The organism is Pseudomonas sp. MPC6 (assembly GCF_006094435.1).
Lineage (GTDB): Bacteria > Pseudomonadota > Gammaproteobacteria > Pseudomonadales > Pseudomonadaceae > Aquipseudomonas.
Window position 1 is genome coordinate 114,294 of the sequence record NZ_CP034783.1, and the last position, 57,671, is coordinate 171,964.

Consider the following 57,671-nt stretch of genomic DNA (forward strand, 5'->3'; position numbering starts at 1 on the left):
TTTGGCTTGCTGGGCTTGCTCAAGGGACTCGCTACCGGTTTCGAAATAGGCGCAGGAATACGCCATGTCGCTGTCGAGCCATAGCTGGTAAAAGGCATTGGAAAGGTCGTAGTGATAGGAAATCGCTTTAGCGTCGGTTTCCTTGTCGTGAACGGTGCGAACCGGCTGGCTGCTGTCGTCCTCGTCCAATAACGCCTGACTCCATTCATCGCAGACGCGGATCACGTCGCTGATGGAACCTTCGAGCTCCAGTTTGCCTTCGACAAACGCCGCTCCGAGCGCGTCGAGACTGGGGTGGGTGAACTGGGTAACCATTTGTGGGTCCTTGACCACAATAGTGACGCTGGGCGTCGGTCCCAGGTTGAACTCATGGCCGTCCCAGAGTCGCAAGCGTAAGGGAAGTTGCAGATTCTGTAAGGCCGGCGGAAGTTGCGCGAGCATGGAGAGCCCCCCTTGTTTCAGACGTCTGATGAGAGGGTAGACCATCCTGGAAAAATAGCTGGCTATCGAATTAATAGCGATTGTCTATAACCCACGGAGCTACAACTAGCCGCCGAGCGTTCATACAGTGCTATGCCCTCAACCTAGATGACTACGAATCGGACACACAGTTCTAAAAAGTTTCTATTAACGTCAGCTCCCGGTTTAGAGCCCTGTATCGCGGCAAACTTAACTGTCGTCTTTCAGCTTGAGCAAGGGCTCTTGAAATCGCAGCAACCGACCGGCATTGCCCAGCACCAGCAAGGTACTGAAGTTGTGCAACAACGCGGCAATCATCGCCCCCGCCGCGCCAAGCCAGCCGAATGCAGCGAATACGACGATCGCGAGTGTCCAGCCCAGACCGATGATCACATTGACCTGCAAGGTCTGCCGGCATTGACGGCTCAAGCGCACGCAAGTGCCAAGCCGACGCAAGTCGCTGCCGATCAGCACGATGTCGGCCGAGGCCAGCGCGATGTCCGCTCCGCCCGCGCCCATGGCGACACCAACGACACCCGCCTTGAGCGCCAGCGAATCATTGATTCCGTCGCCCACCACCATTGGCCGAAAACCGTTACCGATTTCTTTCAACACGCGATTGAGTTTGTCCTCGGGCAAGGCCTGCGCTTCGACATTACTGATGCCAACATCACGAGCCAGCGTGTGTGCGACGCTCTGCCGATCACCGGTGAGCAATAACTGGCGTCCCAGTCCGAGCTCACGCAATTCACTCAAGGCAAAACGCGCTTCGGGTTTGACGCTGTCAGCCAGCAACAGCCAGGCAAGGAATTCGCCGTCGAGTGCCAGACCGGCGATCGGACCATCGTGGTCGGGAACCGTTGACGTGGGGATGCCCAATTGTGCAAACAATTCCGGACGACCCAGTGCCGCCTCGCCTTGTCCAGTCATTGCCACGACACCCAAGCCCTGCCGTTCGCGAATGTCCGAGAGCAAAAGAAAATGCTCCTGCGTGACCAACCCGGCGAGCGCCCGGCTGACCGGATGACTGCTGGCGGACCCAAGACTGGCGGCAAGTTTCAGAACGTGGCTGCGATCCTCGAGCGGGCTGTCGATGGATTGCAAACGCAAAGTACCAAACGTCAGGGTTCCGGTCTTGTCGACCACCAGCGAAGTCAGGTCAGCCAACTCTTCAAGAAACGCCGAGCTGCGGATCAGAATCCCGTGACGAGCCGCTACCGCCACCCCGGCAATGGCCGTGGCTGGCGCTGATAGCACCAGCGCACAAGGACAGGCCGCCACCAACACCGCGAGCATCGCCTGAGCATCGTTAGTGACGAACCATGTCACTGCGGCCAGCAGCAACACCAGTACCATGTAGCTCCCGGCATAGCGCTCCAGCAAACGGGTGATTGGCGGCTTGGATCGCTCGGCGCTTTGCATCAGCGCGATGACTTTGCCAAGGGTCGATTCGGTGCCGGTGCGGGTCACTTCGATGCGCAACAAACCATCGAGATTGATTGCACCACCGAACACCAGCATGCCGACCGCCGCTTCCATTGGCACCGACTCACCGGTGATGGACGCCGTATCGAGACTTGCCTGACCGGATAAAACCCGACCGTCCGCCGGCACCCTGTCACCGGCACGTACCTCGACGATATCAGCGCTCTTGAGCGTTGCGTTGTCGACTTCGACGATAGAACCATCAGCCTGAACCTTGCGCGCATGGCTGCGAGTCAGTTTGCCGAGCGCATGAATCGCCTCCTGTGAACCGATTACGCTGCGCTCTTCCAGGACATGGCCAAAGATCATGATGATCGGCAGCAATGCGGCAGTGAGCAGATCGCCGGTGGCCCAGGCACCGAGCATGGCCAAGGCGATCAGCTGATCGGTGATCCCGTGCAGACTGGGGTAACGCAAGCTGTACCACGCCGAGCGCATCACCGGCACGGCGACCAGTAGCGAAGCAAAACCCAACAGCAATTGACTGACGCCAGTCTGCTCCGGCATTAACCAGCGCCAGATCAGTCCGAGTGCCAGCAAGCCAAGAGCAAGCATCGCCAGGGTCAATTGGCGGGCGGCGCTGCGTTGTTCATCCGAGGACAACAGGCTCGGAGCTGCGGCTGTAGTAGTCATTGTGCGGCTCCCTGAATGATCAGGTGTGAATCGTCTTTTGGATTGACCGTGGTCACCGAGCCGGCCTGCTCAAGAATTGTCGGCATCCGCTCGCGGTAGATGCGCAGCAGCATTTGTGGGTCGCTGCCCCGCTGTTGTGCCGAGGCCAGACTCAAGACAGTCGCCGTGTCGGCGGAGGCTTTTGCCAACCGCTCGCGGGCCTGAGCGTGGGCGACCTGAAGCGTGCGATCGGCTTGTTGGTTGGCAGTCTGGGTCAATTTCTCGGCCTCCGTGCGCGCATTCGCCACCGCTTTGTCGGCTTGCTGGCTGGCCGTCAGCACTGCGTTGAAAGCATTGACCGCCGGCCCTGGCAGACTGGATTGCACGTCGACGCGCGTCACTTCGATCCCAAGCCCCTGCCCTGTCGCGGTCAATTGCGCCAAGCGCTGATTGATGCCTTGTACCAGATCGCCACGCAGCCGCTCGCGTCTTTCGGCTGCTTTGTTGTCGGCACCGATCAGCTCCGGTCTCGCGACCAGAATGGTGTCCAGGTCTCGGGCGGCAGTGAGTGCCACGGCGCTGCGAGTGACCAGTCGGTCCAATGCCGGTATCACATGTTCGCCCTGAAGGACGAAGCCATAAGGTTCGGTGACCTTATAGAACACCCGCACATCCAGTTGCACCACGCCTGCGTCACCGGTCAAAAGATAACCAGAGCCGGCCAGCGCATCACTGAGCGGTGTGGCGAACGTGGCGACTCGATCGGCCTGCATGGCGACATCACTGCGCAATAGGTTTTCAACTCGACGTTCGATCACTCGATCCGCAGCCGGCAACAAAATCACCTGCTCGAACGGCCGCGGCCAGGCCAACAACAAACCGCCGTTCTGGATGCGATCCAGCGCTCCAAAGTGCACTACCACTGCCCTATCTTGCGGATCGATCTGGCGCACGTTGGAAAACGCCCAAGCCAGGGCGGCGAGTATCGTTACCGCATATAGCGCAAGAAAGGCCAATCGCCCAGCTTGAATCCAGGGGCTGTTAAGCTCATTTGTTCCACGTGGAACCAAACTCATGGCTGCGACCCGGTCTTGTTATCAAGAGTCGGCGGACCATCAACCAGCACCCGAAATGGCGCGGCGTCGGTGCGCAAGATCATTTTGGTATTGGGAGTGACGATAGTGCCCAAGGTATCCAGGGAGCGCAGCAAGTTATAGAGCTGCGGCGATCCAGCGTAGGCACGGCCGTAAATCTGCGCAGCTTCGACCCGGGATTGCGCTTCGATCTCGGCCGCCTTGACTGTGGCATCGGCCTGGACGATTCGCGCATCACGTTCGGCAGCGGAACGGATTTGCGCCGCTTCGCGTTTACCGATGGCTGTGCGTTCGGTGGCAATTGTTTCACGCTCGGCGCGCATCCGATCGACCGTGGCAGTGAGGGTTACCGACGGTAAAGTCAGACGTTCAATGCCGACTTGCACCACCCGCACGCCATACGTCGTCAACAATTGTTGATCGATTTGCTGACGCAGCTGAGTTTCAAAGTCAGCAATGCGCACTTGATTCGCATCGGTGTTCACCAGGTTGGCCAGATCATAACTGCTGGCCGTGGTCTCCAGCGCCGAGCCGACAAAGGTACGAATCTGCCGCGCCGCCTCGTCCGGCTGATTCTGCACGGCGCGCATGAAGCGCTGAACATTGTCCGGATCGCCTTGCACCTGCCACGCCACATAAGCCTGAACGATAATGCGCAAACCATCGCGCGTGCCCACATCCTGCAAACCGCTGGAGGTCGTACGTAACCGCAGGTCGACCGGGATTGCCGCTTCGAAGGGCGCCGGCCAACGCCAACCCAGACCCGGATCCAGCAACACGCGCGACGGATTGCCAAAACGCGTGATCACCGTTGCCTCGCCCGATCGCACTTGCACCAGGCTCGCGGCGGCGATGGCGAACGCCACCAGCAGCGCGGCCCAACCCATGCGACGCCACGGAAACGGGCCAGCTTCCCGCGGGTCACCATGGTGGTGATGGTGATGCCCGTGGTGATGCCCGCCATGGCTGTGATCGTGACCATGGCCGCTATGGTCATCGTGAGAGTGGGACTGGCTCAATTGGCAACTCCTGGTTGAGCGGATTTACTCGGCGGCGCAGGGTCAGCCGGCAGGGTGAAAGTACGCAGGTCGATGGTCGGCGCATTGCTGCTGCCGCCCAGGCGATGATCGAGCACCAGCAGTCTGGCGTGGGCCAAGCCCTGGGACAGCTGGCTCAAGTACTGTTCCAGCACAAAGGCCTGGCCGGCGCTGGCATAAGCCTTTTGTTCGGCGCCGAATTTCAAATCTGCCGCTTGCGCGGCGGCGTAGATTTCACGTGCGCTGGCCATCGCCTGGTCGCGAGCAATGCTGGCCTGCGACTGCGCCTGCTGGGTAGCCTGGGCTGCTGCACCGCGTTCACGGGAGATCAATGCTTGAGCAGCAATCTGCGCCGCTTGCACCCCGTGATAGGCATTCGCTGCCCCCGCCGGCGGATGAATCGCTTCGACCACGGTGGCGAGGATTTCCACGCCACTGTCGAGTTTCTGCAGATCCGCCTGCACCGCCCGGCCAATGTCTTCGGCGAGCCCTACTCGGTCCTCGCCGAGCAAACCGTCGAGGGTGCGTGACGCGAAGTCGTGAACCAGAATCCGGCTGGCGGTGCTGCGGATCAGAGTGGGTACATCGGCATTGTTGTAGGTCGCCGCCAACGCCGCCTGATCGCTCAGGCCGATGCGGTAGACGAAACGCACGTCCATGTTGACGATCTGGAAGCTCTGTTTGTCGGCTCGGCTGCTGGCGATGACCTGGGATTTGTCATTCACGTGGCTCGCATCCCACAAGCGATTGGCAATCGCCGGCGCCTGACCTTCGGCGGGTTCGGCGCTAATGGCTGGTGCTGCTTCGCCAACACTGGTCGCCAACTCGTGGACCACGCCGTTTTCAACGTTCAGCACTCGCCCCAACGGCCAAGGTAAACCCGCGTGCAAACCAGGACCGAATACCTCCACAGGTTTGCCGAAGCGCTCGTAGATGCCTCGCCCTTGCAGGGGAATTTCGTGAACACCGGTGAGCGACCACCCGACAATCGAGACCACTGCCACCACTGGCAAAAATGCCCGGCGCATATAGGTGAGAGCCCAGATCTGCCGCAGGTCTATTCCAAAGCGGTTGTGCAGTTCGTGTTGTAACGCCAGCAACGGCTGTGGTGGCCAGCGCAGCATGTCGGCAATGAAGCTTCGCGCCAGCATCGCCGGTTCGAGTCGGTGACGCCGGGGGCTGAATAACGACAATGCGGCGCGTAACAGCAGTTCCAGCGCGACCAGCCCCGGTAACAGGCCGATCAGGACGGCCAGCCGCACCGGCCAGACCGAAGTCCCGCTGGTGAACAACAGGCACAAGGCGCTCAGCACCAGACAGATAATTGCTACACGCGTCAGCTGCGCCAATGACCCTGCTTCGGGCCACTGGGCCAGGTTTTCCTGGGCCAGTTGACGCTCCAGCACCAGCAAACCAAAGGCCAGCACTAATGACAGTACAGCACCGACACTGGCCGAGAGGCCGAACGCGGCAGACGGCAGTGTAAGGTTCCACGCCTGTTCAACGCTCAAAAGCGTCAACAGCGCCCACCCGCCAAGCCACAATGTCGGCGCGCCAATCTGCAACAGCATCCTGCGCCATTGCTGACTGATTCGATCCAGCAACCGGTCGTACCAACCCTCCGGGGTAGCCACTTCGTCAGTCACGCCCGCCGGCACGGATGGATTTATCGCTTGGGCGCGCCACTGCGTCACCCACCAGGCCGACTGCAGTCCGGCAAGCAGCACCAACAAACCGGCGCTTTGATTGGTCAGCACTGGCACCCAAAGAGACTCCGGCGCAAATAGTCCGACAAAAAATGCCAGTACCAGACCTGTCGCCGCCAGCACTCCCAAGCCGATTGCGAATTGGCGCAATCGACGTCCTTGAAAGACTGCCTGCTGGAAGCGTGGCAGCCCGGTTACTTCAGCTCCATCACCCTCTAGATCGATTTGCATACCACCCCAGTGTTCAGCTCTGCTTACGTCGGTTCGTTACGGTATAACGAAACGGGTGAATTTTTCGTATTGTTTCGACATATGGCGTAACGCTGAGCTGCGGCAGGGTGGCAATCTATAACAATCAGTCCGGCAAATGCCCCAACGGCAACGCTCCCGGGGTCTTCACCGTGTGAATCGCAAAGTTACTGCGGATGTCACTCACACCTGGCAACTTCAATAAACGCCCGGTGAGAAACCGGTCATAGGCACGCAGATCCGGCACCACCACTTGCAGCAAAAAATCTGATTCACCAGATACCAGAAAAGCGGAAATCACCTCGGGCAATGCCGTCACCGCCAGGCGAAAAGACTCCGCCTGTTCATCGTTGTGGCGTTCGACCTTGACCCCGACAAACACCGTCAGCCCCAACCCGACTTCATCGCGATCAAGATTGGCCTGGTAGCCGCGAATCACCCCGGCTTCTTCGAGCATTCGCACCCGGCGCAAACAGGGCGATGCGGACAGCCCGATCTCGTCGGCGAGTTGTACATTGCTCAGGCGACCGTCCCGTTGCAGTGCTGCGAGAATCTTGCGGTCGTAGGCATCAAGTTTCATGTTTGGCAGATCCTGAGGGTGTGCGTGTTATTCCGTGGCAGGTTATGCCAACTCAAGATGATTTAGAAGCAAACTACGCAACCACCTGCCCTGCCCTTCCGCCCTAGACTGAGCGTACCGAATCGACAACCAATGGGTGCACAGTGGCAGGACTCTGGCTGTTTTTCATGGCGCTGGCGGTGGTTTACCTGTTGCCGGGCCCGGACATGATTCTGCTTTTGCAGACCGGTGCACGTCAGGGCAAAGGTGCCGCACTGGCAACTGCGGTGGGCCTGGGCGTTGCCCGGGGGTGCCATGTGGCGTTGGCGGCGCTCGGGCTGGCGACGCTGTTCAAAGTTGCGCCCTGGACCTTCGACGTCGTCCGTCTGGTCGGGGCTGCCTATTTACTGTGGATCGGCATTCAGTGCCTGCGAACGACACTGCTGCCGAATCTGAATGGTGAACAAGCCGCCTCCGGGAAGTCTCATTGGCGCGCAGCAATCCTGCGCGGTTTGCTCACCAATCTGCTTAACCCCAAGGCGCTGCTGTTTTGCTCGGTGCTGTTGCCGCAATTCATCAATCCTGATGCCGGCCCGGTACTCGCACAGTTTGCGACCTTGGGCATAGTACTGGTCAGCGTCGGCTTGTTGTTCGACAGCGCTTATGCGCTGACCGGCGCCGCGCTGGGTCGCTGGCTGCAACGCAGTCCATCGGCCCAGCGTTTACAGCAATGGCTGTTCGGTAGCCTGCTGATCGGATTCGCCGTGCGGTTGACGTTCGTGCAACAGGCCTGATCAGGTCAGCGCCTTGCGTTTGCGACGATTGATCAGTACCAGGGCGATCGCTGTAAAGATCACCACGCCGCCCACTTGCAGCCATTTTTTATAGGGCCGTAGCGCTGAACGGACGGGCGCCACAGCCTGGGTCACGTAGCGTTTGTCTGCATTCTGAAAATCCGGATAAGGGCAGCGCTCGCCAAAGAATATGGCCCAGGGGACATAGGGGCCTTCCTTGACGTAGCGTCGATAGAACGCAGATTTTTCTTCGACACCGGTATTCCAGCCCGCCGCCGCGCACAGTACCGCGGCAAATGCCTGGCTGGTATGGGGCAAGTTATCGGCGGCGCGACTGGCAAATTCATTGGCGACATAACGATAGTGATAACGCAGGTCGGGGCGGGCCGCGCTGGCCTGCTGGCGTCTGACTTCCTCTTCAGCCACTAACGGACCGACCTTGAGTTCGCTGCTTTGGAGACTGTAATTGCCATCGAAGGTCGCATAATCCGGAGACATCTCGTAGCCCAACAGCGCCATGCCATCGAAGCGGGCCAGTGTCGCGGCATGGAAGTACGCGAATGCCCGTTTGGTAGGCCACCATTTCGATTCGGCATCGTTGCGCAACGCTCCATACCACTTTGCCTTGGCCTGCAACTCGGTGTTGTCAAAGTACGCCGGAGCTTCGTCGTAGCGCTGCTCACGCAGCAACCGCCGCCCCAGCAAATTGCGCAATTTGGCCGCCACCGGCAACGGCACATAGTTATCGCGCTCCTGCCGGGTCAACGCGGGTGGCGCCGGCACTTGGGTGTCGACGTATTGCTTGAGCTCATCGAGGGTCAGCACCCGCTCGGCAACCGTTGCCGCGTCGAACCAATAAATGTCTTGGCTGCGATAGAGCTGATCGAACGCTTGCAGGTAATCCCCACGTTGCAGTGCCAGGATCGCGCTTTCACCCTCGACCCGGCATTTAGGCTGCAGGGTTTCGTAATCCCAATCCGGGGTGCGTCGTTCGCCCCAGGATTCATTCTGCGGGAAGGCTTGGGCAGCCTTGGCGTACGCCGCAGCGGCCGCAGTCTTGTCGCCATCGCGCATCGCCAGTTTCGCCCGTAGCCACCACGCCAGACCGCCATCGCCCGCGTGCTCAAGAAATGCCTTGGCACTGGTGTAGTCACCCTGCTGATAGTTGACTGCCGCCAGACGATCAGCATTGTCGAGGCTACCCCGAGTGCTGTTGTGCAACAGTTTGATCAGCTTCAATTCGTTCGGCGGCTGATCACCGAATGACCAGCCCATCCGGCTGATCAACGACGCCGTTACCAGTTGCTGCACCGGTTTGCCCCTGAGCAACGGAGCCAGCTGATCTTCAGGCATCGCCGCCAGATCGTTCATCAACAGTTTCAGCGAGGTGTAACCCACCGCCGAACCGTGGAGGTTTTGTGTGGCATAGAGTTCGATGGCGCGGTTCCAGTCACCCCCACTGCGCGCTACGCGGGCTTCTTCGCCGAGGCTGGCGACGCCCAGTTCCAGCGGGTCGCTGAAGCCATCAATGCTCAGCTGACGAGTGTGCTCGAATGCCTTGCGCGACTGATCCAGCAACCCGGGACCCGCGTCCGCTTCGGCGCTCATGGCAAACAATGCCCGACCTGATGAATAAGCAGCCCAGGTGCTACGCAACTTTCGCTGATCAACCGGTAATGCCAGGACCTTCTGGAAGTACTCGACCGCCAGCCCACGGTCGCCCGTATTGAACGCCACGGCACCTGCCAGATAGAGCTTGAGCTCGGCCGGCAAATCCGCGCCTTGAATCTCGACCTGACGGGCATCGGTCAGGCTGCGCAGCTGTTTCACCCGTGCTTGCTGCTCTGCCGTCAAACCGGCCCGCTCTGCGTTGTCCCGCTGCTCGGCAAGATCGGGCGCATCACCATAGCCAACATTCGGATTGTGGGTGGCGGCCGTGACGTTCTTGAGCCCGGCGAGCGCCTGCCCGAGGCGATTGATCTCGAAGTTGAAGTTACCTTCCGGCAGCTCCGCCAGCGATTGGCCACGGTTATCCAGCAGGCGCATCGGGAAGTCCGGCCCGCAGGCCAGCGCCGAACCCAGCGGCAGGCCGAGACTCAGGCACAGCAAGTGACGGGGCCAGTTACGGGTGAACATTTGAAGCTCCTTGATCAATGTTTGCGCAACGCGCCCAACCGATGGCGCGCTGTCCGCCGGCCGCTATTCGACCGTCACTCAGGCGCGTGAAGGTAAGCAGATCCGGGCTCTGTTGCAACGCATAGCCGGCGAGGGCATCGGCGCCGTCGCAACCCTGCACCGCCAGTGTCAGGCGTTCGGGCCAGGCGTTGTCGAGATTGCCCTGATTAACCAGGCTGATGTCATAAAGGCCTTCTTTCGCTGAAAGCTTCAGCGTCAGGCGACTGTCGAGCGCATCGCCGCGGGCCACGGCGCGCAAGGTGGTCAGGCTCCATGCCCTGCGGTCGTTGGCCAGCGGCAGACGAAACCAGATCAATCCGGCCAGATGAGCCGGAGGATCGTCGCGCAATTGCCTGCCGAGTTGGCTCAGTAGCTGCGGATCGGCCAACAGTTCCCGGCGCGTTCCGCCCCGCTCGAGGGGCACTTCGCTTTCCACGACCGGTGCGCCATTGTCCCCAGGCAACAACGCCACGCCATAGGCCGGCAGCGCCAGATAAAAAGGTTTCGAAGTGATGCGGCTCCAGGTTACGGCCCACTTTTTGGCCTGATCCGGGTCAAACAAGCCACTGCGCGGATCACTGACCGCGTGCACCTGCAACACACTGCTATCGACTGTGGATAAGAGCGCCGGCAACTCAGGGCTGTCGAGCCAGGAGGGCAAGGCAGTGATGCTCAATGGCAGTGACGCTGGCAGAACCGAGCGCAGATGCACAAGAAATTCCCGATAGGCCGGTAATCGAGCATTGCCTGCATCGTGGTCGATTTCCACGCCGGCGAGGTTCAGCCCTCTCCCTTGCCAGTCGCCTAGGACCTGCTGGATCTGCGCAGTGACCTGGTCCTGGTCCAGCGATGGGAGCTGGCCATCGAGACGAACCACCGCTATCAACGGCCTGCCGTCACCTTTGAGCAACGCCGGATCAATGCGCGCCCGACTCCAACCCGCCTGCGGGAACGCCTGCAAGGCCAACACCCGCAGGGTCGAGAAGTCAGCGCGGCTGTCCTTGATGGCGGTTTCATGGGCCGGGGTCCATTGTCGTTGCCAGACGTAGAGCTGCTGATCAAGTGGCAGTGCGTCCTGTCGTTCGCAACCGTTGAGCAATCCCATCGCTGCGAGCAACACGATCAATCGAGTCAAAAAAACCATTAACAGCCTTATCCCTGAAATGCGAAAAGGGCCGTTCATGGCCCCTTGTCGTTCTTGCCCCCTACCCTACTGAGGCCCCGGCTGATGGGCAATGCTCACTGACAGGGCTCATCAGATATCCAACACCAAAGGTTGCGAACCCTGGGCCGGAATTGCGCAACAAATCAGGACCTGACCTTCGCCCAGCACCTCTGCCGGCGGCTGTGGATAATGGACCTGGCCACTGATCAAGCGAGTCTTGCAGGTGCCGCAGGAACCGCCGCGACAGCTGAATTCCGGGCGCAGCCCACGGCTTTCCGCCAACTCCAGCAAACTGCCGCCGTTCGGGTGCCAGCGGGCCTCTTTGGCCGAGCGCTGGAACACCACGGGTACCGACGCAGTGGCCGCGGGCGGTTGATCGATGACCACCGCGTCAGGATCAGGCTTGCGACGCAAGGTCGAGGGGCCAAAGGTTTCGGCGTGAATCCTGGCATCACGGATGTCCAGATCCCGCAGGCTGTCGTATAGCCCCTGGGTAAAACTGCCTGGACCGCAGAGGACAAAATCCAGCTGATCGTAGTCCTCCACTTCGAGAACGGTCTTGAGCAACGCGGTGTCGATCCGTCCCACAAGGTCAAAATCCTCGCCCTCGTGAACCTCGGGTTCCGGCTGGCTAAGCAGGCGCAACACCCTCACTGCGTCACCTGCATCGTCGAGCAAGTGATCCAGCTCCGCCCGAAACGGTTGATCGGCCAAGGTTCGCGAACCCTGGAAAAACCAGGTCGGCCGAATGTGGCGAGTACGCAGGCCCTGGTAAACCACCTCGCGCAGCATCGACAGCAGCGGCGTGATACCGACCCCCGCCGCCAGCAACACCAGCGGCCGGCGTTCATGGGCTGCCACGGTGAAATGCCCTTGAGGCGCGCGGGCCTCAAGCAAATCACCCACACGAACCTGTTCATGCAAAAACGAAGAAACCAGACCTTCGCGCTTCACGCTGATGCGCAAAAAATCATCGGACGGCGCACTCGACAGGCTGTAGGTTCGGATATGCACCTCGCCAGCAATAGTGAATCGTAGCGGCAGATGTTGCCCGGCCTGAAACACCGGGAATCCGGCACCATCGGCGGGCTGCAGATAGATCGAGCGGATGGTGTGGCTTTCCGCTTCGATCCGCACCACCCGCAACGGCCGCCATTGATCGCCCAGGGCCTGGGCTTGCAGACGAGCCCGGGCCTGCTCCCAGGTACCGGTCAGCAAGCTGGTGGGGGAAACGCCATCGAAACGCCAGCGCAAAGCCAATGCTGCCGGGCGCCGTACCACGCTTTCCACGTCGAATGTCCAGAGGCGCTCCGCACCTTGAAAAGCTTCGACTTGCGGGCCTTCAAGGATGATTTCGGTGCGCCCGCTGAGCTGCAGCAGATCACCGGAGTTGAAATCGATAAACAGCAAACCGGCGCGAGGGTTGAGCAGCAGGTTGCCCAAGGTGTTGAAGAACAGATTGCCGGCGAAATCCGGAATGGTCAGGCGATTGCCTTCCACCTGGACGAACCCGGACTGACCGCCGCGGTGCGAAACGTCCACCGAGCGCTGACCATCGACGTCCACATAGCTGGCGACGAAAAAGGTATCGGCCCCCCCGATCATGGCTCGAGCTGCATCATCCAGCCCGTCGAGGTGCTGGGCGGTGCGAGTCGACGGGTCCGCCAGCGGCACCGAGCAAAACTGCCGCAATTGAATGTATTGCGGGCAATTGCCGAAGGACTGTTCCACGCTCACAGCGAAACTGCCGGCTGTCATTGAGTGAATGCGACCGTTGATGCGGTTGCGCCGTCGGGTGTGCAGCTCGATGCCCAGCAGGCCGATCGCCGCGCCATCGCTCAATTGCGCAGGATCATCGGCACCGGGCAGGCGGCGAAATTGCAGCACACCGGGCTCGGGCGAATAAGCGAAGCCCGGCTCGCCCTCGATAATGCTGGCCCAGGGTTTACCATCGGCATCCACCGCGCCGTACAACATGAACGGCAACTGCTGATAGAACGCACGGTGCTGGTCCGGCATCTCGGTGCGTATCACCCTGCGACCGAACGCGTCCATTCGCTCGGCAACCCCAACGTGAGCCTGCAACTGTTTCTCGCCAGCATGCCAAGGCGAACGGTCCATAACGGCTTCTCCCCTGCGCCATCGACGCAGCGTGAACGACCCTTGTATCGGGCCGCCAGCATCAGGCGGTTGTTTGCAGGCCGGCGACGGTACGCGGCATGCCGACAAAACCGGGCAAGGCTTCGATGCGCTTCAGCCAGGCGCGCACGTTGGCATAGTCTTCCAGGGAGACATTACCTTCGGGTGCATGGGCGATGTAGCTATAGGCCGCGACGTCGGCAATGGTCGGCTCGCTACCTGCCAGAAAAGTCGTATGAGCGAGTTCCTGATCGACCACTTTGAGCACGTCGTGGGAACGGGAAATCGCTTCTTCAGCGTTGTGGGGCGCGCCGAATACTGTGATCAACCTCGCCCTGGCAGGGCCAAATGCGATCGGCCCGGCGGCCACCGACAACCAGCGCTGCACCTTGGCGGCACCGACTGGGTCGACTGGCAGCCAGCGACCGTTGCCGTACTTTTGCGCCAGATAAACCAGAATCGCGTTGGAGTCCGCCAGTACCACGCCTTGATCATCAATAACCGGAACCTGACCGAAAGCATTGAGCGCCAGGAACTCCGGCTGCTTGTGTGCACCCTTGGCCAGATCGACAAAGATCAGCTCGGTCGGCAGTTGCAGCAGGGACAGCATCAACTCCACACGGTGAGCATGGCCGGAACGGGGGAAGTTGTAGAGTTTGATCGCGTGCATGGTCGACTCCGCAGGGTGGGTGGCGCTGTTCGGGAGAGATCAGCGCCGATGCCCGTTATCTTCCACCCGCAACCAAAACAATAGAATCACCAGCAAACGCAATCCATTATTTCAACCAGCGCAATAATTGCTTATCCCTGCAAGGCCGGGTGTTCGCGTAGCGCCTCCACGGCGAAATCGACGAAACTTCGAACTCGCGCGGGGGCGTTGCGCCCGCCCTGGTACACCACATGGATGGGTAATGGCGGCAATTCGAAGTCGGCCAACACGATTTCCAACTCACCGGCGGCGACTTTGTTTGCGACCTGATAAGACAGGACCCGGGTGAAACCCAGCCCCAGACACGCTGCAGTGATCGCCGCCTGATTCGCCGTCACCACCAATCGGGGCTCAGGACGAACACTGAGCGGTTCACCTGCGTCAAGAAACGGCCAGCTTCTCACCTGACCGATAGCAGACGTGGCAATCACCGGTGCCTGAGCCAGGTCGCGAGGATGTTGCGGTCGACCCTGGGCCATCAGAAACCCTGGCGATCCGCAAATCACCCGCCGCACTTCACCCACGCGAATCGCGTGCTGATGACTGTCGGGCAACTCACCGATGCGCACGGCGACATCAACGCCCTCCTCGACCATGCTCACCACCCGGTCGACCAGCAAGCCATTGATGCTGACTTCAGGGAACCGGGTCAGATACTCCACCATCACTGGCGTGACAAACAGCTCGCCAAACAACACCGGCGCGGTGATCGTCAATTGCCCACGGGGCTGGGCGTGGCTGCCTGCCGCCGAGTCCTCGGCTTCCTGCACCTCGGCGAGAATCCTGCGACAGTCTTCCAGATATCGCTGACCGGCCTCGCTCAAATGCACGCTACGCGTCGTGCGGGTGAGCAACAGCGTGCCGATGCGTTTTTCCAGCGCCGCCACCGCTCGGGTGACGCTGGCGGCCGACATGCCCAAACGCCGCGCCGCCGCCGAGAAGCCCTGATCCTGGGCGACGGCGGCGAAGACCTGCATTTCCTGGAACCGGTCCATAAGTGTATGTCCTTTCAAAATCAAAAAATCGCAGCCTTCGGCAGCGCCTACAGGTGTGTTTCCTGTGAGTGCTGCGAAGGGTGCGATCTTTTTGGCGCTAACGTGACCTGTGGATAACTTATTCCACCGTCACCGACTTCGCCAGGTTGCGCGGCTGGTCGACGTCAGTGCCTTTCAACACCGCCACGTAGTACGAGAGCAACTGCAGCGGAATGGTGTAGAGGATCGGCGACAGGATGTCGTGGATGTGCGGCATCTGCACGACGTGAGTGCCTTCGCCATTGGTCATGCCGGCCTGCTCGTCCGCGAAGACGATCAGCTCGCCGCCACGGGCGCGAACTTCCTGGAGGTTGGACTTCAGCTTCTCCAGCAGTTCGTTGTTTGGCGCCACCGTCACCACTGGCATGTCGTTATCCACCAGCGCCAACGGACCGTGTTTCAGCTCGCCAGCGGGATAGGCTTCGGCGTGGATGTAGGAGATTTCCTTGAGCTTGAGGGCACCCTCCATCGCGACCGGGAATTGCGCGCCACGACCGAGGAACAACGTGTGGTTCTTCTCGGCGAACAGTTCGGCGATTTTTTCCACTGTGCTGTCCATCGCCAGGGCTTCACCCAGGCGGCTCGGCAGGCGACGCAGTTCTTCGACCAGGGTGGCTTCAACACCGTCGGCCAGCGTGCCGCGGACCTGGCCCAGGGACAGGGTCAGCAACAGCAAGCCGACCAACTGAGTGGTGAAGGCTTTGGTCGAGGCCACGCCGATTTCGCGACCGGCCTGGGTCAACAGCGTCAGGTCCGATTCACGTACCAACGAGCTGATACCGACGTTGCAGATCGCCAGGCTCGCCAGGTAGCCCAGCTCTTTGGCGTTACGCAGGGCGGCCAGGGTGTCGGCGGTTTCACCGGACTGGGAAATGGTCACGAACAGGGTGTCGTCCTGCACGACGACCTTGCGATAGCGGAATTCGCTGGCGACTTCGACCTGGCAAGGAATACCCGCCAGCTCTTCGAGCCAGTAACGGGCAACCATGCCGGCGTGGTAGCTGGTGCCGCACGCGACGATCTGCACGTTGCGCACTTTGGCGAACAGTTCGGCAGCCTGTGGGCCAAACGCCTGGACCAACACCTGGTTCTGACTCAGGCGACCTTCCAGGGTGCGCTGTACCACGGCCGGTTGCTCATGGATTTCCTTGAGCATGTAATGGCGGAATTCGCCCTTGTCGGCGGCTTCCGCCCCGTCACGATATTGCACGGATTCACGCTCGACGACTTGGCCGTCAACGTCCCAGATCTGCACGCTTTCGCGGCGAATTTCCGCGATATCGCCTTCTTCAAGGTACATGAAACGATCAGTGACCTGGCGCAGCGCCAATTGGTCGGAGGCGAGGAAGTTTTCCCCCATGCCCAGGCCGATCACCAACGGGCTGCCGCTACGGGCTGCGACCAGACGGTCCGGTTGCTTTGCACTGATCACCGCCAGGCCATAAGCGCCATGCAGCTCTTTGACAGTCGCCTTGAGGGCCACGGTCAGATCGCCCAGATCCTTGAGCTTGTGCTCCAGCAGGTGAGCGATGACTTCGGTGTCGGTGTCCGAGGTAAAGACGTAACCCAAATCTTTGAGTTGTTCGCGCAGCGCTTCGTGGTTCTCGATGATGCCGTTGTGCACCACCGCCAGATCACCGGAGAAATGCGGGTGAGCGTTACGTTCGCAAGGCGCACCGTGAGTCGCCCAGCGAGTGTGGGCGATGCCCAGTCGACCGACCAGAGGTTCGCTTTCGAGGGCCTGTTCCAGCTCACTGACCTTACCCGGGCGACGCGTGCGCTCAAGCACTTCGTTGTTAGTGAAGACTGCTACACCCGCGCTGTCATAGCCGCGGTATTCCAGGCGTTTGAGGCCTTCGAGCAAAATGGCGGTAATGTTACGTTCTGCGACTGCACCAACAATTCCACACATGCTATTTCTCCTGACTGACAGCTGCGCAAATCAGCGCGATGCCGCGGGCCTGAATCTGATCCCGTGCCTCGAGCGGCAAGCGATCATCGGTAATTAGGGTATGGATGCTGCTCCATGGCAGCTCCAGGTTGGGAATCTTGCGGCCTATCTTGTCGGCTTCCACCATCACCACCACTTCACGGGCGACCTCGGCCATGACCCGGCTCAGTCCCAGCAGTTCGTTGAAGGTGGTGGTGCCGCGTACCAGGTCAATGCCATCGGCTCCGATGAACAACTGGTCGAAGTCGTAAGAGCGTAGTACCTGCTCGGCAACCTGCCCCTGAAAGGATTCGGAATGCGGGTCCCAGGTACCACCGGTCATCAACAGCACCGGCTCGTGTTCGAGTTCGCTCAAGGCATTGGCGACATGCAGCGAATTGGTCATCACCACCAGGCCCGGTTGTTGGCCGAGCTCCGGGATCATCGCCGCAGTCGTACTGCCACTGTCGATGATGATTCGCGCATGCTCACGAATCCGCATAACGGCTGCGCGAGCGATTGCCTGCTTGTATCTGGAAATCGGTTGACCGAGATCGGCCACCAGTTCCTGAGGCATGGTGACGGCGCCGCCGTAACGGCGTAGCAGCAACCCATTGCTTTCGAGCGCCGCCAGATCCTTGCGGATCGTAACTTCTGAGGTTTCGAAGCGTTTGGCCAGCTCATCCACACTGACTTCGCCCTGCTCATTAAGCAACGCGAGGATGTTGTGACGGCGTTGAGGAGTATTGCGCTTCGACATAAGTTTCGATTCGAAAGATAACGGAAGCAATCAAAACCTATTGTCGAAACTTCGTCAAGCGGGAAGTGATAAAAAGACCTGTGGATAACAGGCCTTGTGGATAAAATCACTGCGGGTAAGTCGGGTCGCCGTATCGCTCGAGCCTATCAAGTTCAAGTGTTCATACACGCTGTGGATAACCAGCGATGTGGATAACTCTAGGCGGCGGGAGCAAGCGGGCCGGTGGTCAGACTTGCCCGCGAGGACAATTTTATCCACTGTGGATAACTTAGCTCTTCTTCTTTTTCTCTGGCCGCTTCCAACCGTCGATGTTTTTCTGGCGCGCTCTACCCACAGCCAATTGTGAGTTATCCACATTCTGCGTAACGGTCGAACCGGCCGCCGTGGTTGCCCCGGATCCGATATCCACAGGCGCCACCAACGAGTTATTGGAACCGATGAACACATCTTCACCCAACACGGTCTTCCACTTATTGGCGCCGTCATAGTTGCAGGTAATGGTACCGGCGCCGATATTGGTGCGTGCACCGACCTCGGCATCGCCCAGGTAAGTCAAATGACCTGCCTTGGCGCCTTCACCCAGATGAGTATTTTTCAGCTCAACAAAGTTACCCACATGTGCCCGGGCCTCCAGTACCGTGCCTGGACGAATACGGGCGAACGGACCGGCATCGCTGCCTTCACCGAGCATAGCGCCTTCGATATGGCTGTTGGCCTTGATCACCACGCCTTTGCGCAGGGTACTGTCCTTGATCACGCAGTTCGGACCGATCACAACGTCGTCTTCAATGACGACCTTGCCTTCGAGAATCACGTTGATATCAATCAGCACATCACGACCCACGGTCACTTCACCGCGCACATCGAAACGTGCCGGGTCTCGCAACGTCACACCCTGAGCCATCAAGCGGCGACCCGCGCGCAATTGATAATGGCGCTCAAGCTCGGAGAGTTGCTTGCGATCGTTGGCGCCCTGCACTTCCATTGCATCGTGAGGCTGTTCGGTAGCCACCACTAGACCATCGCTGACCGCCATGGCGATCACGTCGGTGAGGTAGTACTCGCCCTGGGCATTGTTATTCGACAGACGGCTCATCCAGTCGCCCAGTTTTGCGAAAGGCAGGGCCAGGATGCCGGTGTTGCCTTCGGTGATCGCGCGCTCGGCTTCGTTGGCGTCTTTCTGCTCGACGATGGCCGTCACCTGCCCAGCGGTATCACGGACGATACGGCCGTAACCGGTAGGATCGTCCAGCTCGACAGTGAGCAAGCCCAGCTGTTGCGGCGCTACCTTGGTGAGCAGGCGCTGGAGGGTTTCGACCTCGATGAGCGGCACGTCACCGTAGAGAATCAGAACAGTGTCGGATTCGATGAACGGTACGGCCTGAGCCACCGCATGGCCGGTGCCGAGCTGTTTGTCCTGAAGGACAAAATTCAAATCATCGGCGGCCAGACGTTCACGCACCGCTTCAGCGCCATGGCCGATCACGACGTGGATACGCTGCGGATCAAGTTGCCGGGCGCTGTGGATAACATGGCCGAGCATCGAATTGCCTGCAATTGGATGCAGGACTTTTGGCAATGCCGAACGCATGCGCGTGCCTTGACCGGCAGCGAGGATAACGATTTCTAGGGACATGACTGGCTACCAATCCTGGGTGGTCAGCGGCTGCGACCAAGTTATGAATGTCGGAAAAGAAAAAAGGGTAGCCGAGGCTACCCTTTTTAATCAATCGCGCAACAAGCTATGGCCTTTTAGTGGCCGAACTTCTTGCGGATCTGCTGGACGGTGCGCAGCTGAGCTGCAGCCTCGGCCAGACGTGCGGCGGCAGAACCGTAATCGAATTCCGCGCCCCGCTCATGCAAGGCCTTCTCGGCAGCCTTTACGGCTTCCTGAGCGGAGGCTTCGTCCAGGTCGGCAGCACGTTGCACGGTGTCGGCAAGAACCTTGACCATGTTCGGCTGAACCTCGAGGAAACCGCCGGAGATGTAATACACCTCCTCTTCCCCGCCCTGCTTGATCAGGCGGATCGGGCCCGGCTTGAGATTAGTGATCAGCGGCGCGTGACCCAGGGCGATACCAAGATCACCCAGTGCACCGTGCGCAACCACCATCTCGACCAGGCCGGAGAAGATTTCCCCTTCCGCGCTGACGATATCGCAATGGACTGTCATAGCCATCTGATTGCCTCAACCTAAATTAGCGCCCGTTGCCGGGCGCCGGGATTACAGTTTCTTGGCTTTCTCGATCGCTTCTTCGATGCCGCCGACCATGTAGAACGCTTGTTCTGGCAGGTGGTCGTAGTCACCGTTGAGGATGCCTTTGAAGCCAGCAATGGTGTCTTTCAGGGAAACGTATTTACCCGAGGCACCGGTGAAGACTTCAGCCACGAAGAACGGCTGCGACAAGAAACGCTGGATCTTACGAGCACGGTTTACCAACTGCTTGTCGGCTTCCGACAGCTCGTCCATACCCAGGATCGCAATGATGTCCTTCAGTTCTTTGTAACGCTGCAGAACATACTGTACACCGCGAGCGGTGTCGTAGTGTTCCTGGCCGATCACGTTCGGGTCCAGCTGGCGCGAAGTCGAGTCGAGTGGATCGACCGCCGGGTAGATACCCAGGGAAGCGATGTCACGGGACAGAACGACGGTGGCGTCCAAGTGGGCGAAGGTGGTCGCTGGCGACGGGTCAGTCAAGTCATCCGCCGGTACGTATACCGCCTGGATCGAGGTGATCGAACCGTTTTTGGTCGAAGTGATACGCTCTTGCAGAGTACCCATCTCTTCGGCCAGGGTCGGCTGGTAACCTACTGCGGAAGGCATACGGCCCAGCAGTGCGGATACTTCAGTACCGGCCAGGGTGTAACGATAGATGTTGTCGACGAACAACAGAACGTCGTTACCTTCGTCACGGAACTTCTCGGCCATGGTCAGGCCGGTCAGTGCTACGCGCAGACGGTTACCCGGCGGCTCGTTCATCTGACCGTAAACCAGTGCCACTTTGTCCAGAACGTTGGAGTCCTTCATCTCGTGGTAGAAGTCGTTACCCTCACGAGTACGCTCACCCACACCGGCGAACACGGAATAACCGCTGTGCTCGATGGCGATGTTACGGATCAGTTCCATCATGTTTACGGTCTTGCCTACACCGGCACCACCGAACAGACCGACTTTACCACCCTTGGCGAACGGGCAAACCAGGTCGATAACCTTGATGCCGGTTTCCAGCAGGTCGTTGCCGCCCGCTTGTTCAGCGAAGGTTGGCGCAGGACGGTGAATGCCCCAGCGCTCTTCGGTGTCGATCGGGCCAGCTTCGTCGATCGGGTTACCGAGGACGTCCATGATCCGGCCCAGGGTCGCTTTACCGACCGGTACGGAGATGGCTGCGCCAGAGTCGGTGACTTCCAGACCGCGCTTCAAGCCTTCGGTGGAACCCATCGCAATGGTACGAACCACGCCGTCGCCCAGCTGCTGCTGAACTTCCAGGGTGGTTTCAGCCGCGCTTATAACTTTCAGCGCGTTGTAGATGCTCGGTACGCTGTCGCGTGGAAATTCCACGTCGATAACGGCGCCGATGATTTGAACGATACGTCCGCTACTCATAGCTGGATCCTCTGAATATTTGAACCGTTAAACCGCGGCAGCGCCGCCGACGATTTCCGAGATCTCTTGGGTGATCGCAGCCTGACGCGCCTTGTTGTAGACCAGCTGCAAATCGCTGATCAAATCACCGGCGTTGTCGGTAGCGTTCTTCATCGCGATCATCCGCGCAGCTTGTTCAGCCGCGTTGTTCTCGACCACCGCCTGGTAGACCTGCGACTCCACGTAACGGACCATCAAGCCGTCAAGCAGCTCTTTGGCGTCCGGTTCGTACAGATAATCCCAGTGGTGCTTGAGTTCCTTTTCCGGGGTCGCCACCAGTGGAATCAATTGCTCCACCGTAGGCAGCTGCGTCATGGTGTTGACGAACTTGTTGGACACCACGGACAGGCGATCAATACGGCCGTCCAGGTAGGCATCCAGCATCACCTTGACGCTGCCGATCAAGTCATTGATCGACGGCTCTTCACCCAGGTGGCTGATAGCTGCAACGACGTTACCGCCGAAGTTGCGGAAGAAAGCCGCACCCTTGCTACCCACTACACACAGATCGATCTCGACGCCGTTTTCGCGGTTTACCGCCATGTCCTTGACCAGGGCCTTGAACAGGTTGGTGTTCAAGCCACCACACAGACCACGGTCACTGCTCACCACAACATAACCGACACGCTTTACTTCACGGTCGAGCATGAACGGGTGGCGATATTCCGGGTTGGCGTTGGCCAGATGGCCAATAACCTGGCGGATGCGCTCCGCGTAAGGACGGCTAGCAGCCATGCGCATTTGTGCCTTGCGCATTTTACTGACCGCCACTTTTTCCATGGCGCTGGTAATCTTTTGCGTGCTTTTGATGCTCGCAATCTTACTGCGAATCTCTTTTGCGCCTGCCATGTAACACCTATCAGGTTAGCAAGCGGGAGCCTTGCGGCTCCCGCTGCGGCTTACCAGGTTTGGGTGGCCTTGAACTTCTCGATACCGGCTTTCATGCCAGCGTCGATTTCGTCATTGAAGTCACCCTTCACGTTGATCTTCGCCATCAAATCGGCGTGATCGCGGTTGAAGTATCCAATCAGCGCTTGTTCGAAGCTGCCGATCTTGGCGATTTCAACGTCAGTCAGGAACCCACGCTCAGCGGCATACAGCGACAGCGCCATGTCAGCGATCGACATTGGTGCGTATTGCTTCTGCTTCATCAGCTCGGTAACGCGCTGACCATGCTCAAGTTGCTTACGGGTCGCTTCGTCCAGGTCAGAAGCGAACTGGGCGAATGCCGCCAGTTCACGGTACTGAGCCAGAGCGGTACGGATACCACCGGAGAGCTTCTTGATGATCTTGGTCTGAGCGGCACCACCCACACGGGATACCGAAACACCGGCGTTCACAGCAGGACGGATCCCGGAGTTGAACATGGCCGATTCCAGGAAGATCTGACCGTCGGTGATGGAAATCACGTTGGTCGGAACGAACGCGGAAACGTCGCCAGCCTGGGTTTCGATGATCGGCAGTGCGGTCAGGGAACCGGTTTTGCCGGTCACTGCGCCGTTGGTGAACTTCTCTACGTATTCTTCCGAAACGCGGGATGCGCGCTCCAGCAGACGGGAGTGGAGATAGAACACGTCGCCTGGGTAAGCTTCACGGCCTGGCGGACGGCGCAGCAGCAGGGAAATCTGGCGATAAGCCACTGCTTGCTTGGACAGATCGTCATAAACGATCAGCGCGTCTTCACCGCGGTCGCGGAAGAATTCACCCATGGTGCAACCGGAGTACGGTGCCAGGAATTGCAGTGCTGCAGATTCCGAAGCGCTCGCAGCCACGACGATGGTGTTAGCCAGCGCGCCGTTTTCTTCCAGCTTGCGAACCACGTTGGCGATGGTCGATTGTTTCTGACCGATCGCTACGTAGACGCAGAAAATGCCGCTGTTTTTCTGGTTGATGATCGCGTCGATCGCCAGAGCGGTTTTACCGATCTGACGGTCACCGATGATCAGCTCACGCTGGCCACGGCCGACAGGGATCATGGCATCGACAGCCTTGTAGCCAGTCTGTACAGGCTGGTCTACCGACTTACGCCAGATCACGCCTGGAGCAACTTTCTCGACCGCATCGGTCTCGGTGTTGTTCAGTGGACCTTTGCCGTCAACCGGGTTACCCAGTGCGTCGACTACGCGACCCAGCAGTTCCTTACCAACCGGAACTTCGAGGATGCGGCCGGTGCACTTGGCGCTCATGCCTTCAGCCAGAGACTGGTAGGAGCCCAATACAACGGCGCCTACGGAGTCTTGCTCCAGGTTGAGAGCCATACCGAAGACGCCGCCCGGAAACTCGATCATCTCGCCGTACATGACGTCGGCCAGACCGTGAATCCGCACGATACCGTCAGATACGCTGACGACAGTGCCTTCGTTACGGGCTTGGGAGGTCACATCGAGCTTGTCGATGCGGCCCTTGATAATTTCACTTATTTCGGAAGGATTGAGTTGCTGCATTGCTCTGCTGCCCCTTCAAACTCAAGATTTCAATGCTTCGGCAAGGCTCGCGAGTTTTCCGCGAACCGAGCCATCGATTACCAGGTCGCCGGCGCGGATGACAATGCCCCCGATAAGGGATTTGTCTTCCTCGACTTGCAGGCGCACTTCCCGGTTGAGTCGTGCACTGAGAACCTTGGCGAGTTTGTCTTGCTGTTCTTGGTTCAATGCAAAAGCACTGGTGACTTCAACGTCTACCGACTTCTCTTGTTCAGCCTTGTACAGGTCAAACAGAGCGGCAATCTCCGGCAATAGCGGGAGACGGTCGTTTTCGGCAACGACGTGAATGAAGTTCTGTGCCTTGGCATCAAACTTGTCGCCACACACGTCAATAAACGTGGTGGCCTTGTCTGCGCTCGTCAGTCGCGGGGCCTTGAGCACGCGCTGCATGGTGTCGTCTTGCGACACTGCTGCAGCCAGGCCGAGCATGGCTGACCAAGAGGCCAGTTGCTGGTGGGCCTGGGCGTGCTCGAAGGCTGCCTTAGCGTAAGGTCGGGCCAACGTGGTCAATTCTGCCATGATCGCCCTCGCTTAAATTTCAGCAGCCAGTTTGTTTACCAGCTCCGCGTGCGCGTTTTGATCGATTGTGGCACCCAGGATCTTCTCGGCGCCGCCAACGGCCAGAGCACCCAATTGGGCACGCAGCGCGTCTTTGACACTGTTCAGTTCCTGTTCGATCTCGGCCTGAGCCTGAACCTTCACACGGTCAGCGTCGATACGGGCTTTTTCAACAGCCTCTTCAACGATCTGGTTACCGCGTTTCTTGGCTTGCTCAATGATCTCGGCTGCCTGAGCTTTAGCTTCGCGCAGTTGTTGACCCGCTTTATCTTGGGCCAACTCCAGGTCGCGAGCTGCTCGGGCGGCAGCGTCCAGTCCATCCGCGATCTTCTTCTGACGTTCGTGCAAAGCCGCGATGACCGGAGGCCACACGAACTTCATGCAAAACAGTACAAAAATGAAGAACGCAACGGACTGGCCAATCAGGGTTGCATTAATGTTCACGCCAACACCTCGCTCGTTCGTTGCACATCACACCAATTACTCGAAGGTGAGTAATTAGCCAGCGAGTTGACCAACGAATGGGTTCGCGAAGGTGAAGAACAGAGCGATACCAACACCGATCATGGTTACGGCGTCGAGCAGACCGGCAACGATGAACATTTTGACTTGCAGCATTGGGACCATTTCTGGCTGACGCGCGGCGCCTTCCAGGAACTTGCCGCCCAACAGGCCGAAACCAATTGCGGTACCCAGTGCGCCCAGGCCGATCAACAGTGCAACAGCGATAGCGGTTAGACCAACTACAGTTTCCATCTTTCCTCCCGACTTTTACGTCGTATGGTTTAGGTTTTTTAGATTTTAAAGCGGTAAAACAAATCGTTTCATAGCCCTGTTCGGGCCCCCACCCGTTTTACCGGGTGGGACATCAGACCAGCCGAGACTGGTCTTAATGGTTCTCTTCGTGCGCCATCGACAGGTAGACGATGGTCAGCATCATGAAGATAAACGCCTGCAGGGTGATGATCAGGATGTGGAACACTGCCCACGCCCACTGCAGAACAACGCCCAGGCCGCTAAGCCAGAGCAGACCGCTGCCGAACATCACAGCAATCAGAATGAAGACCAGTTCGCCGGCGTACATGTTGCCGAACAGACGCAGTGCCAGCGAGATTGGCTTGGCGATCAGCGTCACGAACTCCAGCAGGAAGTTCACCGGGATCAGCAGGGCTTGAAGGAAAATATTCTTGCTGCCGAACGGGTGCAGGGTCAGTTCGCCGATGAAGCCGCCGATGCCCTTGACCTTGATGCTGTAGAAAATGATCAACGCGAACACCGACAGGGCCATGCCCAGGGTAGCGTTCGGGTCAGTGGTCGATACGGCACGGAACGGAATGTGCGCATCGCCAGTGATCAGGATGGCCAGCTGAGGAATCCAGTCGACCGGGATCAGGTCGACGGCGTTCATCAGGAAGACCCAGACGAAGATGGTCAGCGCCAGCGGTGCAATCACCGGGCTACGGCCATGGAAGCTGTCTTTCACGCTGCCATCGACGAATTCGACCAATACTTCAACGAAGTTCTGTAAAGCACCCGGTTGCCCCGACGTCGCCTTCTTTGCCGCCATGCGGAAAATCAGAACGAAGATCAGACCCAACGCGACCGACCAGCCGAGGGTATCGACGTGGAAAGCCCAGAAGCCCATTTCCTTGGCTTCTGCTGCGGTGTGGGCAAAACCCCAGCCGCCGTTAGGTAGCTGCCCGAAGGTCAGGTTCTGCAAGTGGTGCTGGATATAGCCCGAAGCGGTTGTCTCTGCCATGGTTGCCTCAAACGCCCTAAGGTCTCGAAAGTCTTGTTCTCATCAGCAGGGGCGCGAACCAGCTGACCAGTTGGGTCAACACGAAGACGCCGAATACAGCCAGCGGCGCCAATGGCTTCACACCTGCGAACGTCAATGCAAAGAGCACTGCCGTCAAAATCAGTTTGCCCGCCTCGCCGGCATAAAAAGACCGGACGATGGCTTGAGCTGCTCGGGCGCCGGAAAACCGAAATGCCCTGTGAGCGAAATAAACATTGGGCAGCAAGGCTATCAGGCCTCCGCAAAGTCCCGAGTACCCGGCTACGACTCCATGCCAGTACCAAAGCGCCAAAGCGGCCAGTACCAAAACGACAAATTGAGCCAACAAGACCGGAAAAACTGCCAGGCGATGGAATGGCAAGCGGTTTGGCGTGCGGCTCTCCATCGTTTTTGCTCCCCAATGATCGGCTGCCAGAATTCAATAACTTGGCATAATTTGTGCCGACAAAATGCGCGCAGAGTATAGGGGCGGTTCTGCCCCTATTCAACTGGCAGGTAGTGATTTCCACCTGCACGCTACATGAGGAAATGTTTCAGCGAATGTGTGCAAGCACACCTTGAAGCTCATCGAGGGAGTTGTACCCGATCACCAACTGCCCTTTACCCTTTTTCCCGTGGCGGATCTGCACCGCAGAGCCCAAGCGCTCGGCCAGACGCTGTTCCAGCCGGGCGATATCCGGGTCTTGCTTTACCGGTTCAGCAGGCTCCGGTTTGCCACTCAACCACTGGCGAACCAGTGCCTCGGTCTGGCGTACGGTCAGCCCTCGTGCGACAACGTGTCGCGCCCCTTCAACCTGTTGATTTTCCGGTAAACCGAGCAAAGCACGGGCATGACCCATTTCCAGGTCGCCGTGGGACAGCATGGTTTTGATGACTTCCGGCAACGCGATCAAGCGTAGCAGGTTGGCCACGGTTACGCGGGATTTGCCCACGGCTTCGGCCACTTGTTGCTGGGTCAGCTGGAATTCCTGCTGCAAACGCTGCAAGGCCACCGCTTCTTCGATCGGATTGAGGTCCTCGCGCTGGATGTTCTCGATCAGCGCCATGGCGATCGCGGTTTCATCCGGTACGTCGCGAACCATCGCCGGGATGGTTTCCTGGCCGGCTTGCTGACTGGCGCGCCAGCGACGTTCGCCGGCAATGATTTCGAAGCGACCGCTGCCGATCGGACGAACCACGATCGGCTGCATCACGCCCTGGGCCTTGATCGACTGTGCCAGCTCCTCCAGCGCCTGAGGATCCATGTCCCGCCGTGGCTGGTACTTGCCACGCTGGATCAGGTCCAGGGGCAGGTGCTGCAGCTCGCGTTGATCCGCCTGCACCGCTTGTTCTTCCAGCGAGCTGACAGTCGGACCACTCAGCAGTGCATCCAGTCCACGTCCGAGACCTCGTTTCTTGACGGCCATGGGGATTCCTTAAGTTGCCTGAGCGGCGGCGGTGCGTGAGTTTTTGCGTTGTCGGCGAACCATCTCGCCCGCCAATGCCAGATAGGCAATCGCGCCCCGCGAAGTCTTGTCGTACACCAGCGCCGGCATGCCATAGCTTGGCGCCTCGGCCAGGCGAATGTTGCGCGGAATGACCGTGTCGTAGAGCTGCTCGCCGAAGTGCTCCTTGAGCTGCGCCGACACATCGTTCATCAGGCTCAGGCGCGGGTCGTACATGGTCCGCAGCAGGCCTTCGACTTTCAGGTTCGGGTTGAGCAGCTCGGCGATGCGCTTGATGTTATCCACAAGGTCGCTCAAGCCTTCGAGTGCGAAGTACTCGCACTGCATGGGGATAATTACCCCATCAGCGGCGACCAGTGCGTTCAAGGTCAGCATCGATAACGACGGCGGACAGTCGATCAGAATGTAATCGTAGTTTTCACGGATCGGCGCCAACGCGCTGCGCAGGCGACTCTCCTTCATCTGCATTTCCAGCAGAACCACTTCCGCGGCGGTCAGGTCGCGGTTGGCCGGCAACAGCTGGTAACCACCGTGCTCGGAGTAGTGCATGGCCTGAGCCAGATCACATTCGCCGATCAGCAGGTCGTAGACCGAATTTTCCAGGCCGTGTTTATCCACACCGCTACCCATGGTGGCGTTGCCCTGTGGATCGAGATCGATCAGCAACACCCGGCGCTTGGTAGCGACCAGGGAAGCTGCGAGGTTGATACAGGTGGTGGTTTTGCCCACACCACCCTTTTGGTTCGCAATCGCGAATACCTTAGCCATTCTTGCTTGTGTTCCCAATCATGCCGTGCGGCGCAGTATCAGCAGATGGCGTTGGCCTTGGCAACCAGGTACGGCCAGGGCGTGTTCGCTATCGAGGTGGAAGTCTGCCGGCAATGCTACCAGCTCATCAGCCGGATGAACGCCCTTCATTGCCAGCCAACGCGTATCGGTGTCGCCAAGGTGGCGAGTCCAGTTGCTGAAGTTCTCCATGCTGCTGAACGCCCGGGAGATGATCCCGTTGAAGGCTTGAGCAGGCTGAAATTCTTCGACGCGACTGTGGATAACTTGCAGGTTATCCAGTTTGAGTTCGAGTTTGACCTGGGTCAGGAAGCGGGTTTTCTTGCCATTGCTGTCCAGGCACGTCACTTGGGCCTCTGGAAACAGGATGGCCAGCGGAATACCGGGCATACCGCCGCCGCTGCCAACGTCCAGCCAGCGACCGCTTTCGACGAACGGCATCACGCTCAAACTGTCGAGCAGGTGACGGGAGACCATTTCGTCCGGATCGCGCACGGCGGTCAGGTTGTAGGCCTTGTTCCATTTTATCAACAGGGCCAGATAACCCAGCAGCTGGGCATGCTGAGTGTCGGATAACGTGACACCGAGCTGGCGAGCACCTGTGGATAACTCTTCTGCGTGTTGCGAGGTGACCGACGAACTCAAGCGCTTTGCTCCAACTGACGGCCAGCGCCGCGTTTTTTCAAATGAATCATCAACAGCGAAATCGCCGCCGGCGTGACACCCGGAATACGTGACGCCTGGCCCAGGGTCTCTGGACGGGTCGCACCGAGCTTGCCCTGGATCTCTTTGGAGAGACCGGAAATATTCGTGTAATCGATATCCACAGGCAGTTTGGTGTCTTCGCTGGCCCGCAGGCGTGCGATTTCATCCTGCTGGCGGTCGATGTAACCGGCGTATTTGGTCTTGATTTCGACCTGCTCGGCCACTTGTGGATCTTCTGCCCCGCCACCGGTCACGGCGATCAGACCCGCGTAGTCGATTTCCGGACGGCTCAGCAGGTTGAGCAAATTGTATTCGTGGGTCAGCGGCGTGCCGAATTTTTCGGAGATTGCATCGCCTTGTTCGGTGCCCGGGCGAACCCAGGTACTTTTCAAACGTTGTTCTTCCAGGGCAATGCTTTCGCGTTTGGTGCAGAACGCGGCCCAACGGGCGTCATCCACCAGCCCCAGTTCGCGACCTTTTTCGGTCAGGCGCAGGTCGGCGTTGTCTTCGCGCAGGATCAGGCGGTACTCGGCGCGGGAGGTAAACATCCGATACGGTTCCTGGGTACCCAGGGTAATCAGGTCGTCGACCAATACCCCGATGTACGCCTCGTCGCGACGCGGGCACCAGGCCTCTTTGCCCTGGGCACGCAAGGCGGCATTGGCCCCGGCCAGCAAACCTTGGGCGCCGGCTTCTTCGTAGCCGGTGGTGCCGTTGATTTGCCCGGCGAAGAACAGGCCGCCGATGACTTTGGTTTCCAGGTTGTACTTCAGGTCACGCGGGTCGAAGTAATCGTATTCGATGGCGTAACCCGGCCGCACGATGTGTGCGTTTTCCATGCCGCGGATCGATTGCACGATCTGCAACTGCACGTCGAACGGCAAGGATGTGGATATCCCGTTCGGGTACAACTCGTTGGTCGTCAGGCCTTCGGGTTCGATGAAGACCTGATGGCTTTCCTTGTCGGCAAAGCGATGAATTTTGTCTTCGATCGACGGGCAGTAGCGCGGGCCGATCCCTTCGATCACACCTGCATCGGAATACATCGGCGAACGGTCGAGGTTGGCGGCGATGATTTCGTGGGTGCGGGCGTTGGTGTGGGTAATCCAGCAACTGACCTGTTTCGGGTGCTGCTCTTTGGAGCCCATGAACGACATCACTGGAATCGGCGTATCGCCTGCTTGCTCGGTCATCACCGAGAAATCCACAGAGCGACCGTCGATGCGCGGCGGAGTACCGGTTTTCAGGCGACCCACGCGCAATGGCAATTCACGCAAACGGTGAGCCAGGGCAATCGATGGCGGATCACCGGCGCGACCGCCGGAAAAATTCTGCATGCCGATGTGGATAAGTCCACCGAGGAAGGTGCCGGTGGTCAACACCACGGAATCGGCGAGGAAACGCAGACCCATCTGGGTGACTACACCGCGCACTTGGTCCTGTTCGACGATCAGGTCATCGGCTGCTTGTTGAAATATCCACAGGTTCGCCTGGTTTTCCAGGGTTTCGCGGACAGCGGCCTTGTACAGAACCCGGTCGGCCTGAGCGCGAGTCGCTCGCACGGCCGGGCCTTTACGGCTGTTCAACACGCGAAATTGAATTCCACCCTTATCGGTAGCCATGGCCATCGCGCCGCCCAGGGCGTCGATTTCCTTGACCAGGTGGCTTTTGCCGATCCCGCCAATGGCCGGGTTGCAACTCATGGCACCAAGGGTTTCCACGTTATGCGTCAGCAACAGGGTTTTTGCCCCCATGCGTGCTGACGCCAGTGCTGCCTCGGTACCGGCATGACCGCCGCCGATGACGATCACTTCAAAACGGGAAGGGAAATCCACCACGCACCTCGTGCCTGCTTCAGTCAGGTAATCAGAAATAGTTTGAGCACAGGTTTTTGGACCTGGTCGGCAAGTATAGGGACTTCGCCCTTCCTAAAGAACCCTTTGCACAAAATTTAACCAGCTGTGGAAAAGTCGGCTTAACAGAAATTAAAAAGAAAGAAATTTATTAAATCTTTGTTTTTATGTTTATTTCTACTGAGGCACATTTCTGTGGATAGATTTACACAGCCCTTTATATTCAACGTGTACAGAGAATCAAAACCCTGTGATCATGTGCCAATGAGGCCCTTGGATAACCGGTTTAAGCCTGTGGATGAAAGGGGTGGTTATCCACAGCTGTGGTTATTCGCAGTTTTCAGGCCCTGTTATCAACTGCCCTTAGTGGCAGTTATTCACAGGGCTTAATCCACAGAAATTCTCTGAATCAGCAAATCCCGGGCACGGAAAATTCGCTCAAGCAGAAAGAATCTGCTCGGCACTGGAAGAAAATTCACGAGAAAGGAAGAAACAGACAGGCTCGAATGGCCTGTCTGTGGGGCAACGCGTGTACACCGATCTGTTTCTGTAGGAGCTGGCTTGCCAGCGAAGGGGCAGTCACATTCAATATTGATTTGTCAGAAAGTCCGCCTTCGCTGGCAAGCCAGCTCCTACAAAGATCGTATTCTTTCCGTAGGTGATGGCCCCTATTTACCGATGCAGAAGCTGGAAAAGATGCGCCCCAACAGATCATCGGAGCTGAAAGCACCGGTGATTTCACCCAACGAGTGCTGGGCCTGGCGCAGATCTTCGGCCAGCAGTTCACCGGCACCTGCCAACGTCAGCTGCGCACGGCCGTGCTCGAGGGAAGCGCTGGCATGGCGCAACGCTTCAAGGTGACGCCTGCGAGCGCTGAAGCTGCTCTCGGAGGTCTGTTCATAGCCCATGCAGGCCTTGAGATGATCACGCAGCAGTTCCAGGCCGTCGCCGGCAGATTTGGCGCTGAGGCTGATGGTGACGTGTCCATCCTCGCTGACTTCCATGGCAATGGCTTCGCCGGTCAGGTCTGCCTTGTTGCGGATCAACGTGACTTTCGCCGGGTCCGGACGGGTTTCCAGGAATTCAGGCCACAACGCGAATGGATCAAGTGCTTCGGGTGCGGTGGCGTCGACCACCAGCAATACGCGATCGGCTTCGCCAATGGCCTTCAATGCCCGCTCGACGCCGATTTTTTCCACATGATCATCGGTATCGCGCAAACCTGCGGTATCGACCACATGCAGCGGCATGCCATCGATGTGGATATGTTCGCGAAGAATGTCACGGGTCGTGCCGGCAATCTCGGTGACGATCGCCGCTTCACGACCGGCCAATGCATTCAGCAGGCTGGATTTCCCCGCATTCGGTCGTCCGGCAATCACCACCGTCATGCCGTCGCGCAGCAATGCCCCCTGCCCGGCTTCACGCAATACGGTGGATAACTCATCACGTACCTTGTCGAGCATGCTCAGTACATGGCCATCGGCAAGGAAGTCGATTTCTTCCTCCGGGAAATCGATGGCCGCTTCGACATAGATCCGCAGGCCAATCAATTGCTCGGTGAGGTGATGCACACGCTCGGAAAATGCACCCTGCAAGGAGCGCAGGGCATTGCGTGCCGCCTGGGCCGAGCTCGCCTCGATCAAGTCGGCGATGGCTTCGGCCTGGGCCAGGTCGAGCTTGTCGTTGAGGAAGGCGCGTTCGCTGAATTCACCGGGTCGGGCCAGTCGGCAGCCCAGTTCCAGGCAACGCTTGAGCAGCATATCCAGAACAATCGGGCCGCCATGGCCTTGGAGTTCCAATACATCTTCGCCGGTGAACGAGTTCGGACCCGGGAAATACAGGGCAATGCCTTGGTCCAGAACCTCATCGTTTTCACTGAGGAAGGGGCCGTAGTGGGCGAATCGCGGCTTGAGTTCACGACCGCTGAAGGCCTTGGCCGCGACACTCGCCAGAGGCCCGGAAATACGGACGATGCCGACACCGCCACGACCTTGGGCGGTGGCGACGGCAGCGATGGTTTCACGAGGAACGCTCATAAACCGGTATCCAGACAAAAGTGACAGATAGCAAAACGCCCCACTAGGGGGCGTTTTGAGTGGTTATCCACAGAGCAAGTTACGCCTCGGCTTTTTTCACAGCCGCTTCGATCTTACGCGTGATGTACCACTGTTGGGCAATAGAGAGGCAGTTGTTCACAACCCAGTACAGCACCAGACCCGCCGGGAACCACAGGAAGAAGAAGGTGAAGATGATTGGCATCAGCTTCATCACCTTGGCCTGCATCGGATCCGGAGGCGTCGGGTTCAACTGCTGCTGGATAAACATGGTGACACCCATGATGATCGGCAGAATGAAGAACGGATCCTTGATCGACAAGTCCGTAATCCACAGCATGAACGGCGCCTGGCGCATTTCAACGCTTTCCAGCAGAACCCAGTACAGCGAAAGGAATACCGGCATCTGCACGAGGATTGGCAAGCAACCACCCAGCGGATTGATCTTCTCTTTCTTGTACAGCTCCATCATGGCTTGCGACATTTTCTGCCGGTCGTCGCCATGTTGCTCTTTCAGCGCAGCCAGTTTCGGTGCCACTGCACGCATGCGCGCCATGGATTTGTAGCTGGCAGCCGACAGCGGGAAGAAAATCCCCTTGATCAGCATGGTCAGGAAGATGATCGACCAGCCCCAGTTACCGACGATCGCGTGGATGTGTCCCAGCAACCAGAAGATTGGTTGGGCGATGAACCAGAGAATGCCGTAATCCACGGTCAGTTCCAGACCTGGGGACAACTCTTTGAGCACTGCCTGGCTTTTCGGACCCGCGTACAGAACGGCACTGGTCTCGGCTTTTGCACCTGGCGCGACGCTCATTGCCGGGCCGGTATAACCGATGATGTAGTTGCCCTTGCTGTCTTTACGGGTCTGGACGACGTTGTTTTCGCCCTTCGCCGGAATCCAGGCGGTAACGAAGTAGTGTTGCAACCAGGCAACCCAACCACCAGTGACCGTTTCCTTCAACTGCGCCTTGTCCATGTCCTTCATGGACACTTTCTTGTACGGCTCGTTACTTGTCCACAGGGCAGCGCCCAGGTAAGTCGCGGTACCGGTAGCGGTAGTGGAGGAAGGATCGCCGCTGGCGTCGCGCTTCAGTTGCGCGAACATCGCACCGGACCACGGCTGCGCGCTCTGGTTATCGATCAGGTAGGACACGGTGACGTCATACAGGCCACGTTTCAGGGTGAAACGCTTGATGTAATTGACGCCATCCTTGCTGAACTTCAGGTCCACGACCAATTGGTCCTGACCGTCAGCCAGTTGATAAGTCTTCTTCTCCGAGGAGTAGACCGGACGACCGGCCGGGTTTGCATCCGGGCCGTTGGTACCGATCAGACCGCTTTGCGCCAGGTAAGTCAGTTCACCGCCGTTATCGAACAGCTGGAACGGAATTTCCGGATGGTCCTGACGGCGTGGATACAACGGCAATTTCAGCTGGGCAACATCGCCACCTTGTGGATCGACTGCCAGGTCGAGCACATCCGTTTTGATCTGGATGAGGTCTTTGCTTGCCGCTACTGGTGTTTCAGCAGGTGCAGTTGCACTGGTATCGCTTGGGGCGCGGGGGATGTCGTCACTGACGGAAGCATTTTTGCCAGTCGCCGTATCCGGTAGACCCGGTGCGGTAGTACTGGAAGCAACATTCTGAGTCGGCAGGGCAGCCTGGCCATAGTCCTGGTTCCATTTAAGAACCATAACGTAGGACACGATTGCCAGGGCGACGATCAGGATCGTGCGTTTGATATCCATGATTACTCGGCCATCGAAGAAGAACGGGAGGTAGGGATAGATGGAACCGGGTCATAACCACCGGGATTCCACGGATGACAGCGACCTAAACGACGAAAGGCCAGCCAGCCACCGCGCAGAAGGCCATGATTTTCTATGGCTTCATACGCGTAGCAGGAACAACTGGGGTAGAAACGACAGTGACTGGCCATCAGGGGACTAATGGCATAGCGATAAAACTGGATCGGAACGAGTGCCAGTTTACGCATCGGGACTGTCTACCCCTACAGTTTCGGTTTTGACTGCTGGTACCGGCGAGCTGCGTGCCAGACGCTTCCAGAGTTTGCCGAAATGCTGAATCAATTCGGGGTTTTCTACGTCACCCAAACCTTTGCGCGCGACGATTACGATGTCCCAGCCGACCAGTGAGTCCTGGTGCAGACGGAACGATTCGCGCATCAGACGTTTGAGGCGATTGCGCTCGACGGAGAGCTTTACGCTCTTTTTCCCGATAACCAACCCGAGACGGGGGTGATCAAGATCGTTGTTGCGCGCAAGGAGCAGGAGATTTTTCCCCGGAACCTTGCCGGTAGGGGAGTCAAAGACTGCCTTGAAATGCCGGGGGGTAAGCAGGCGCTTTTCCCGACTGAAGTCCTGACTCACCTCCAGTGCCGGATTATCAAACTGCCAGACGCGCACGACCTTTGGCGCGACGACGCGACAGGACGGCGCGACCGTTCTTGGTAGCCATGCGAGCACGGAAACCGTGGGTACGAGCGCGTTTGATGGTGCTTGGTTGGAAAGTACGTTTCATTGTCGTGTTACCTGATTCGTCCACAACGGGCCGGAATGGCCCCCGTTTTAAGAGACCGGGGATTCTAGAGAAAGCAAGCCTCTAGGTCAATTTCCAACCAGCGTTTCCTCATAAATAGATCTCCAGGGGTTTTGGCGGTGCCTGCCCTTCGCTAGATATAGAAATAAAGAAGGAAAGTATTTAAAGCTTTTCTGTAAAGCTTATAAAAGCTAGGGTCGCGATCATCTGTGGATAACTACCTCTGGCCCTTTAATTACGAGCTGTACAGAGAATGACAACTACCGTGGTAAACAGGGGGCAGCCTGTGCTGCGCTGTCGGATAACCTGTGGGTGAAAGAGCCTCTTATCCACAGGCTGGTTATCCACCGAGTTTCGCCCCCACTTGTGCAACGACCTTAGGATGGGTTATCCACAGGGCTTATGCACAGACCATTGGTCGACTTTTTCCCCTATAAAACCCGGATTCTTATTCGGCAGTGAATAACCTACGTGTGGATAAGTCGGCGTCTGGTCGCTACAATGGCCGCTTGTTTTTGCCTCACCGGCTTTCAACTTAGGGGATATCCGTGTCAGTGGAACTATGGCAGCAGTGCGTGGAGCTTTTGCGCGATGAGCTGCCTGCCCAACAATTCAACACTTGGATCCGTCCACTACAGGTCGAAGCCGAAGGCGACGAGTTGCGTGTCTACGCACCGAATCGTTTTGTTCTCGACTGGGTTAACGAAAAGTACCTGGGCCGGGTCCTCGAACTGCTGGATGAGCATGGCAATGGCATGGCGCCTGCGCTTTCCTTATTAATAGGCAGCAAACGCAGTTCGGCGCCACGTGCCGCCCCTAATGCGCCGCTGGCTGCCGCAGCGTCCCAGGCGCAGGCGGCTCAAGCGCCTGTCAGCGCACAGCCTCCCGCACCGGCAGCCATGCCGACCAAGCGATCGACGCAGAAACTTGCCGACGTCAGTGAAGAGCCGTCCCGCGACAGTTTCGACCCGATGGCGGGTGCGAGTTCTCAACAGGCCCCGGTGCGCTCCGAACAGCGCACGGTGCAGGTCGAAGGCGCGCTCAAGCACACCAGCTACCTGAACCGCACCTTCACCTTCGAGAACTTCGTCGAAGGCAAGTCCAACCAACTGGCCCGGGCCGCGGCCTGGCAGGTAGCGGACAACCCCAAGCACGGGTACAACCCGCTCTTCCTTTATGGTGGCGTTGGCCTGGGTAAAACCCACTTGATGCACGCTGTGGGTAACCACCTATTAAAGAAGAACCCGAATGCCAAGGTCGTGTACCTGCATTCCGAGCGTTTCGTGGCGGACATGGTCAAGGCCTTGCAGCTGAATGCGATCAACGAATTCAAGCGCTTCTACCGTTCGGTGGACGCGCTGTTGATCGATGACATTCAGTTCTTCGCCCGCAAGGAACGCTCCCAGGAAGAATTTTTCCACACCTTCAACGCCCTGCTTGAAGGTGGACAGCAGGTCATTCTTACCAGTGACCGCTATCCTAAAGAAATCGAAGGCCTCGAAGAGCGCCTCAAGTCTCGCTTCGGTTGGGGGCTGACGGTTGCCGTCGAGCCGCCGGAGCTGGAAACCCGGGTGGCGATCCTGATGAAAAAGGCCGACCAGGCCAAAGTCGATCTGCCACACGACGCGGCGTTCTTCATTGCCCAGCGTATTCGCTCCAACGTTCGTGAACTGGAAGGCGCGCTTAAACGCGTGATCGCCCACTCGCACTTCATGGGCCGCGACATCACCATCGAGCTGATTCGCGAATCCCTGAAAGACTTGTTGGCGCTGCAAGACAAACTGGTCTCTGTGGATAACATTCAGCGCACCGTCGCCGAGTACTACAAGATCAAGATTTCCGACCTGCTGTCCAAGCGTCGTTCACGCTCGGTCGCTCGTCCGCGTCAGGTTGCCATGGCGTTGTCCAAAGAGTTGACTAACCACAGCCTGCCGGAAATCGGCGATGTGTTTGGTGGCCGCGATCACACGACCGTTTTGCACGCCTGCCGCAAGATCAACGAACTCAAGGAATCCGACGCGGACATCCGCGAGGACTACAAGAACCTGCTGCGTACACTGACCACTTGATGAACACCAGCGCAGCTTATTAAGGCAAGGGACTAGACCATGCATTTCACCATTCAACGCGAAGCCCTGTTGAAACCCCTGCAACTGGTCGCAGGCGTCGTCGAGCGCCGACAGACCTTGCCGGTGCTCTCCAACGTGCTGCTGGTTGTCGAAGGCCAGCAACTGTCGCTGACCGGTACCGACCTGGAAGTCGAGCTGGTCGGTCGTGTACAACTCGAAGAACCTGCAGATCCGGGTTCCATCACGGTGCCTGCGCGCAAGCTGATGGACATCTGCAAAAGCTTGCCGAACGACGCGCTGATCGACATCAAGGTCGACGAGCAGAAGCTTGTGGTGAAGGCCGGCCGTAGCCGCTTTACCTTGTCGACGTTGCCGGCCAACGATTTCCCGACGGTGGAAGAAGGCCCTGGCTCGCTGACCTGCAGCCTGGAGCAAAGCAAATTGCGTCGTCTGATCGAGCGCACCAGCTTCGCCATGGCCCAGCAGGACGTGCGGTACTACCTGAACGGCATGCTGCTGGAAGTCTCTGCCGGCATCATCCGCGCCGTGGCAACAGACGGTCACCGTCTGGCCATGTGCTCGATGCAGGCTGATATCGGTCAGCCAGATCGCCACCAGGTCATCGTGCCGCGCAAGGGTATCCTTGAGCTGGCGCGCTTGCTGACTGAGCCGGACGGCATCGTCAGCATCGTCCTGGGTCAACACCACATCCGCGCCACCACCGGCGAGTTCACCTTCACCTCGAAACTGGTCGACGGTAAATTCCCCGATTACGAGCGAGTTCTGCCAAAAGGCGGCGACAAGCTTGTGCTGGGTGATCGTCAGGCCTTGCGTGAAGCCTTCAGCCGTACCGCAATTCTGTCCAACGAGAAATACCGTGGCATTCGCCTGCAACTGGCTAATGGCCAGCTAAAGATCCAGGCCAATAACCCGGAACAGGAAGAAGCGGAAGAAGAAGTGGGCGTTGAGTACAACGGCGGCCCCCTGGAAATCGGCTTCAACGTGAGCTATCTGCTCGACGTGCTGGGCGTGATGACCACCGAGCAAGTTCGATTGATCCTGTCCGACTCCAACAGCAGCGCGCTGGTGCAAGAGTCCGACAACGACGACTCGGCCTACGTTGTCATGCCGATGCGTCTGTAATCATGCTCAGCAGAAGCTAGATGTCCTTAAGTCGCGTCTCGGTCACCGCGGTGCGCAATCTGCACCCGGTGACCTTCTCCCCCTCTCCCCGAATCAATATTCTTTACGGCGCCAACGGCAGCGGCAAAACCAGTGTTCTGGAAGCCATACATCTGCTGGGGCTTGCCCGTTCGTTTCGTAGCACCCGTCTATTGCCCATGATTCAATACGAGCAGTTGGCGTGCACGGTGTTTGGTCAGGTGGAATTGGCCGAGGGCGGGCACAGTGCGTTGGGAATATCTCGCGACCGCCAGGGTGAGTTCCAGATTCGCATCGACGGACAGAACGCCCGTAGCGCAGCGCAGCTGGCGGAGATCCTGCCGTTACAGCTGATCAACCCCGACAGCTTTCGGCTGTTGGAGGGGGCGCCGAAGATTCGGAGACAGTTTCTCGACTGGGGAGTGTTCCACGTGGAACCGCGCTTCATGTCCACCTGGCAGCGCTTGCAGAAGGCCTTGCGCCAGAGAAACTCTTGGCTGCGGCATGGTACACTTGACGCCGTTTCGCAAGCGGTTTGGGACAGGGAACTGTGCCAGGCCAGCGCTGAAATTGATGAATACCGCCGCGCTTACATCAAAGCCTTGAAACCAGTCTTTGAACAGACCTTGAGTGAGCTGGTTGAGCTCGAGGGCTTAACGCTCAGCTATTACCGAGGTTGGGATAAAGACCGCGAGCTGAGTGCCGTGCTCGCCGGTTCCCTACAGCGGGATCAGCAAATGGGTCACACCCAGGCCGGACCACAACGGGCTGATTTGCGCCTTCGATTGGGCGCCCATAACGCCGCAGACATCTTGTCCCGCGGTCAGCAGAAGTTGGTGGTGTGTGCGTTGCGGATTGCCCAAGGACACTTGGTCAGCCAAGCCCGACGCGGTCAGTGTATTTATCTGGTGGATGACCTGCCGTCCGAACTGGACGAGCACCACCGTCGCGCGCTTTGCCGCTTGCTGGAAGACTTACGCTGCCAGGTCTTTATCACCTGTGTAGATCACGAATTATTGAGGGAAGGCTGGCAGACGGAAACGCCAGTCGCTTTGTTCCACGTGGAACAGGGCCGTATCACCCAGACCCACGACCATCGGGAGTGAAGGCATTGAGCGAAGAAAATACGTACGACTCAACGAGCATTAAAGTGCTGAAAGGCCTGGATGCCGTACGCAAACGTCCCGGTATGTACATTGGTGACACCGACGATGGCAGCGGTCTGCACCACATGGTCTTCGAGGTAGTCGACAACTCCATCGACGAAGCGCTCGCCGGTCACTGCGACGACATCAGCATCATTATTCACCCGGACGAATCCATCACCGTTCGCGACAACGGTCGTGGCATCCCGGTAGACGTACACAAAGAAGAAGGCGTATCGGCAGCCGAGGTCATCATGACCGTGCTGCACGCCGGCGGTAAGTTCGACGACAACTCCTACAAAGTATCCGGCGGTCTGCACGGTGTGGGTGTGTCGGTTGTGAACGCCTTGTCCGAAGAGCTGGTGTTGACTGTTCGCCGCAGTGGCAAGATCTGGGAACAGACCTACATCCACGGTGTTCCGAAGGAGCCGATGAAAATCGTCGGCGAAAGCGAAACCACCGGTACCCAGATTCACTTCAAGCCATCCGACCTGACCTTCAAGAATATCCACTTCAGCTGGGACATCCTGGCCAAGCGGATTCGTGAACTGTCCTTCCTGAACTCCGGTGTCGGCATCGTCCTCAAGGACGAGCGCAGCGGCAAGGAAGAGTTGTTCAAGTACGAAGGCGGCCTGCGTGCGTTCGTTGAATATCTGAACACCAACAAGACCCCGGTCAACCAGGTGTTCCACTTCAACATCCAGCGTGAAGACGGCATCGGCGTGGAAATCGCCCTGCAGTGGAACGACAGCTTCAACGAGAACCTGTTGTGCTTCACCAACAACATTCCACAGCGCGATGGCGGTACTCACCTGGTGGGTTTCCGTTCGGCCCTGACGCGTAACCTGAACACCTACATCGAAGCGGAAGGTCTGGCGAAGAAGCACAAAGTCGCGACCACTGGCGACGATGCCCGTGAAGGCCTGACCGCGATCATTTCGGTGAAAGTGCCGGATCCGAAGTTCAGCTCTCAGACCAAAGACAAGCTGGTTTCTTCCGAAGTGAAGACCGCGGTCGAACAGGAAATGGGCAAGTACTTCTCCGACTTCCTGCTGGAAAACCCGAACGAAGCCAAGCTGGTCGTCGGCAAGATGATCGACGCGGCACGGGCTCGTGAAGCGGCGCGTAAAGCCCGTGAGATGACCCGTCGCAAAGGTGCGCTGGATATTGCCGGCTTGCCGGGCAAACTGGCTGACTGCCAGGAAAAAGACCCTGCCCTTTCCGAACTGTACCTCGTGGAAGGTGACTCTGCTGGCGGCTCCGCCAAGCAGGGACGCAACCGTAGAACCCAGGCCATCCTGCCGTTGAAAGGCAAGATCCTGAACGTCGAGAAGGCACGCTTCGACAAGATGATCTCTTCGCAGGAAGTGGGCACCTTGATCACCGCGCTGGGCTGCGGCATTGGCCGTGACGAGTACAACATCGACAAGCTGCGCTACCACAACATCATCATCATGACCGATGCTGACGTCGACGGTTCGCACATCCGTACCCTGCTGCTGACCTTCTTCTTCCGTCAGTTGCCGGAGCTGATCGAGCGCGGCTACATCTACATCGCACAGCCGCCGCTGTACAAGGTCAAGAAAGGCAAGCAAGAGCAATACATCAAAGACGACGACGCCATGGAAGAGTACATGACGCAGTCGGCCCTGGAAGATGCAAGCCTGCACCTGAACGACGAAGCCCCGGGGATTTCCGGTGAAGCGCTCGAGCGTCTGGTAAATGACTTCCGCCTGGTGATGAAGACCCTCAAGCGTCTGTCGCGCCTGTACCCACAGGAACTGACCGAGCACTTCATCTACTTGCCTGCAGTGAGCATGGAGCAACTGTCCGATCACGCCGCCATGCAGGATTGGTTGGCCCAGTACGAAGTTCGCCTGCGCACCGTCGAGAAGTCCGGCCTGGTTTACAAAGCCAGCCTGCGTGAAGACCGTGAACGTAACGTCTGGCTGCCTGAGGTCGAACTGATCTCCCACGGCCTGTCGAACTACGTCACGTTCAACCGCGACTTCTTCGGCAGTAACGATTACAAGACGGTTGTTTCGCTGGGCGCTCAACTGAGCACCTTGTTGGACGACGGCGCGTATATCCAGCGTGGCGAGCGCAAGAAGCCGGTCACCGAGTTCAAGGAAGCACTTGAATGGCTGATGACTGAAAGCACCAAGCGTCACACCATCCAGCGATACAAAGGTCTGGGTGAAATGAACCCGGATCAGCTGTGGGAAACCACCATGGACCCAAGCCAGCGCCGGATGCTTAGAGTCACCATCGAAGACGCCATTGGCGCGGATCAGATCTTCAACACCTTGATGGGTGATGCGGTCGAGCCACGTCGTGACTTCATCGAAAGCAACGCCCTGGCGGTATCCAACCTGGATTTCTGATCCAGCGCTTGTCAAAAAAAGGCCACCGTTCACGCGTTGGCCTTTTTTTTTACTCGCTTGCCGCCCCCACACTCTCCAACCGATACCCATACCCATAAATCGTCAGCAGTTGCCAACCGCGATCAGCCGTCAGGCCAAGTTTGTTGCGCAGGCGATAAATGTGGGTATCCAGCGGTCGAGACGACACCATCTCTTCATGGGTCCAGAACCTCTCATACAGATACTCCCGGGATAGCGGCCGTCCCAGGTTGCTGAACAGGCAACGCGCCAGCCGGTATTCCCGCTCGGTCATTCCGATCGCTTTGCCGGCGCGGTTTACAGTCAACTCGGCATCATCGAACACCAGGTCATTGAAACTCAGTACTTCGGTCGCTGCCGCACGTTGCTGGCTATGCCGGCGCAACACTGCCGCCACCCTGGCTTTCAGTTCATTGGGTCGAAACGGCTTGCTGACGTAATCGTCGGCGCCCGCATTCAACGCCTGGACGATATCGCTTTCAGCATCGCGGCTGGTCAGCATGATCGCGGCGGGCGGTGCGTCCATGTGCTCGCGGGTCCAGCGTAGCAGCGACAGGCCACTGAAGCCTGGCAACTGCCAGTCGAGGATCAGCAGGTCGAATGTTTCCCGTCGCAATTGACGTAACAGGTCCTCTCCCTGCTCGAAGCTGTGCAATGACCAGGCAGGCTCACCTGGTTCGGCCATCTGCCGCAAAGTCTGTTCCACCCTGCGCAGTTCTGCCGGTTCGTCATCCAGTATCGCGACACGCATGTACGTTATTCCTTTGGCGGCCAGCATGTTATCTGACAATACACGTTCGGTTGGAGAGTGAAAGTAAGCAGGTCCGCTATGATTCTTCAAGCGCCCTCCTCCGGGAACTGTGACCCATGAACGAAATTCCCTACAACTCTCACGACAGTATTGCCTATGAATCATGAGCGACGCCGGGAAAGTCGCGAGCCGACTCAAGTCCAAAGGTTGTTTCGGCAATTGGTCCGGGAATGGCTTTGGATAAGCTTGCTTTTGTTACCCCTGACGGGCCTTCTTTCTTTCAATGCCGAGACCAGCCAACGAGACGGCTCGGGTGTGTGGGGCGCGTTGTTGTCTGTTTGCCTGGTCGCCTGTGTCCTGGGTCTGTTATTGCTTCGGCCAAGGCTGGCGCTCTGGTTGACCTTGGTGGGTATGGGGTGTGCGCTGCTGGCGAGCGTAGGGTTGGCGAAACTGGGCTGGTGGTGGTCCCCTGCAGCGAGTCTGTTGGGCATGCTGTTCGGTTACCTGATCTGGAACTGGCGGCGCTTGAGTGTGGTACTGACCTATTTTGGCTGGGAACTGGAGCGGCTGGACAGCGAGCCGAAGGTCTTTCCTGAGCGCCGTCGTGCACAATTTCCGACTGACGACCCTTTGCAAGGTCAGATCATGGCGCTGGAGCAAGCGATGGGGCGAACCCGTGATACCCGTCGTTTTATCGCTGATGGCCTGGAGTATTTGCCTGTCGCCACCTTGATCAGTGATCCCCATGGCCGGATTTTGCTGGGTAACCGTAATGCCAGGGATCTGTTTGGCACAGATCTGGTGGGCGATGACGTGCTGGAGCAATTGGCCAGGCTGGGTTATCCGGAACTGGTGGAAGGCCCTCGGCCATTCTTATCGACTTTGCCGCTGGTGGAGTTCAGGGACGTCAAAGAACGCAGTCTGCGTCTGGAGCGCGCTGCGTTGCTGCCAGTGGACGGGGAAACGCCTATCGGCTGGTTATTGAGCCTGACCGACCTCAGCGTTGAGCGTGATGCCGAGGAGCAGCGTGGCGTACTGTTGCGCTTCTTGTCCCATGATCTGCGGGCGCCCCACTCGGCAATTCTCGCCCTGCTCGACGTCCACCGACATCAAGCTGTCGGGGACACCCAGCTGTTCGATCAGATCGAGTGCCAGGTGCGTCGAGCCCTGGAATTGACTGACGGTTTCGTCCAACTGGCCAAGGCCGAGTCAGAGGCGTATCAGTTTCAGCCGAGCCTGTTTGCGATGATGGTGCTGGATGTCTTCGATCAAACGTTGACCATTGCACAGTTGAAGCAGATCGAAATGGTCCATCACCTGGATGAGGTTGCGCAGGAAAGCTTGATCATGGCCGATCAGGCGCTGCTGACTCGAGCCTTGTTCAATCTGCTGGAGAACGCCATCAAGTACAGCGGCCCCGGCACTCGAATCATTGTGCAAGTCAACTGCGCCGAAGGCTGGCTGACGTGCGAGATCATCGATCAAGGCAAAGGCATTGCCGCAGAGGAATTGCCCGAGCTGTTCAGCCAGTATCGGCGACTTTCCTCAGCTCACGGCATTGATGGCGTGGGGTTGGGGCTGTCGATGGTGAAGGCAGTGATGGATCGACATGGCGCAAGGATTGAGTGCCAAAGTGTTGTGGATCAAGGCACTCGCTTCAGGCTGCATTTCCCTTTGCTCAGGGATTGAAATACTGCTATTTCCGGCATAAAAAAACCGGCTATATCAGCCGGTTTTTTTGCGCCCGAAAAAAACTTATGCACCTTTTTCGGTGTTTTATGTGTTTATGAAATATGTATATAAATCATAAAGCTACAAGCCAAATACGGCACTTGTAAGCAAAACGATACACAGGTTATCCACAGAATCTCAGACTGCCATTTGATCACTGGCCGCCGGGGTGTGGGGGGCTGGTGGAATCGAGCCCATTTCCCGCTGCATCTGCTCGTTCCAGGCCTGGACCCGATCGTTCAGCTCGGCAATGGCGCGCGGGCCGCTGCCGTCGGCGTACATGGGTTCACCGATGATCACGGTGATGACGCCCGGCTTCTTCGCCCAACCGGTTTTCGGCCAGTATTTGCCTGCATTGTGCGCAATCGGCAGCACCGGCAGCGCAGCATTGACCGCCAAAGCGGTGCCACCGCGGGAGAATTTTCCGATGGTGCCGTAAGGAACCCGCGTCCCTTCCGGGAAGATCAGTACCCACACGCCATCTTTGAGCAATTCATCGCCCTTCTTCGCCACGTGCTTGAGCGCAGCTTTAGGATTGCCGCGGTCGATGGCAATCGGTCGCAGCATGGCCATCGCCCAACCGAAGAACGGAACGTAAAGCAGTTCACGCTTGAGCACTTGGCTCAGTGGCTCGAAGTAGGCCGAGAGAAAGAAGGTCTCCCAGGTGCTCTGGTGATTGGATTGAATCACGCAGGGCTGGTCAGGCACGTTCTCTGCGCCTTTGATTTCATGGCTGATGCCCAGAAAGACTTTGCTCAGCCACAAGGCGCAGCGGCACCAGTAGACATTGATAAAGCGATAGCGCGCCTTGAACGGGAGAAAAGGTGCGATAAAAAAGCTCAGGCTGCACCAGAGCAAAGAGCTGGTGCCCAGCAGCAGGTAAAAGAGGAAGGTTCTGATGGCCTGCAGTATCGACATGGCGACGTTTACCGTGCGGGCATTGCCCGTCTATATCAGCGCACTCCTGATCAATCCTTGGCCAGGAATATCAAAAGCGCTCATTGTGGATAAGTTCTGCGGCAATCGCCGCCAGATCGTCAAAAATCAAGGTGCCCACCGGCAGGGTCTTGCCCAGAGTCTTTTCGCCTTTTCCGGTCTTTACCAAAACTGGCTGAGAATCGACGGCTTTGGCGGCTTCCAGGTCACCGAGAGTATCGCCGACGAACCATAGATTGGTCAGCGCTACGTTGTAATGCGCGGCGATGGTTTTCAACATCCCCGGTTGTGGTTTGCGGCAATCGCAACCGTCGTCCGGCCCGTGCGGGCAGTAGACGATCAGCCCGACTTCCCCACCCTGCTCCGCCACCAGCGAGCGCAAGCGCTCGTGCATGGCGTCCAGGGTGGCGATGTCGTAATAGCCGCGAGCGATGCCCGACTGGTTGGTGGCCACGGCCACCGTCCAGCCGGCTTTGCTCAACTGCGCGATGGCTTCGATTGAACCGGGGAGTGGAATCCACTCCTCCACCGACTTGATGTAAGCGTCGGAGTCGTAATTGATCACCCCGTCCCGATCGAGAATCAGCAGTTTCAACAGCAATCCCTCAGCCCAGCAGTGAAATGTCGGCGACACCGAGGAACAGCCCACGCAAACGCGCCAGCAACGCATAGCGGTTGGCGCGCACTTTGGCGTCGTCGGCATTGACCATCACGGCTTCGAAGAACGCATCCACCGGCTCGCGCAAGGCCGCCAGGCGTGCCAGGGATTCGCTGTACTGACGCGCCGCAGCCATCGGCTGGACAGCCTGGTCCGCCTGCTGGATCGCCGAATACAGGGAGAACTCGTTGGCGTTGTCGAAGTACTTGGCTTCCACGACCGAAGGTATAGAACCCTCTACCTTGCTCAGCAGGTTCGAAACGCGCTTGTTCACCGCGGCCAGGGCAGCGGCTTGCGGCAATTTGCGGAACGCCTCTACCGCTTGGACGCGCTGATCGAAGTCCAGCGCCGAGCCCGGTTTCAGGGCACGCACCGACAGGTAAGTCCCGACATCGACACCCTCGTCTTCGTAGCGGGCACGCAGACGGTCGAAGATGAACTCCAGCACCGAGTCGTTCAGGCCGGCAGCCTTGACCTTGGTACCGAACGCATTCACGGCAAACGCTACGGCGTCGTTCAAATCGAGGTCGAGCTTCTTGTCGATCAGGATGCGCAACACACCCAGGGCGGCACGACGCAAGGCGTACGGGTCTTTGCTACCGGTTGGCAGCATGCCGATGCCGAAAATGCCCACCAGCGTGTCGAGCTTGTCAGCGATGGCCACGGCCGCACCGGTCAGGGTCGTCGGCAGCTCTGCACCGGCACCGCGCGGCATGTACTGCTCGTTCAGCGCCAGGGCGACTTCTTCCGGCTCGCCGTCGTTGAGGGCGTAGTAATAACCGGCGACACCTTGCATCTCCGGGAACTCACCGACCATTTCGGTCGCCAGGTCGCACTTGGACAGCAGGCCGGCACGGGAGGCCCAGGCTGCGTTGCCGCCAATGCGCTGCGCGATGAAGGCGGCCAGTTTGGAAACACGCTCGGCCTTGTCGTAGACGCTGCCGAGTTTTTCCTGGAACACCACGTTTTGCAGGCGCAGGTTGAAGTCTTCGAGTTTCTGCTTCTTGTCTTGCTTGAAGAAGAATTCGGCGTCGGTCAGGCGTGGGCGAACCACTTTCTCGTTACCGGCGATGATTTGTTGCGGGTCTTTGCTTTCGATGTTGGCCACGGTAATGAAACGTGGCAGCAACTTGCCGTCGGCGTCCAGCAGGCAGAAGTACTTCTGGTTGTCCTGCATGGTGGTGATCAGGGCTTCTTGCGGTACGTCGAGGAAACGTTCCTCGAACGAGCACACCAGCGGCACCGGCCATTCCACCAGCGCAGTCACTTCGTCGAGCAGGCCCGGTGGAACGATCGCCTTGCCTTCCTGCATCGTCGCCAACTCTTCGGTGCGCTTGCTGATCAGCTCGCGACGTTCGTTGGAGTCGGCCAGTACATAAGCGGCACGCAGGTCGCTCAAGTAGTTGGCTGGCGAGGTGATGCGCACGCTTTCCGGGTGATGGAAGCGATGACCACGGGAATCACGGCCGGCTTTCTGGGCGAGGATGGTGCAGTCGATGACCTGGTCACCGAGCAGCATCACCAGCCACTGGGTCGGACGCACGAACTCTTCCTTGCGGGCGCCCCAGCGCATGCGCTTTGGAATCGGCAGGTCGTTCAGGGAGTCTTCGACGATGGTCGGCAGCAGGCTCGCGGTCGGTTTGCCGGCGATGCTCTGGCTGTAGCGCAGTTTCGGGCCGCTCTGATCGATTTCGCTCAGGTCGACGCCGCACTTCTTGGCGAAACCCAATGCCGCTTGAGTCGGATTGCCTTCGGCATCGAACGCGGCCTGGCGTGGCGGGCCGTCGAGGTTGATGCTGCGATCCGGCTGGTGGGTGGCCAGCGAGGTGATCAGCACAGCCAGGCGGCGCGGTGCGGCGTAGACGGTTTTGGTCTCGTAGTTCAGGCCCGCGGCTTGCAGGCCCTTGTCGATACCGGCGAGGAACGCGTCGGCCAGGGTGTTCAGGGCTTTGGGTGGCAGTTCTTCGGTGCCCAGTTCAACCAGAAAATCTTGCGCACTCATTGTGCAGCCTCCAGCTTGGCCAGTACTTCGTCACGCAGGTCCGGGGTCGCCATCGGGAAGCCCAGCTTGGCGCGAGCCAGCAGGTAGGCTTGCGCAACGGAACGCGCCAGGGTGCGTACACGCAGGATGTATTGCTGACGTGCGGTCACCGAGATCGCCCGGCGCGCATCCAGCAGGTTGAAGGTGTGGGAGGCCTTCAACACCATTTCGTAGCTCGGCAACGGCAGCGGCTGCTCGAGTTCGATCAGGCGCTTGGCTTCGCTTTCGTAGAAATCGAACAGCTCGAACAGCTTCTCGACGTTGGCGTGTTCGAAGTTGTAGGTCGACTGCTCCACTTCGTTCTGGTGGAACACGTCGCCGTAGGTCACTTTGCCCATCGGACCGTCAGCCCAGACCAGGTCGTAGACCGAGTCCACGCCTTGCAGGTACATGGCCAGGCGCTCAAGACCGTAGGTGATCTCGCCGGTCACCGGGTAGCACTCGATGCCGCCCGCCTGCTGGAAGTACGTGAACTGCGTCACTTCCATGCCGTTGAGCCAGACTTCCCAGCCCAGACCCCAGGCGCCCAACGTCGGCGATTCCCAGTTGTCTTCGACAAAACGGATGTCGTGGACCAACGGGTCCAGGCCGACATGCTTGAGGGAGCCCAGGTACAGTTCCTGGAAGTTGTCCGGGTTCGGCTTCAGGACTACCTGGAACTGATAGTAGTGCTGCAGACGGTTCGGGTTTTCGCCGTAGCGGCCGTCAGTCGGGCGACGACTGGGCTGCACATAAGCGGCGTTCCAGGTTTCCGGGCCGATGGCGCGCAGGAACGTGGCAGTGTGGAAAGTGCCGGCGCCTACTTCCATATCGTAGGGCTGAAGTACCACGCAACCTTGCTCGGCCCAGTATTGCTGGAGGGCGAGGATCAAGTCTTGGAAGGTACGCACGGCTGGCGTAGGCTGGCTCACGAAATTCACCTGTTTCTTGGGCTGCGATTTAAAGAGCGGGAGTATACCCGATTCGGTCCTGCGCACGCCCCCTGGAGCCTTATGCCACGCTGCTTTTGGTGTTCCGAAGATCCGCTGTACATGGCTTATCACGATCAGGAGTGGGGTACGCCGCTACGCGATGCGCAGGGATTATTCGAGTTGCTTTTGCTCGAAGGGTTCCAGGCCGGCCTGTCCTGGATCACGGTACTGCGTAAACGCGAGCGTTATCGCGAGGTATTGTTCGGCTTCGACGTCCAGCGCGTGGCGCAGATGAGCGACGCCGAGATCGATCAATTGATGCTCGATCCGGGGATCATCCGCAATCGCCTCAAACTCAACGCAGCCCGGCGCAATGCCCAGGCCTGGCTGGCGCTGGAGGATCCGGTGGCGTTTCTCTGGTCGTTCGTCGGTGGCCAGCCTGTGATCAATCATTTCAAGGATCGAACCGAGGTGCCGGCCGTGACGCCGACCGCCGTGGAAATGAGCAAAGGCCTGAAAAAGGCCGGCTTCACCTTCGTCGGCCCGACCATTTGTTATGCATTGATGCAGGCTTCGGGCATGGTCATGGACCATACCCGGGATTGCGATCGCTACGCGACTCTGGTGAACGGCGGTTAGAATGGCCGCCTCGCGCACAGCACAAGATCAGGAGTGACCTGTGGAAAAGTTTAAAGGCGCCATGCTGGTAGGCGCTCTGCGGCTGTTTGCCCTGCTCCCGTGGCGGGCCGTGCAGGCCGTCGGCGCGGCCATTGGCTGGGTCATGTGGAAAACCCCCAACCGTTCCCGCGACGTGGTGCGGATCAATCTTGCCAAGTGCTTCCCCGACATGGATCCGGCTGAACGGGAGCGCCTGGTCGGCCAGAGCCTGAAAGACATCGGCAAGTCCCTGACCGAAAGTGCCTGCGCCTGGATCTGGCCGGCGCAGCGCTCGATCGATCTGGTACGCGAAGTCGAGGGGCTCGACGTATTGAAGGACGCCCTCGCCTCCGGCAAAGGCGTCGTCGGTATCACCAGCCATCTGGGCAATTGGGAGGTGTTGAACCACTTCTATTGCAATCAGTGCAAACCGATCATTTTCTATCGTCCGCCCAAGCTGAAGGCGGTGGATGATTTGCTGCGCAAGCAGCGGGTGCAGCTGGGCAACCGGGTTGCCGCATCCACCAAGGAAGGCATCCTCAGCGTGATCAAGGAAGTGCGCAGAGGGGGGGCCGTAGGGATTCCCGCCGATCCGGAACCCGCCGAATCCGCCGGGATCTTCGTGCCGTTTTTCGCCACGCAGGCACTGACCAGCAAATTCGTCCCGAACATGCTCGCGGGCGGCAAAGCGGTCGGCGTGTTCCTGCATGCCCTGCGGCTGCCGGACGGTTCGGGGTACAAGGTGATCCTCGAAGCCGCGCCAGAAGCCATGTACAGCACCGACACCGAGACATCCTGCGCGGCCATGAGCCAGGTGGTGGAGCGGTATGTCCGTGCTTACCCGAGCCAATACATGTGGAGCATGAAGCGCTTCAAGAAGCGCCCGCCGGGTGAAGAACGTTGGTATTGACCGCTGATCAGTGCGCCTGACGCTCGAGCTTCTTCAGGAACACCGTCATTTCCTTTTCCGCCTGCTTGTCGCCATGGACGCGGGCGGCTTCCAGACCCTGTTCCCAGGCCTGGCGCGCAGCCGGATAATCCGCCAGCGCCAGGTGGGCCTTGCCCAACAGTTTCCAGGCTGCCGAATACTTTGGGTCGAACTCGACGCAACGCTGGAAATGCTCGGCGGCCTTGGCATTTTCCCCGAGATCCAGGTAACCCTTGCCGAGGCCGAAGCGCAGCAATGAGTTATCCACACCCTTGGCGAGCATTTTTCCCAGGGATTCGAGCATGGTGGATTCCTTATTCAGGTGTGTCAGGGGATATCTGATGCAGTGAGACCGCTATCGCCGGGAGGGCCTCTTCGCGGGCGCAAATACCGGATCAGAAGAAGCTCAGCCCCACATGAAACAGCTTCTCCACATCCCGAATATGCTTTTTATCCACAAGGAACAGAATCACATGATCACCCGCCGCGATCACGGTGTCATCGTGGGCGATGATCACCTCTTCGTCGCGAATGATGGCGCCAATGGTGGTGCCTGGCGGCAGGCCGATGTTCTCGATGGATTTACCGATCACCTTGCTCGACTTCGCATCGCCGTGGGCAATGGCCTCGATGGCCTCCGCCGCGCCGCGCCGCAATGAGTGCACGCTGACAATATCGCCGCGCCGCACATGGGCCAGCAACGTGCCAATGGTCGCCAGTTGCGGGCTGATGGCGATGTCGATGTCGCCGCCCTGGATCAGGTCGACATAGGCCGGGTTGTTGATGATGGTCATCACCTTCTTCGCGCCCAGGCGCTTGGCCAGCAACGACGACATGATGTTGGCCTCGTCGTCATTGGTCAGGGCGAGGAACAGGTCGGCGTCGGCGATGTTCTCTTCCAGCAGCAGATCCCGATCCGAAGCGCTGCCCTGCAGCACCACGGTGCTGTCGAGGGTGTCCGAAAGATGACGGCAGCGCGCCGGGTTCATTTCGATGATCTTTACCTGGTAACGGCTTTCAATGGCCTCGGCCAGGCGTTCACCGATCTGCCCGCCGCCAGCGATGACAATGCGCTTGTAGCTTTCATCGAGGCGGCGCATTTCACTCATCACCGCACGAATATTTGCCTTGGCCGCGATGAAAAAGACTTCGTCGTCCGCCTCGATCACCGTATCGCCCTGGGGCAGGATGGGGCGGTCACGGCGGAAAATCGCCGCGACCCGGGTTTCGACATTCGGCATGTGCTCGCGCAATTGGCGCAGTTGCTGGCCCACCAGCGGACCGCCGTAATAGGCCTTGACGGCCACCAGCTGGGCCTTGCCCTCGGCAAAATCGATCACCTGCAACGCACCCGGATGCTGGATCAGGCGCTTGATGTAGTTGGTGACCACTTGCTCCGGGCTGATCAGCACATCCACCGGAATCGCTTCGTTGTCGAACAGATCATTACGCGTCAGGTAGGCCGCTTCGCGGACCCGGGCGATTTTGGTCGGCGTGTGGAACAGGGTGTGGGCGACCTGACAGGCCACCATGTTGGTTTCGTCACTGCTGGTCACGGCCACCAACATGTCGGCGTCGTCCGCGCCAGCCTGGCGCAGCACCGTCGGGAGCGAGCCGCGGCCCTGCACCGTGCGGATGTCCAGCCGGTCGCCGAGATCGCGCAGGCGGTCGCCATCGGTGTCGACTACCGTGATGTCATTGGCCTCGCTGGCCAAGTGTTCCGCCAGCGAACCGCCGACCTGCCCTGCGCCGAGGATGATGATTTTCATCCAGTCACTCCCTTAAACCCGGTTAACCGCGCGCGGCGGCGATCTTGATCAGCTTGGCGTAGTAGAACCCGTCGTGGCCGCCTTCCTGGGCCAGCAACTGGCGGCCATGGGGCTGCTTGATGCCGGCCTGACTGGCGATATCCAGTTCCCGAGCGCCCGGCGTACGAGCGAGGAAGGCCTCGATGACTTCAGTGTTCTCGGTTGGCAGCGTGGAGCAGGTGGCGTAAAGCAGGATGCCGCCAACGTCCAGGGTTATCCACATGGCATCCAGCAATTCGCCCTGCAGCACCGCTAATGCGGCGATGTCGTCGGGTTGGCGGGTCAGCTTGATGTCCGGGTGACGACGGATCACACCGGTGGCCGAGCAGGGTGCATCCAACAGTATGCGTTGAAACGGTTTGCCGTCCCACCAGGTTGCGGTGTCGCGGCCGTCGGCGGCGATCAGGTCTGCGCTCAGGCCCAGGCGTGCAAGGTTCTCACGCACTCGCACCAGACGCTTGGCTTCCAGATCCACGCCCACTACGCCGGCCAGTTCGGGTTCGGCTTCAAGGATGTGGCAGGTCTTGCCGCCCGGTGCGCAGCAAGCGTCCAGCACGCGTTGCCCCGGTGCCAGATCCAGCAGGTCGGCGGCCAGCTGCGCCGCCTCGTCCTGCACGCTGATCCAGCCTTCGGCGAAGCCCGGCAGACTGCGCACGTCGGCGGCGGTGTCGAGGATGATGCCATCCGGACTGTAAACGCACGGTGTGGCGGCGATGCCGGCTTCGCTCAGCAACCCAAGGTAGGCGTCACGCGCGTGATGGCGTCGGTTGACCCGCAGAATCATCGGCGGATGTGCATTGTTCGCCGCGCAAATGGCTTCCCACTGCTCAGGCCAGAAAGCCTTCAGGGATTTTTGCAGCCAGCGCGGGTGAGCGGTGCGCACCACCGGGTCGTGTTCCAGTTCGGCAAGCAGCGCTTCGCTTTCCCGTTGCGCGCGGCGTAAAACAGCATTGAGCAGCGCCTTGGCCCAGGGCTTTTTCAGCTTGCCGGCGCAACCGACGGTTTCGCCGATGGCGGCATGAGCCGGAACGCGGGTGTAGAGCAACTGATAGAGGCCGACCAGCAACAGCGCCTCGACATCGGCATCCGCTGCCTTGAACGGTTTCTGCAACAACTTCGCCGCCAGCGCCGACAAACGCGGCTGCCAGCGAGCGGTGCCGAACGCCAGGTCCTGGGTGAAACCGCGATCACGGTCTTCGACCTTGTCCATTTGTGTCGGCAGAGAACTGTTGAGTGAGGCTTTTCCGTTAAGAACAGCAGCGAGTGCCTTGGCGGCGGCCAGACGTGGGTTCATTGAGCGTCCGCCGTTTGCCCGAGGACGGTGCCGACGGCGAACTTCTCACGACGGCTGTTGAACAAGTCGCTGAAGTTCAGCGCTTTGCCGCCGGGCAATTGCAGGCGGGTCAGGCACAGCGCCTGTGCGCCGCAAGCGACGATCAAGCCGTCCTTGCTGGCGCCGAGGATTTCACCGGGAGCGCCCTGCCCTTCAGTCAGGCTCGCAGCCAGGACTTTCAGTGCCTCACCATCGAGCGTGCTGTGGCAGATCGGCCACGGATTGAAGGCGCGGACCAGGCGTTCCAGTTCAACCGCCGGACGGCTCCAGTCGATGCGCGCTTCATCTTTGTTCAATTTGTGAGCATAAGTGGCGAGGCTGTCGTCCTGCACTTCGCCTTCCAGCATGCCGGCAGCGAGCGCCGCAATCGCCTGGATAACGGCGGGTGGACCCATCTCGGCCAGGCGGTCATGCAAGCTGCCGCCGGTGTCTTCACCGGTGATTGGTGTGGTGACTTTAAGCAACATCGGCCCGGTATCGAGGCCCAGTTCCATGCGCATCACGGTCACGCCGCTTTCGCTGTCGCCAGCTTCGACGGCGCGCTGGATCGGTGCCGCTCCGCGCCAGCGTGGCAGCAGGGAGGCATGGCTGTTGATGCAACCCAGGCGCGGAATATCCAGCACCACTTGTGGCAGGATCAGGCCGTAGGCGACTACCACCAGCAAGTCCGGCTTCAGCGCGGCCAGTTCGGCCTGGGCGTCTTCGTTGCGCAGGGTCGGCGGCTGCAGCACCGGGATGTTGTGTTCCAGAGCCAGCTGCTTGACCGGGCTCGGCATCAACTTTTGCCCGCGGCCCGCCGGACGGTCCGGCTGGGTGTAGACCGCGACGATCTCGTAAGGGCTGTCGAGCAGGGCCTTGAGGTGTTCGGCGGCGAATTCCGGGGTGCCGGCAAAGACAATGCGCAGTGGCTCAGTCATGGGAGCGATCTCTGAAAAGAAAAAGGCTTGCCGCAGCAAGCCTTTGAAAGAAGGGCATCAAGCGTTCTGGCGATGGAGCTTTTCCAGTTTCTTCTTGATTCGGTCGCGTTTGAGCGTGGACAGGTAGTCGACGAACAATTTGCCGTTGAGGTGGTCGCATTCATGCTGGATGCACACGGCGAGCAGGCCTTCGGCGATCAGTTCGTAAGGCTGGCCGTCGCGGTCCAGGGCCTTGACCTTGACCTTCTGCGGGCGATCGACGTTTTCGTAGAAGCCCGGCACCGAGAGGCAACCTTCCTGATACTGTTCCATCTCGTCGGTCAGGGTTTCGAACTCGGGGTTGATGAATACCCGCGGTTCGCTGCGGTCTTCGGAGAGGTCCATGACGACGATACGTTTATGCACGTTGACCTGGGTCGCGGCGAGGCCGATGCCTGGCGCTTCATACATTGTTTCAAACATATCGTCGACCAACTGACGCACTTCGTCGTCCACTACGGCCACTGGTTTGGCGATAGTGCGCAGGCGCGAATCGGGGAATTCGAGGATGTCTAAAATGGCCATAAGCTCAATTGCTGCACGTGTGAGGTAAAGTCGGGTCGATGGCCTGGCGGGTCCGAAGATGCCGGCTACCGTTGTAAAACGTAGCTCCCTTGCCTAAGCAAGCCGGGAGCGAGCCACGAGGGCTCTGGCGTTTCACGCGAACGCACATAATAAAGGGATTCACCGCATGAGGAAATCACTACTCGCCTTGCTCCTTCTGGCCTCGGCCGGTTTTGCGCACGGGCAAGTGCAACTCAGGGAAGGTTTTCCACAGCAATACACGGTTGTCACGGGGGACACACTTTGGGACATATCGGGTAAATACCTGCGTGAGCCATGGAAATGGCCCGAGCTCTGGCAGGCCAATCCGCAGATCGAAAACCCCAACCTCATCTATCCCGGCGATACGCTGTCACTGGTCTACGTCAACGGCCAGCCGCGGCTGACCCTCAATCGCGGCGCTTCCCGGGGCACCATCAAGCTCTCGCCACGCATCCGCAGCAGCCCGGTGGCCGACGCGATCCCGAGCATTCCACTGCAAGCGATCAACAGCTTTCTGCTGAGCAACCGCATCGTCGACAAGGTCGAGGACTTCGACAAGGCGCCGTATATCGTCGCAGGCGATGCCGAGCGGGTGCTCAGCGGCACCGGCGATCGCATCTTCGCCCGCGGCCACTTCGACCCGGATCAGCCGGTCTACGGCATCTTCCGTCAGGGCAAGGTGTATACCGACCCGGAGAGCAAGGAGTTCCTCGGGATCAATGCCGACGACATCGGCGGTGGCGAGATTGTGGCCACCGAAGGCGACGTCGCCACCCTGGCGCTGCAACGCACTACGCAGGAAGTGCGTCTTGGCGATCGCTTGTTCAGCAGCGAGGAGCGATCCATCAACTCGACCTTCATGCCCGGTTCGCCAAAAACCGACATCAACGGCTTGATCATCGATGTGCCGCGCGGGGTTACCCAGATCGGCGCACTGGATGTGGTCACGCTTAACAAGGGCCAACGCGATGGTCTCGTCGAAGGCAATGTGCTGGTGGTGATGAAAACCGGCGAAACGGTACGGGACCGGATCACCGGTGAACGGGTGAAGATTCCTGATGAACGTGCAGGTCTGCTGATGGTGTTCCGCACATACGACAAGCTCAGCTACGGGCTGGTGCTCAATGCTTCGCGCTCGCTGGCGGTGATGGACAAGGTGCGAAATCCGTAAGCAGGCTCCACAAGTTACTAACAGAGTTATCCACAGCTTGTTCCCGGTTGAACGGGGCTTATAACGATCAAGGATGATCCATGTCGCTACCTGGTGTTTCACCGGTTTCCCCTGCGGAACTGGAAGCTCGATTACGTCTGCACCGTTTGCCGGAACTCGGCCCTGCACGCTTCAAGAAATTGCTTGAGGCGTTCGGTTCGGCGTCCAAGGCCATCAGCGCGCCAGCGAGTGCCTGGCGTGCGCTGGGCCTGCCCCTTGCTTGCTCCGAGGCCCGGCGCGCCAGTGAAATCCGTGACGGTGCCAGTCAGGCATTGGCCTGGCTAGAGCTTGCGGGCCAGCATTTACTGATGTGGGACCAGCCCGACTACCCGGCGTTGCTCGCTGAAATCAGCGATGCGCCGCCGTTGTTATTTGTGGCGGGCGATCCGGGTATTCTGGAAAAACCGCAGCTGGCGATGGTCGGCAGCCGGAGTGCTTCCCGACCGGGCATGGACACCGCCGCCGCGTTTTCCCGGAGCCTGGCGAGCGCCGGTTTTGTCATCACCAGCGGCCTGGCTCTCGGAATTGATGCCGCTGCGCATCAGGCGGCGATGGATGTGGGCGGGCGAACGGTCGGGGTACTTGGCACGGGACTTGAAAAGTTTTATCCACAGCGCAATCGAGGGCTGGCCG

General features: G+C 58.9%; 52 protein-coding genes (2 of these 52 cut by a window edge). 10 read left to right on the top strand and 42 right to left on the bottom strand.

Features of this window, described 5'->3' with window-relative positions; all coding sequences use genetic code 11:
- The 6 genes from cfaB to ELQ88_RS02485 all read right to left on the bottom strand — a co-directional run.
- Positions 1-441, bottom strand: partial view of a C17 cyclopropane fatty acid synthase CfaB gene (gene cfaB / locus ELQ88_RS02460; protein ID WP_128874560.1) — the 5' end (the start) only. 747 nt of this gene lie to the left of the window's left edge; the window shows 441 of its 1,188 coding nt (coding positions 1-441); its start codon is at positions 439-441; its stop codon lies beyond the left edge, outside the window.
- A gap of 228 nt (positions 442-669) precedes the next feature.
- Complete coding sequence (locus ELQ88_RS02465) at positions 670-2,577, bottom strand: heavy metal translocating P-type ATPase (protein ID WP_138963453.1); 1,908 nt, start codon at positions 2,575-2,577, stop codon at positions 670-672.
- The gene (locus ELQ88_RS02470; protein ID WP_138963455.1) at positions 2,574-3,632 is read right to left on the bottom strand and encodes a protease modulator HflK; all 1,059 of its coding nucleotides are present in this window, start codon (positions 3,630-3,632) and stop codon (positions 2,574-2,576) included. Before ELQ88_RS02470 ends, ELQ88_RS02465 begins: the two co-directional genes overlap by 4 nt.
- Positions 3,629-4,669: a protease modulator HflC gene (locus tag ELQ88_RS02475; RefSeq protein WP_138963457.1), complete on the bottom strand. Its 1,041-nt coding sequence runs from the start codon at positions 4,667-4,669 to the stop codon at positions 3,629-3,631. Before ELQ88_RS02475 ends, ELQ88_RS02470 begins: the two co-directional genes overlap by 4 nt.
- Positions 4,666-6,624, bottom strand: coding sequence for an SPFH domain-containing protein (locus tag ELQ88_RS02480; protein WP_138963459.1), 1,959 nt, complete (start codon positions 6,622-6,624; stop codon positions 4,666-4,668). Before ELQ88_RS02480 ends, ELQ88_RS02475 begins: the two co-directional genes overlap by 4 nt.
- A 124-nt stretch (positions 6,625-6,748) precedes the next feature.
- The gene (locus ELQ88_RS02485; RefSeq protein WP_138963461.1) at positions 6,749-7,222 is read right to left on the bottom strand and encodes an Lrp/AsnC family transcriptional regulator; all 474 of its coding nucleotides are present in this window, start codon (positions 7,220-7,222) and stop codon (positions 6,749-6,751) included.
- Positions 7,223-7,365: 143 nt separating this feature from the next.
- On the opposite strand from ELQ88_RS02485, the gene ELQ88_RS02490 reads away from it, so the two are divergent.
- Positions 7,366-7,995: a LysE family translocator gene (locus tag ELQ88_RS02490; protein ID WP_138963463.1), complete on the top strand. Its 630-nt coding sequence runs from the start codon at positions 7,366-7,368 to the stop codon at positions 7,993-7,995.
- Here ELQ88_RS02490 and ELQ88_RS02495 read toward each other — a convergent pair whose 3' ends face one another.
- From ELQ88_RS02495 to rpmH, 26 genes are all read right to left on the bottom strand, one after another.
- Positions 7,996-10,131 (bottom strand): hypothetical protein, encoded by a 2,136-nt coding sequence (locus ELQ88_RS02495; RefSeq protein ID WP_138963465.1) that lies wholly within the window; start codon positions 10,129-10,131, stop codon positions 7,996-7,998.
- Positions 10,118-11,314 (bottom strand): DUF3142 domain-containing protein, encoded by a 1,197-nt coding sequence (locus ELQ88_RS02500; RefSeq protein ID WP_138963467.1) that lies wholly within the window; start codon positions 11,312-11,314, stop codon positions 10,118-10,120. The genes ELQ88_RS02495 and ELQ88_RS02500 overlap by 14 nt, the downstream gene beginning before the upstream one ends.
- A 111-nt stretch (positions 11,315-11,425) precedes the next feature.
- Positions 11,426-13,456, bottom strand: coding sequence for a pyridoxamine 5'-phosphate oxidase family protein (locus ELQ88_RS02505; protein WP_138963469.1), 2,031 nt, complete (start codon positions 13,454-13,456; stop codon positions 11,426-11,428).
- 61 nt (positions 13,457-13,517) lie between these two features.
- On the bottom strand, positions 13,518-14,144 hold the full coding sequence (locus ELQ88_RS02510) for a glutathione S-transferase (protein WP_138963471.1): 627 nt from the start codon (positions 14,142-14,144) through the stop codon (positions 13,518-13,520).
- A 131-nt stretch (positions 14,145-14,275) separates the two neighbouring features.
- On the bottom strand, positions 14,276-15,178 hold the full coding sequence (locus ELQ88_RS02515) for a LysR family transcriptional regulator (protein WP_128874567.1): 903 nt from the start codon (positions 15,176-15,178) through the stop codon (positions 14,276-14,278).
- A 118-nt stretch (positions 15,179-15,296) separates the two neighbouring features.
- Entirely contained in the window at positions 15,297-17,129 is a 1,833-nt protein-coding gene (gene glmS / locus ELQ88_RS02520) for a glutamine--fructose-6-phosphate transaminase (isomerizing) (protein WP_128874593.1), read from the bottom strand.
- A 1-nt stretch (position 17,130) separates the two neighbouring features.
- Entirely contained in the window at positions 17,131-17,907 is a 777-nt protein-coding gene (locus ELQ88_RS02525) for a DeoR family transcriptional regulator (RefSeq protein ID WP_128874594.1), read from the bottom strand.
- Between the two features lie 268 nt (positions 17,908-18,175).
- On the bottom strand, positions 18,176-19,543 hold the full coding sequence (gene glmU / locus ELQ88_RS02530) for a bifunctional UDP-N-acetylglucosamine diphosphorylase/glucosamine-1-phosphate N-acetyltransferase GlmU (protein ID WP_138963473.1): 1,368 nt from the start codon (positions 19,541-19,543) through the stop codon (positions 18,176-18,178).
- Between the two features lie 116 nt (positions 19,544-19,659).
- Positions 19,660-20,085 carry a F0F1 ATP synthase subunit epsilon gene (locus tag ELQ88_RS02535; protein ID WP_010465460.1) on the bottom strand — a complete coding sequence of 142 codons (426 nt, stop codon included), beginning with the start codon at positions 20,083-20,085 and terminating at the stop codon, positions 19,660-19,662.
- A gap of 45 nt (positions 20,086-20,130) precedes the next feature.
- Positions 20,131-21,510, bottom strand: a complete 1,380-nt coding sequence (atpD, locus tag ELQ88_RS02540; RefSeq protein ID WP_128874596.1) for a F0F1 ATP synthase subunit beta — start codon at positions 21,508-21,510, stop codon at positions 20,131-20,133.
- Positions 21,511-21,537: 27 nt separating this feature from the next.
- The gene (gene atpG, locus ELQ88_RS02545) at positions 21,538-22,398 is read right to left on the bottom strand and encodes a F0F1 ATP synthase subunit gamma (protein WP_064680521.1); all 861 of its coding nucleotides are present in this window, start codon (positions 22,396-22,398) and stop codon (positions 21,538-21,540) included.
- A 50-nt stretch (positions 22,399-22,448) separates the two neighbouring features.
- Entirely contained in the window at positions 22,449-23,993 is a 1,545-nt protein-coding gene (gene atpA, locus ELQ88_RS02550) for a F0F1 ATP synthase subunit alpha (RefSeq protein ID WP_064680522.1), read from the bottom strand.
- A 21-nt stretch (positions 23,994-24,014) separates the two neighbouring features.
- Entirely contained in the window at positions 24,015-24,551 is a 537-nt protein-coding gene (locus ELQ88_RS02555) for a F0F1 ATP synthase subunit delta (RefSeq protein ID WP_128874597.1), read from the bottom strand.
- Between the two features lie 12 nt (positions 24,552-24,563).
- Positions 24,564-25,034, bottom strand: coding sequence for a F0F1 ATP synthase subunit B (locus ELQ88_RS02560; RefSeq protein ID WP_008027535.1), 471 nt, complete (start codon positions 25,032-25,034; stop codon positions 24,564-24,566).
- A 54-nt stretch (positions 25,035-25,088) separates the two neighbouring features.
- A complete protein-coding gene (gene atpE / locus ELQ88_RS02565) occupies positions 25,089-25,346 on the bottom strand; it encodes a F0F1 ATP synthase subunit C (RefSeq protein ID WP_002555987.1) in 258 nt (85 codons plus the stop codon).
- A gap of 133 nt (positions 25,347-25,479) precedes the next feature.
- The gene (gene atpB, locus ELQ88_RS02570; RefSeq protein ID WP_064680525.1) at positions 25,480-26,349 is read right to left on the bottom strand and encodes a F0F1 ATP synthase subunit A; all 870 of its coding nucleotides are present in this window, start codon (positions 26,347-26,349) and stop codon (positions 25,480-25,482) included.
- Positions 26,350-26,365: 16 nt separating this feature from the next.
- Positions 26,366-26,773: a F0F1 ATP synthase subunit I gene (locus ELQ88_RS02575; protein ID WP_007948092.1), complete on the bottom strand. Its 408-nt coding sequence runs from the start codon at positions 26,771-26,773 to the stop codon at positions 26,366-26,368.
- A gap of 148 nt (positions 26,774-26,921) precedes the next feature.
- On the bottom strand, positions 26,922-27,794 hold the full coding sequence (locus ELQ88_RS02580) for a ParB/RepB/Spo0J family partition protein (RefSeq protein WP_128874599.1): 873 nt from the start codon (positions 27,792-27,794) through the stop codon (positions 26,922-26,924).
- Between the two features lie 9 nt (positions 27,795-27,803).
- On the bottom strand, positions 27,804-28,601 hold the full coding sequence (locus tag ELQ88_RS02585; protein WP_128874600.1) for a ParA family protein: 798 nt from the start codon (positions 28,599-28,601) through the stop codon (positions 27,804-27,806).
- 18 nt (positions 28,602-28,619) lie between these two features.
- Positions 28,620-29,264, bottom strand: coding sequence for a 16S rRNA (guanine(527)-N(7))-methyltransferase RsmG (gene rsmG / locus ELQ88_RS02590; RefSeq protein WP_128874601.1), 645 nt, complete (start codon positions 29,262-29,264; stop codon positions 28,620-28,622).
- Positions 29,261-31,159 (bottom strand): tRNA uridine-5-carboxymethylaminomethyl(34) synthesis enzyme MnmG, encoded by a 1,899-nt coding sequence (gene mnmG, locus ELQ88_RS02595; protein ID WP_128874602.1) that lies wholly within the window; start codon positions 31,157-31,159, stop codon positions 29,261-29,263. Before mnmG ends, rsmG begins: the two co-directional genes overlap by 4 nt.
- 686 nt (positions 31,160-31,845) lie before the next feature.
- Positions 31,846-33,216, bottom strand: a complete 1,371-nt coding sequence (gene mnmE, locus ELQ88_RS02600; protein WP_138963475.1) for a tRNA uridine-5-carboxymethylaminomethyl(34) synthesis GTPase MnmE — start codon at positions 33,214-33,216, stop codon at positions 31,846-31,848.
- A gap of 79 nt (positions 33,217-33,295) precedes the next feature.
- The gene (gene yidC / locus ELQ88_RS02605) at positions 33,296-34,984 is read right to left on the bottom strand and encodes a membrane protein insertase YidC (RefSeq protein WP_138963477.1); all 1,689 of its coding nucleotides are present in this window, start codon (positions 34,982-34,984) and stop codon (positions 33,296-33,298) included.
- 2 nt (positions 34,985-34,986) lie between these two features.
- Positions 34,987-35,232: a membrane protein insertion efficiency factor YidD gene (gene yidD / locus ELQ88_RS02610; protein ID WP_074872215.1), complete on the bottom strand. Its 246-nt coding sequence runs from the start codon at positions 35,230-35,232 to the stop codon at positions 34,987-34,989.
- On the bottom strand, positions 35,225-35,626 hold the full coding sequence (gene rnpA, locus ELQ88_RS02615; protein ID WP_197678881.1) for a ribonuclease P protein component: 402 nt from the start codon (positions 35,624-35,626) through the stop codon (positions 35,225-35,227). The genes yidD and rnpA overlap by 8 nt, the downstream gene beginning before the upstream one ends.
- A gap of 16 nt (positions 35,627-35,642) precedes the next feature.
- Entirely contained in the window at positions 35,643-35,777 is a 135-nt protein-coding gene (rpmH, locus tag ELQ88_RS02620) for a 50S ribosomal protein L34 (protein ID WP_003213577.1), read from the bottom strand.
- 566 nt (positions 35,778-36,343) lie between these two features.
- Here rpmH and dnaA point away from each other — a divergent pair.
- The 4 genes from dnaA to gyrB are packed head-to-tail and all read left to right on the top strand — an operon-like array spanning position 36,344 to position 42,554.
- Positions 36,344-37,864, top strand: coding sequence for a chromosomal replication initiator protein DnaA (gene dnaA / locus ELQ88_RS02625; protein ID WP_128874606.1), 1,521 nt, complete (start codon positions 36,344-36,346; stop codon positions 37,862-37,864).
- Between the two features lie 39 nt (positions 37,865-37,903).
- The gene (dnaN, locus tag ELQ88_RS02630) at positions 37,904-39,007 is read left to right on the top strand and encodes a DNA polymerase III subunit beta (protein ID WP_064680536.1); all 1,104 of its coding nucleotides are present in this window, start codon (positions 37,904-37,906) and stop codon (positions 39,005-39,007) included.
- 20 nt (positions 39,008-39,027) lie between these two features.
- Positions 39,028-40,131, top strand: a complete 1,104-nt coding sequence (gene recF, locus ELQ88_RS02635; RefSeq protein ID WP_128874607.1) for a DNA replication/repair protein RecF — start codon at positions 39,028-39,030, stop codon at positions 40,129-40,131.
- A gap of 5 nt (positions 40,132-40,136) precedes the next feature.
- The gene (gene gyrB / locus ELQ88_RS02640) at positions 40,137-42,554 is read left to right on the top strand and encodes a DNA topoisomerase (ATP-hydrolyzing) subunit B (RefSeq protein WP_128874608.1); all 2,418 of its coding nucleotides are present in this window, start codon (positions 40,137-40,139) and stop codon (positions 42,552-42,554) included.
- Between the two features lie 49 nt (positions 42,555-42,603).
- Here gyrB and ELQ88_RS02645 read toward each other — a convergent pair whose 3' ends face one another.
- A complete protein-coding gene (locus tag ELQ88_RS02645) occupies positions 42,604-43,323 on the bottom strand; it encodes a response regulator transcription factor (RefSeq protein WP_128874609.1) in 720 nt (239 codons plus the stop codon).
- Between the two features lie 156 nt (positions 43,324-43,479).
- Between ELQ88_RS02645 and ELQ88_RS02650 the strand changes: the two genes are divergently transcribed.
- Positions 43,480-45,012, top strand: coding sequence for a PAS domain-containing sensor histidine kinase (locus ELQ88_RS02650; protein ID WP_138963479.1), 1,533 nt, complete (start codon positions 43,480-43,482; stop codon positions 45,010-45,012).
- Between the two features lie 180 nt (positions 45,013-45,192).
- On the opposite strand, the gene ELQ88_RS02655 is transcribed toward ELQ88_RS02650, so the two are convergent.
- From ELQ88_RS02655 to glyQ, 4 genes are all read right to left on the bottom strand, one after another.
- Complete coding sequence (locus tag ELQ88_RS02655) at positions 45,193-45,972, bottom strand: lysophospholipid acyltransferase family protein (protein ID WP_128874611.1); 780 nt, start codon at positions 45,970-45,972, stop codon at positions 45,193-45,195.
- A gap of 70 nt (positions 45,973-46,042) precedes the next feature.
- A complete protein-coding gene (gene gmhB, locus ELQ88_RS02660; RefSeq protein WP_178084670.1) occupies positions 46,043-46,591 on the bottom strand; it encodes a D-glycero-beta-D-manno-heptose 1,7-bisphosphate 7-phosphatase in 549 nt (182 codons plus the stop codon).
- A 4-nt stretch (positions 46,592-46,595) separates the two neighbouring features.
- Complete coding sequence (glyS, locus tag ELQ88_RS02665) at positions 46,596-48,650, bottom strand: glycine--tRNA ligase subunit beta (RefSeq protein WP_128874613.1); 2,055 nt, start codon at positions 48,648-48,650, stop codon at positions 46,596-46,598.
- Positions 48,647-49,600: a glycine--tRNA ligase subunit alpha gene (gene glyQ / locus ELQ88_RS02670; RefSeq protein WP_064680830.1), complete on the bottom strand. Its 954-nt coding sequence runs from the start codon at positions 49,598-49,600 to the stop codon at positions 48,647-48,649. The genes glyS and glyQ overlap by 4 nt, the downstream gene beginning before the upstream one ends.
- An 81-nt stretch (positions 49,601-49,681) precedes the next feature.
- Here glyQ and tag point away from each other — a divergent pair, with 81 nt between their 5' ends.
- Together tag and ELQ88_RS02680 are read left to right on the top strand one after the other, a co-directional pair.
- Positions 49,682-50,239 (top strand): DNA-3-methyladenine glycosylase I, encoded by a 558-nt coding sequence (gene tag / locus ELQ88_RS02675; RefSeq protein WP_128874614.1) that lies wholly within the window; start codon positions 49,682-49,684, stop codon positions 50,237-50,239.
- 40 nt (positions 50,240-50,279) lie between these two features.
- A complete protein-coding gene (locus ELQ88_RS02680; RefSeq protein WP_128874615.1) occupies positions 50,280-51,167 on the top strand; it encodes a lysophospholipid acyltransferase in 888 nt (295 codons plus the stop codon).
- Between the two features lie 7 nt (positions 51,168-51,174).
- Here ELQ88_RS02680 and ELQ88_RS02685 read toward each other — a convergent pair whose 3' ends face one another.
- The 5 genes from ELQ88_RS02685 to def all read right to left on the bottom strand — a co-directional run bounded on the left by ELQ88_RS02685 (position 51,175) and on the right by def (position 55,807).
- Entirely contained in the window at positions 51,175-51,489 is a 315-nt protein-coding gene (locus ELQ88_RS02685; protein WP_138963483.1) for a tetratricopeptide repeat protein, read from the bottom strand.
- 91 nt (positions 51,490-51,580) lie between these two features.
- Positions 51,581-52,954 carry a Trk system potassium transporter TrkA gene (gene trkA, locus ELQ88_RS02690; RefSeq protein WP_138963485.1) on the bottom strand — a complete coding sequence of 458 codons (1,374 nt, stop codon included), beginning with the start codon at positions 52,952-52,954 and terminating at the stop codon, positions 51,581-51,583.
- Between the two features lie 22 nt (positions 52,955-52,976).
- Positions 52,977-54,287 (bottom strand): 16S rRNA (cytosine(967)-C(5))-methyltransferase RsmB, encoded by a 1,311-nt coding sequence (gene rsmB, locus ELQ88_RS02695; protein ID WP_138963487.1) that lies wholly within the window; start codon positions 54,285-54,287, stop codon positions 52,977-52,979.
- A complete protein-coding gene (gene fmt / locus ELQ88_RS02700; RefSeq protein WP_138963489.1) occupies positions 54,284-55,243 on the bottom strand; it encodes a methionyl-tRNA formyltransferase in 960 nt (319 codons plus the stop codon). Before fmt ends, rsmB begins: the two co-directional genes overlap by 4 nt.
- A 57-nt stretch (positions 55,244-55,300) precedes the next feature.
- On the bottom strand, positions 55,301-55,807 hold the full coding sequence (gene def / locus ELQ88_RS02705; protein ID WP_064680548.1) for a peptide deformylase: 507 nt from the start codon (positions 55,805-55,807) through the stop codon (positions 55,301-55,303).
- A 166-nt stretch (positions 55,808-55,973) separates the two neighbouring features.
- On the opposite strand from def, the gene ELQ88_RS02710 reads away from it, so the two are divergent.
- The gene (locus ELQ88_RS02710) at positions 55,974-56,999 is read left to right on the top strand and encodes a LysM domain-containing protein (protein ID WP_128874619.1); all 1,026 of its coding nucleotides are present in this window, start codon (positions 55,974-55,976) and stop codon (positions 56,997-56,999) included.
- 80 nt (positions 57,000-57,079) lie between these two features.
- Positions 57,080-57,671: the 5' portion of a DNA-processing protein DprA gene (gene dprA / locus ELQ88_RS02715; protein ID WP_138963491.1), read on the top strand. Its footprint extends 515 nt past the window's final position; the window shows 592 of its 1,107 coding nt (coding positions 1-592); its start codon is at positions 57,080-57,082; the stop codon falls past the right edge of the window.

What these genes read in the sequence shown, in the direction of transcription:
- ELQ88_RS02465 (WP_138963453.1), bottom strand. Translation starts at nt 2,577, where the DNA reads ATGACTACTACAGCCGCAGCTCCGAGCCTGTTGTCCTCGGATGAACAA.
- ELQ88_RS02470 (WP_138963455.1), bottom strand. Translation starts at nt 3,632, where the DNA reads ATGAGTTTGGTTCCACGTGGAACAAATGAGCTTAACAGCCCCTGGATT.
- ELQ88_RS02480 (WP_138963459.1), bottom strand. Translation starts at nt 6,624, where the DNA reads ATGCAAATCGATCTAGAGGGTGATGGAGCTGAAGTAACCGGGCTGCCA.
- ELQ88_RS02485 (WP_138963461.1), bottom strand. Translation starts at nt 7,222, where the DNA reads ATGAAACTTGATGCCTACGACCGCAAGATTCTCGCAGCACTGCAACGG.
- ELQ88_RS02495 (WP_138963465.1), bottom strand. Translation starts at nt 10,131, where the DNA reads ATGTTCACCCGTAACTGGCCCCGTCACTTGCTGTGCCTGAGTCTCGGC.
- ELQ88_RS02500 (WP_138963467.1), bottom strand. Translation starts at nt 11,314, where the DNA reads ATGGTTTTTTTGACTCGATTGATCGTGTTGCTCGCAGCGATGGGATTG.
- ELQ88_RS02505 (WP_138963469.1), bottom strand. Translation starts at nt 13,456, where the DNA reads ATGGACCGTTCGCCTTGGCATGCTGGCGAGAAACAGTTGCAGGCTCAC.
- ELQ88_RS02510 (WP_138963471.1), bottom strand. Translation starts at nt 14,144, where the DNA reads ATGCACGCGATCAAACTCTACAACTTCCCCCGTTCCGGCCATGCTCAC.
- ELQ88_RS02515 (WP_128874567.1), bottom strand. Translation starts at nt 15,178, where the DNA reads ATGGACCGGTTCCAGGAAATGCAGGTCTTCGCCGCCGTCGCCCAGGAT.
- glmS (WP_128874593.1), bottom strand. Translation starts at nt 17,129, where the DNA reads ATGTGTGGAATTGTTGGTGCAGTCGCAGAACGTAACATTACCGCCATT.
- ELQ88_RS02525 (WP_128874594.1), bottom strand. Translation starts at nt 17,907, where the DNA reads ATGTCGAAGCGCAATACTCCTCAACGCCGTCACAACATCCTCGCGTTG.
- glmU (WP_138963473.1), bottom strand. Translation starts at nt 19,543, where the DNA reads ATGTCCCTAGAAATCGTTATCCTCGCTGCCGGTCAAGGCACGCGCATG.
- ELQ88_RS02535 (WP_010465460.1), bottom strand. Translation starts at nt 20,085, where the DNA reads ATGGCTATGACAGTCCATTGCGATATCGTCAGCGCGGAAGGGGAAATC.
- atpD (WP_128874596.1), bottom strand. Translation starts at nt 21,510, where the DNA reads ATGAGTAGCGGACGTATCGTTCAAATCATCGGCGCCGTTATCGACGTG.
- atpG (WP_064680521.1), bottom strand. Translation starts at nt 22,398, where the DNA reads ATGGCAGGCGCAAAAGAGATTCGCAGTAAGATTGCGAGCATCAAAAGC.
- atpA (WP_064680522.1), bottom strand. Translation starts at nt 23,993, where the DNA reads ATGCAGCAACTCAATCCTTCCGAAATAAGTGAAATTATCAAGGGCCGC.
- ELQ88_RS02555 (WP_128874597.1), bottom strand. Translation starts at nt 24,551, where the DNA reads ATGGCAGAATTGACCACGTTGGCCCGACCTTACGCTAAGGCAGCCTTC.
- atpE (WP_002555987.1), bottom strand. Translation starts at nt 25,346, where the DNA reads ATGGAAACTGTAGTTGGTCTAACCGCTATCGCTGTTGCACTGTTGATC.
- atpB (WP_064680525.1), bottom strand. Translation starts at nt 26,349, where the DNA reads ATGGCAGAGACAACCGCTTCGGGCTATATCCAGCACCACTTGCAGAAC.
- ELQ88_RS02575 (WP_007948092.1), bottom strand. Translation starts at nt 26,773, where the DNA reads ATGGAGAGCCGCACGCCAAACCGCTTGCCATTCCATCGCCTGGCAGTT.
- ELQ88_RS02580 (WP_128874599.1), bottom strand. Translation starts at nt 27,794, where the DNA reads ATGGCCGTCAAGAAACGAGGTCTCGGACGTGGACTGGATGCACTGCTG.
- ELQ88_RS02585 (WP_128874600.1), bottom strand. Translation starts at nt 28,601, where the DNA reads ATGGCTAAGGTATTCGCGATTGCGAACCAAAAGGGTGGTGTGGGCAAA.
- mnmE (WP_138963475.1), bottom strand. Translation starts at nt 33,216, where the DNA reads ATGAGCGTTCCTCGTGAAACCATCGCTGCCGTCGCCACCGCCCAAGGT.
- yidC (WP_138963477.1), bottom strand. Translation starts at nt 34,984, where the DNA reads ATGGATATCAAACGCACGATCCTGATCGTCGCCCTGGCAATCGTGTCC.
- yidD (WP_074872215.1), bottom strand. Translation starts at nt 35,232, where the DNA reads ATGCGTAAACTGGCACTCGTTCCGATCCAGTTTTATCGCTATGCCATT.
- rpmH (WP_003213577.1), bottom strand. Translation starts at nt 35,777, where the DNA reads ATGAAACGTACTTTCCAACCAAGCACCATCAAACGCGCTCGTACCCAC.
- dnaN (WP_064680536.1), top strand. Translation starts at nt 37,904, where the DNA reads ATGCATTTCACCATTCAACGCGAAGCCCTGTTGAAACCCCTGCAACTG.
- recF (WP_128874607.1), top strand. Translation starts at nt 39,028, where the DNA reads ATGTCCTTAAGTCGCGTCTCGGTCACCGCGGTGCGCAATCTGCACCCG.
- ELQ88_RS02645 (WP_128874609.1), bottom strand. Translation starts at nt 43,323, where the DNA reads ATGCGTGTCGCGATACTGGATGACGAACCGGCAGAACTGCGCAGGGTG.
- ELQ88_RS02650 (WP_138963479.1), top strand. Translation starts at nt 43,480, where the DNA reads ATGAATCATGAGCGACGCCGGGAAAGTCGCGAGCCGACTCAAGTCCAA.
- ELQ88_RS02655 (WP_128874611.1), bottom strand. Translation starts at nt 45,972, where the DNA reads ATGTCGATACTGCAGGCCATCAGAACCTTCCTCTTTTACCTGCTGCTG.
- glyS (WP_128874613.1), bottom strand. Translation starts at nt 48,650, where the DNA reads ATGAGTGCGCAAGATTTTCTGGTTGAACTGGGCACCGAAGAACTGCCA.
- tag (WP_128874614.1), top strand. Translation starts at nt 49,682, where the DNA reads ATGCCACGCTGCTTTTGGTGTTCCGAAGATCCGCTGTACATGGCTTAT.
- ELQ88_RS02685 (WP_138963483.1), bottom strand. Translation starts at nt 51,489, where the DNA reads ATGCTCGAATCCCTGGGAAAAATGCTCGCCAAGGGTGTGGATAACTCA.
- trkA (WP_138963485.1), bottom strand. Translation starts at nt 52,954, where the DNA reads ATGAAAATCATCATCCTCGGCGCAGGGCAGGTCGGCGGTTCGCTGGCG.
- rsmB (WP_138963487.1), bottom strand. Translation starts at nt 54,287, where the DNA reads ATGAACCCACGTCTGGCCGCCGCCAAGGCACTCGCTGCTGTTCTTAAC.
- fmt (WP_138963489.1), bottom strand. Translation starts at nt 55,243, where the DNA reads ATGACTGAGCCACTGCGCATTGTCTTTGCCGGCACCCCGGAATTCGCC.
- def (WP_064680548.1), bottom strand. Translation starts at nt 55,807, where the DNA reads ATGGCCATTTTAGACATCCTCGAATTCCCCGATTCGCGCCTGCGCACT.
- ELQ88_RS02710 (WP_128874619.1), top strand. Translation starts at nt 55,974, where the DNA reads ATGAGGAAATCACTACTCGCCTTGCTCCTTCTGGCCTCGGCCGGTTTT.